General features: G+C 60.1%; 57 protein-coding genes and 1 pseudogene. 25 read left to right on the forward strand and 33 right to left on the reverse strand.

Annotated features, from left to right (window positions below):
• The 7 genes from BM397_RS27595 to BM397_RS29850 all read right to left on the reverse strand — a co-directional run.
• A partial coding sequence (locus BM397_RS27595) for an IS110 family RNA-guided transposase (RefSeq protein ID WP_143015457.1) occupies positions 1-424 on the reverse strand: 424 nt, incomplete at its 3' end.
• A gap of 188 nt (positions 425-612) precedes the next feature.
• A complete protein-coding gene (locus BM397_RS27600) occupies positions 613-780 on the reverse strand; it encodes an AAA family ATPase (RefSeq protein WP_092431101.1) in 168 nt (55 codons plus the stop codon).
• Positions 781-810: 30 nt separating this feature from the next.
• A complete protein-coding gene (locus BM397_RS27605; protein ID WP_092431103.1) occupies positions 811-1,767 on the reverse strand; it encodes a mechanosensitive ion channel family protein in 957 nt (318 codons plus the stop codon).
• Between the two features lie 370 nt (positions 1,768-2,137).
• Entirely contained in the window at positions 2,138-2,581 is a 444-nt protein-coding gene (rnk, locus tag BM397_RS27610; protein ID WP_092431105.1) for a nucleoside diphosphate kinase regulator, read from the reverse strand.
• A gap of 83 nt (positions 2,582-2,664) precedes the next feature.
• Positions 2,665-3,132, reverse strand: coding sequence for a hypothetical protein (locus BM397_RS27615; RefSeq protein ID WP_092431106.1), 468 nt, complete (start codon positions 3,130-3,132; stop codon positions 2,665-2,667).
• Between the two features lie 293 nt (positions 3,133-3,425).
• Positions 3,426-3,641 carry a hypothetical protein gene (locus BM397_RS27620; protein ID WP_092567466.1) on the reverse strand — a complete coding sequence of 72 codons (216 nt, stop codon included), beginning with the start codon at positions 3,639-3,641 and terminating at the stop codon, positions 3,426-3,428.
• Between the two features lie 98 nt (positions 3,642-3,739).
• Positions 3,740-4,054 carry a YjiS-like domain-containing protein gene (locus BM397_RS29850; protein WP_092567477.1) on the reverse strand — a complete coding sequence of 105 codons (315 nt, stop codon included), beginning with the start codon at positions 4,052-4,054 and terminating at the stop codon, positions 3,740-3,742.
• A gap of 620 nt (positions 4,055-4,674) precedes the next feature.
• On the opposite strand from BM397_RS29850, the gene BM397_RS29155 reads away from it, so the two are divergent.
• The gene (locus tag BM397_RS29155) at positions 4,675-5,133 is read left to right on the forward strand and encodes a hypothetical protein (protein WP_143015459.1); all 459 of its coding nucleotides are present in this window, start codon (positions 4,675-4,677) and stop codon (positions 5,131-5,133) included.
• 91 nt (positions 5,134-5,224) lie between these two features.
• Here BM397_RS29155 and BM397_RS27630 read toward each other — a convergent pair whose 3' ends face one another.
• Complete coding sequence (locus tag BM397_RS27630; RefSeq protein WP_092431109.1) at positions 5,225-5,641, reverse strand: Rrf2 family transcriptional regulator; 417 nt, start codon at positions 5,639-5,641, stop codon at positions 5,225-5,227.
• Between the two features lie 125 nt (positions 5,642-5,766).
• On the opposite strand from BM397_RS27630, the gene BM397_RS27635 reads away from it, so the two are divergent.
• The 3 genes from BM397_RS27635 (at position 5,767) to BM397_RS27645 (ending at position 7,992) form a co-directional block, all read left to right on the forward strand.
• On the forward strand, positions 5,767-6,465 hold the full coding sequence (locus BM397_RS27635; RefSeq protein WP_092431110.1) for a 5-formyltetrahydrofolate cyclo-ligase: 699 nt from the start codon (positions 5,767-5,769) through the stop codon (positions 6,463-6,465).
• Between the two features lie 2 nt (positions 6,466-6,467).
• Positions 6,468-6,881, forward strand: a complete 414-nt coding sequence (locus BM397_RS27640; RefSeq protein WP_092431111.1) for a PAS domain-containing protein — start codon at positions 6,468-6,470, stop codon at positions 6,879-6,881.
• Between the two features lie 421 nt (positions 6,882-7,302).
• Positions 7,303-7,992, forward strand: coding sequence for a pseudouridine synthase (locus BM397_RS27645; RefSeq protein WP_092431112.1), 690 nt, complete (start codon positions 7,303-7,305; stop codon positions 7,990-7,992).
• 14 nt (positions 7,993-8,006) lie between these two features.
• Here the strand turns inward: BM397_RS27645 and gdhA are convergent, their stop codons facing one another.
• The 11 genes from gdhA to BM397_RS27695 form a co-directional block, all read right to left on the reverse strand.
• A complete protein-coding gene (gene gdhA, locus BM397_RS27650) occupies positions 8,007-9,362 on the reverse strand; it encodes an NADP-specific glutamate dehydrogenase (protein WP_092431114.1) in 1,356 nt (451 codons plus the stop codon).
• A gap of 285 nt (positions 9,363-9,647) precedes the next feature.
• Positions 9,648-10,529, reverse strand: a complete 882-nt coding sequence (locus BM397_RS27655) for a DUF2189 domain-containing protein (RefSeq protein ID WP_092431116.1) — start codon at positions 10,527-10,529, stop codon at positions 9,648-9,650.
• The gene (locus BM397_RS29460; RefSeq protein ID WP_159441485.1) at positions 10,523-10,696 is read right to left on the reverse strand and encodes a hypothetical protein; all 174 of its coding nucleotides are present in this window, start codon (positions 10,694-10,696) and stop codon (positions 10,523-10,525) included. The genes BM397_RS27655 and BM397_RS29460 overlap by 7 nt, the downstream gene beginning before the upstream one ends.
• Entirely contained in the window at positions 10,693-11,571 is an 879-nt protein-coding gene (ccoP, locus tag BM397_RS27660; protein WP_092431119.1) for a cytochrome-c oxidase, cbb3-type subunit III, read from the reverse strand. The genes BM397_RS29460 and ccoP overlap by 4 nt, the downstream gene beginning before the upstream one ends.
• A complete protein-coding gene (locus tag BM397_RS27665) occupies positions 11,562-11,732 on the reverse strand; it encodes a cbb3-type cytochrome c oxidase subunit 3 (protein ID WP_076534663.1) in 171 nt (56 codons plus the stop codon). The genes ccoP and BM397_RS27665 overlap by 10 nt, the downstream gene beginning before the upstream one ends.
• A gap of 4 nt (positions 11,733-11,736) precedes the next feature.
• Complete coding sequence (gene ccoO / locus BM397_RS27670; protein WP_092431121.1) at positions 11,737-12,513, reverse strand: cytochrome-c oxidase, cbb3-type subunit II; 777 nt, start codon at positions 12,511-12,513, stop codon at positions 11,737-11,739.
• Between the two features lie 4 nt (positions 12,514-12,517).
• On the reverse strand, positions 12,518-14,170 hold the full coding sequence (gene ccoN, locus BM397_RS27675; RefSeq protein ID WP_092431123.1) for a cytochrome-c oxidase, cbb3-type subunit I: 1,653 nt from the start codon (positions 14,168-14,170) through the stop codon (positions 12,518-12,520).
• Positions 14,167-14,352, reverse strand: a complete 186-nt coding sequence (gene ccoS / locus BM397_RS27680) for a cbb3-type cytochrome oxidase assembly protein CcoS (protein ID WP_092431124.1) — start codon at positions 14,350-14,352, stop codon at positions 14,167-14,169. The genes ccoN and ccoS overlap by 4 nt, the downstream gene beginning before the upstream one ends.
• Complete coding sequence (locus BM397_RS27685) at positions 14,349-15,389, reverse strand: NAD(P)H-dependent flavin oxidoreductase (protein WP_092431126.1); 1,041 nt, start codon at positions 15,387-15,389, stop codon at positions 14,349-14,351. Before BM397_RS27685 ends, ccoS begins: the two co-directional genes overlap by 4 nt.
• Positions 15,386-15,763 (reverse strand): DUF488 domain-containing protein, encoded by a 378-nt coding sequence (locus BM397_RS27690; protein ID WP_092431127.1) that lies wholly within the window; start codon positions 15,761-15,763, stop codon positions 15,386-15,388. The genes BM397_RS27685 and BM397_RS27690 overlap by 4 nt, the downstream gene beginning before the upstream one ends.
• Before the next feature lie 7 nt (positions 15,764-15,770).
• A complete protein-coding gene (locus BM397_RS27695; protein WP_092431129.1) occupies positions 15,771-16,223 on the reverse strand; it encodes a group III truncated hemoglobin in 453 nt (150 codons plus the stop codon).
• A 151-nt stretch (positions 16,224-16,374) separates the two neighbouring features.
• On the opposite strand from BM397_RS27695, the gene BM397_RS27700 reads away from it, so the two are divergent.
• Entirely contained in the window at positions 16,375-16,653 is a 279-nt protein-coding gene (locus tag BM397_RS27700; RefSeq protein WP_092431130.1) for a DUF6522 family protein, read from the forward strand.
• A gap of 269 nt (positions 16,654-16,922) precedes the next feature.
• On the opposite strand, the gene BM397_RS27705 is transcribed toward BM397_RS27700, so the two are convergent.
• Complete coding sequence (locus BM397_RS27705) at positions 16,923-17,798, reverse strand: LysR substrate-binding domain-containing protein (RefSeq protein WP_092431132.1); 876 nt, start codon at positions 17,796-17,798, stop codon at positions 16,923-16,925.
• Positions 17,799-17,947: 149 nt separating this feature from the next.
• Between BM397_RS27705 and BM397_RS27710 the strand changes: the two genes are divergently transcribed.
• From BM397_RS27710 to BM397_RS27720, 3 genes are all read left to right on the forward strand, one after another.
• Positions 17,948-19,108: an MFS transporter gene (locus tag BM397_RS27710; protein ID WP_245696266.1), complete on the forward strand. Its 1,161-nt coding sequence runs from the start codon at positions 17,948-17,950 to the stop codon at positions 19,106-19,108.
• Between the two features lie 210 nt (positions 19,109-19,318).
• Positions 19,319-19,537, forward strand: a complete 219-nt coding sequence (locus tag BM397_RS29160) for a hypothetical protein (protein WP_143015460.1) — start codon at positions 19,319-19,321, stop codon at positions 19,535-19,537.
• Between the two features lie 74 nt (positions 19,538-19,611).
• Positions 19,612-21,756 carry an FG-GAP-like repeat-containing protein gene (locus BM397_RS27720; RefSeq protein ID WP_092431136.1) on the forward strand — a complete coding sequence of 715 codons (2,145 nt, stop codon included), beginning with the start codon at positions 19,612-19,614 and terminating at the stop codon, positions 21,754-21,756.
• 465 nt (positions 21,757-22,221) lie between these two features.
• Here BM397_RS27720 and BM397_RS27725 read toward each other — a convergent pair whose 3' ends face one another.
• Genes BM397_RS27725 through BM397_RS27740 form a run of 4 tightly spaced genes read right to left on the reverse strand, consistent with a single transcriptional unit; the run spans position 22,222 to position 26,087 of the window.
• Entirely contained in the window at positions 22,222-23,040 is an 819-nt protein-coding gene (locus BM397_RS27725) for an SDR family oxidoreductase (RefSeq protein WP_092431137.1), read from the reverse strand.
• Between the two features lie 14 nt (positions 23,041-23,054).
• The gene (locus tag BM397_RS27730) at positions 23,055-24,596 is read right to left on the reverse strand and encodes a tripartite tricarboxylate transporter permease (RefSeq protein ID WP_092431139.1); all 1,542 of its coding nucleotides are present in this window, start codon (positions 24,594-24,596) and stop codon (positions 23,055-23,057) included.
• The gene (locus BM397_RS27735) at positions 24,593-25,060 is read right to left on the reverse strand and encodes a tripartite tricarboxylate transporter TctB family protein (protein ID WP_092431140.1); all 468 of its coding nucleotides are present in this window, start codon (positions 25,058-25,060) and stop codon (positions 24,593-24,595) included. Before BM397_RS27735 ends, BM397_RS27730 begins: the two co-directional genes overlap by 4 nt.
• 25 nt (positions 25,061-25,085) lie before the next feature.
• A complete protein-coding gene (locus BM397_RS27740; protein ID WP_092431141.1) occupies positions 25,086-26,087 on the reverse strand; it encodes a tripartite tricarboxylate transporter substrate binding protein in 1,002 nt (333 codons plus the stop codon).
• A gap of 74 nt (positions 26,088-26,161) precedes the next feature.
• On the opposite strand from BM397_RS27740, the gene BM397_RS27745 reads away from it, so the two are divergent.
• From BM397_RS27745 to BM397_RS27765, 4 genes and pseudogenes are all read left to right on the forward strand, one after another.
• Positions 26,162-26,989: a FadR/GntR family transcriptional regulator gene (locus tag BM397_RS27745; RefSeq protein ID WP_092431143.1), complete on the forward strand. Its 828-nt coding sequence runs from the start codon at positions 26,162-26,164 to the stop codon at positions 26,987-26,989.
• A complete protein-coding gene (locus BM397_RS27750; protein ID WP_092431144.1) occupies positions 26,982-27,641 on the forward strand; it encodes an RraA family protein in 660 nt (219 codons plus the stop codon). Before BM397_RS27745 ends, BM397_RS27750 begins: the two co-directional genes overlap by 8 nt.
• Positions 27,642-28,285: 644 nt before the next feature.
• Positions 28,286-28,563: pseudogene (locus BM397_RS27760) on the forward strand (ATP-binding protein); the annotation flags it as partial.
• A 421-nt stretch (positions 28,564-28,984) separates the two neighbouring features.
• Positions 28,985-29,194 (forward strand): hypothetical protein, encoded by a 210-nt coding sequence (locus tag BM397_RS27765; protein ID WP_092431147.1) that lies wholly within the window; start codon positions 28,985-28,987, stop codon positions 29,192-29,194.
• A 213-nt stretch (positions 29,195-29,407) separates the two neighbouring features.
• Here the strand turns inward: BM397_RS27765 and BM397_RS27770 are convergent, their stop codons facing one another.
• The gene (locus BM397_RS27770; protein ID WP_092431148.1) at positions 29,408-30,058 is read right to left on the reverse strand and encodes a PRC-barrel domain-containing protein; all 651 of its coding nucleotides are present in this window, start codon (positions 30,056-30,058) and stop codon (positions 29,408-29,410) included.
• Between the two features lie 263 nt (positions 30,059-30,321).
• Positions 30,322-30,927 (reverse strand): hypothetical protein, encoded by a 606-nt coding sequence (locus BM397_RS27775; RefSeq protein ID WP_092567479.1) that lies wholly within the window; start codon positions 30,925-30,927, stop codon positions 30,322-30,324.
• Positions 30,928-31,357: 430 nt separating this feature from the next.
• On the opposite strand from BM397_RS27775, the gene BM397_RS29165 reads away from it, so the two are divergent.
• From BM397_RS29165 to BM397_RS27800, 6 genes are all read left to right on the forward strand, one after another.
• Positions 31,358-31,573 carry a glycosyltransferase family 2 protein gene (locus BM397_RS29165; protein ID WP_092431150.1) on the forward strand — a complete coding sequence of 72 codons (216 nt, stop codon included), beginning with the start codon at positions 31,358-31,360 and terminating at the stop codon, positions 31,571-31,573.
• A 1,351-nt stretch (positions 31,574-32,924) separates the two neighbouring features.
• A complete protein-coding gene (locus BM397_RS27780) occupies positions 32,925-33,554 on the forward strand; it encodes an SOS response-associated peptidase (RefSeq protein WP_092431152.1) in 630 nt (209 codons plus the stop codon).
• Positions 33,551-34,078, forward strand: a complete 528-nt coding sequence (locus BM397_RS27785) for a thermonuclease family protein (protein WP_092431153.1) — start codon at positions 33,551-33,553, stop codon at positions 34,076-34,078. Before BM397_RS27780 ends, BM397_RS27785 begins: the two co-directional genes overlap by 4 nt.
• Before the next feature lie 845 nt (positions 34,079-34,923).
• Positions 34,924-36,123 carry an MFS transporter gene (locus BM397_RS27790; protein WP_483860484.1) on the forward strand — a complete coding sequence of 400 codons (1,200 nt, stop codon included), beginning with the start codon at positions 34,924-34,926 and terminating at the stop codon, positions 36,121-36,123.
• A gap of 196 nt (positions 36,124-36,319) precedes the next feature.
• A complete protein-coding gene (locus tag BM397_RS27795) occupies positions 36,320-36,925 on the forward strand; it encodes a PIN domain-containing protein (RefSeq protein WP_092431154.1) in 606 nt (201 codons plus the stop codon).
• A gap of 397 nt (positions 36,926-37,322) precedes the next feature.
• Positions 37,323-37,646 carry a hypothetical protein gene (locus tag BM397_RS27800; protein WP_143015461.1) on the forward strand — a complete coding sequence of 108 codons (324 nt, stop codon included), beginning with the start codon at positions 37,323-37,325 and terminating at the stop codon, positions 37,644-37,646.
• A 226-nt stretch (positions 37,647-37,872) separates the two neighbouring features.
• Here the strand turns inward: BM397_RS27800 and BM397_RS27805 are convergent, their stop codons facing one another.
• The 3 genes from BM397_RS27805 to BM397_RS29465 form a co-directional block, all read right to left on the reverse strand.
• Positions 37,873-38,163, reverse strand: a complete 291-nt coding sequence (locus tag BM397_RS27805) for a type II toxin-antitoxin system RelE/ParE family toxin (protein WP_092431157.1) — start codon at positions 38,161-38,163, stop codon at positions 37,873-37,875.
• Between the two features lie 3 nt (positions 38,164-38,166).
• Entirely contained in the window at positions 38,167-38,412 is a 246-nt protein-coding gene (locus BM397_RS27810) for a type II toxin-antitoxin system ParD family antitoxin (protein ID WP_203595530.1), read from the reverse strand.
• Between the two features lie 368 nt (positions 38,413-38,780).
• Entirely contained in the window at positions 38,781-38,951 is a 171-nt protein-coding gene (locus BM397_RS29465; RefSeq protein ID WP_176806968.1) for a hypothetical protein, read from the reverse strand.
• 629 nt (positions 38,952-39,580) lie between these two features.
• Here BM397_RS29465 and BM397_RS27815 point away from each other — a divergent pair.
• From BM397_RS27815 to BM397_RS27840, 7 genes are all read left to right on the forward strand, one after another.
• A complete protein-coding gene (locus BM397_RS27815) occupies positions 39,581-39,832 on the forward strand; it encodes a type II toxin-antitoxin system RelE family toxin (protein ID WP_092431161.1) in 252 nt (83 codons plus the stop codon).
• 11 nt (positions 39,833-39,843) lie between these two features.
• Entirely contained in the window at positions 39,844-40,173 is a 330-nt protein-coding gene (locus tag BM397_RS27820) for a helix-turn-helix transcriptional regulator (protein ID WP_092431163.1), read from the forward strand.
• 355 nt (positions 40,174-40,528) lie between these two features.
• The gene (locus BM397_RS30040) at positions 40,529-40,801 is read left to right on the forward strand and encodes an ATPase, T2SS/T4P/T4SS family (protein WP_342707654.1); all 273 of its coding nucleotides are present in this window, start codon (positions 40,529-40,531) and stop codon (positions 40,799-40,801) included.
• Positions 40,773-41,063: an ATPase, T2SS/T4P/T4SS family gene (locus tag BM397_RS30045; protein WP_342707655.1), complete on the forward strand. Its 291-nt coding sequence runs from the start codon at positions 40,773-40,775 to the stop codon at positions 41,061-41,063. The genes BM397_RS30040 and BM397_RS30045 overlap by 29 nt, the downstream gene beginning before the upstream one ends.
• A 224-nt stretch (positions 41,064-41,287) precedes the next feature.
• A complete protein-coding gene (locus tag BM397_RS27830; protein ID WP_092431164.1) occupies positions 41,288-41,500 on the forward strand; it encodes a hypothetical protein in 213 nt (70 codons plus the stop codon).
• A 475-nt stretch (positions 41,501-41,975) separates the two neighbouring features.
• The gene (locus tag BM397_RS27835) at positions 41,976-42,245 is read left to right on the forward strand and encodes a hypothetical protein (RefSeq protein ID WP_092431165.1); all 270 of its coding nucleotides are present in this window, start codon (positions 41,976-41,978) and stop codon (positions 42,243-42,245) included.
• Complete coding sequence (locus BM397_RS27840; RefSeq protein ID WP_092431166.1) at positions 42,238-42,804, forward strand: hypothetical protein; 567 nt, start codon at positions 42,238-42,240, stop codon at positions 42,802-42,804. The genes BM397_RS27835 and BM397_RS27840 overlap by 8 nt, the downstream gene beginning before the upstream one ends.
• Positions 42,805-43,049: 245 nt before the next feature.
• Here the strand turns inward: BM397_RS27840 and BM397_RS30050 are convergent, their stop codons facing one another.
• The 4 genes from BM397_RS30050 to BM397_RS27870 form a co-directional block, all read right to left on the reverse strand.
• Positions 43,050-43,415 carry a hypothetical protein gene (locus BM397_RS30050; protein WP_176806969.1) on the reverse strand — a complete coding sequence of 122 codons (366 nt, stop codon included), beginning with the start codon at positions 43,413-43,415 and terminating at the stop codon, positions 43,050-43,052.
• Positions 43,416-43,929: 514 nt separating this feature from the next.
• Positions 43,930-44,949 (reverse strand): nucleotidyltransferase family protein, encoded by a 1,020-nt coding sequence (locus tag BM397_RS27850; protein WP_092431167.1) that lies wholly within the window; start codon positions 44,947-44,949, stop codon positions 43,930-43,932.
• A gap of 664 nt (positions 44,950-45,613) precedes the next feature.
• Positions 45,614-46,309, reverse strand: coding sequence for a hypothetical protein (locus BM397_RS27860; RefSeq protein WP_245696268.1), 696 nt, complete (start codon positions 46,307-46,309; stop codon positions 45,614-45,616).
• A 571-nt stretch (positions 46,310-46,880) separates the two neighbouring features.
• The gene (locus BM397_RS27870) at positions 46,881-47,474 is read right to left on the reverse strand and encodes an NAD(P)H-dependent oxidoreductase (RefSeq protein WP_092431172.1); all 594 of its coding nucleotides are present in this window, start codon (positions 47,472-47,474) and stop codon (positions 46,881-46,883) included.
• Between the last annotated feature and the right edge of the window lie 341 nt (positions 47,475-47,815).

Raw genomic sequence — 47,815 nt, forward strand, 5'->3', positions numbered from 1 at the left:
CCCGTAGCGCATTGATGGTCTGTGTCCTCTGGCGGACAAACAGATCGCGGGTTCGAAAGACCATGGCGCGTGCTTGCTGTCGGGATGACTTCGGCTCGACGAACCTCATGGTCGGCCGGCTGGCTGCTTCAGCTATGGCCTCCGCGTCAGCCGCATCGTTCTTTTGACGCTTGACGAATGGCTTGACGTAGGCAGGCGGCACCAATCTGACGGTATGTCCCAGAGCACCGATCTCACGTGCCCAGTAGTGGGCCGTGGCGCAGGCCTCCATAGCAACCACGCAGGGCGGCAAATCTGCGAAAAATGCCAACACCTGACCCCGTGACAGCTTCTTGCGAATAGCAACGCCGCCATCGGCCGTCGCACCATGAACCTGGAAAACCCGCTTTGCCAAATCCAGCCCAACAATGGTAATTTCTGTCATGGATACTTCCTCCCTCTTGTGATGTGACCCACATCACCTTGGCACATTGCGATGCCGTCGGGAGGGGGTATCCACCCCATCAGTTCTGGGTGGAAATCAACAAAGACCCAACCCTGCGAAGACGCGACGCGGTTGGGGTCTCCGGTCGCCATGTCGATGGCGTCCCTTGCGAAGGCTTCGAGATCGACCTAGGGAAGTACCACGCCTGCACCATTCAACTCCCGCGACACGATCTTCCTGCCGGGCTCCTCGACAGTTTCGAAGCCTCTGGGCGCGAGTTCGGCCAGCAACGTCGACTTCCCGCCCCCCGAGCAGCTGGAAAGGACCACGTGCTGGCCGCCATGGCCGTTTCTCATCGGACTTCTCTCCAAGTTGTCAGCCGCTCCTCACGCCTCGATGCGCTCTGTCTTGGAAGGCGCTGCGAATATCCGTGCGACCTCCGTTTCATGATCGACGGGAAGCATAGCTTTCCCGTGAGGACGATTCAGCTCGATCTGCATTCGTGGGGTCGGGACTTTCGCTTGTCGCAGCGCGCGATCGATCAGAGACAGCAACTCGTCCCGGCAATCGACGTCTCGTTCGAAGCGCGACAGCCAGAACCGGACCGCATAGGAATTGCCGTCGCTGCCCAGTTCCTGGACGCGGACATCCGGTGCCGGTTCGATCTGAATCAGACACGCTTGGCCTACCGCCTTAAGGATCAATTCCTTGGCGGCGTCCACGGGAACCTCATGCGCAAGCTTCAGAGATAGCTGCGCGCGATACTGCGGTTTCGGGGCGGAGTAGTTGATGATGCGTCGGCGCGCGATCTGGCTGTTCGGCAGGATCATGTAGGTCGAGTCCAGCGTCAGGAGCCGTGTCGTGCGCCAGCCGATCTCGATGACCTTGCCTCGTGCGACCTGCTCGATATCGACCCAGTCCCCAATCCGGTAGGGTGCTTCAACGCCCAGTGCGATGCCAGACAGCGTGTCGGCCACGACGTTCCGGATCGCGAAACCCAACACCGCGAGTATCAAGCTCGATCCCGCAAGCGCGCCAAGGAGACCTTGTTCCAGCAAGAGCGCGGCAGAGGCCACGATGGCGGCGAAGAACAGCAGAACCGCCACGAGATCCCGAAACAGGCGCGGGTATGGACGCTTGTCGCGTCTCTGGCGATCTGCGAACAGGCCGAAAAGCCGGCTACCGAGCCAGGCCGCAGCAAGACAACCGACAACCCCCCCAAGCAGGCGGAGAGACATTCCGACCCGCCGCTCAATATCCTGATCGTAGATTAGCAGGCCGGTGGCGACAAGAAGCAGGATAGAAGGCCAAATCAGTCGACGGAGATGTGAGAGAAGTCTCATGTCAGCAGCCCTGTTGCTGGTGCCGCGATGGTCGACGAGACCGGCACTGGAGGCAGGTCACCGCGGCGCCGGCATGTCGCTCGACGGCAGAGCCACAACGGCGACAGGAAATTCGGATGATGGGGGTAGCGCCCCCGAAATTGTGCCGACAGTTGGGGCAACGATGAGCGGCTGCGCGGGGAAGCGATGCCTTGCAGGACGGGCAGGCATGCGGACGGTGACGATGCATGAGATCCTCTTTCAACGGGAAAAAAAGGCGCCGAAGCGGCGATTGCCGATATCCCGGAAGGAGCATCGTGGCTTCGTCAGCGCATCGAGCGGCTCCTTCCGGGCAGAGCATGGGCTTCGGCAGGGCTCCGGGAATGTGGGCTCATTGTGCCTCCAGGCCTTCAGGGACATCCTGGCATGCGACGTTGAGCACGGTCAGAACCCGCCGTTCTCCGTCCCTAGTGTCCCAGTGGATTGATGCGCCCTCTGCCAGTCCTATCAGGGCAACCCCGATCGGTGTCAGGATCGAGATCCGCCCGCGCGCAATGTCGGCGTCTTCCGGAAAGACTGGCGTTACCGTCTTTTCCTGGCCGGTCGTTTCGTCGCGATAGGTGACCGCGCGCCCGATAGCCACAACGTTCTGCGGGAGCTTCGCCGCCGGAACGATACGGGCCCGACCGATTTCCCCGAGCAGTCGGTCAGCAAGGTCCGGGTTGCGCTGGATCGCGCCCTCGGCAAGTGCCTCGAACCTACCCAGGCAGTCAGCGCTTATGACGACCTTGGGCCGCCGACCGATGCCGGGAGAGGTGGAGCGTTGTTTGTTCATCGTAGTTTCCTTTCAATCTACTTGTCGTGTGAGTGAATTATGGGTGCCCATAGTCCCCGACCCGCGAGGGACGGATCAAAGCATCAGGCTGCGGCGTGGTCCGGCGACGGACGCACATCCAGTACGACGACGACTTCGATCTGACCGTCGTCCCGCAGGAGCGGAACCTTCTGCAGCTTTCGCATTCCGATCAGGGTGGCTCCAAGCAATGAAGCAACGAGGATATGTCCCGGGACCGGCGCGGGGTTCATGGAAAGCACGCCGCTGCGAGCGCCCTCACCGCTGATCATGTAGGTGACATGGGATCCGGCCACGACGAGATCAGGCGAAGCCGGCTCGAGAGTTCCGCGCGAGATTCGCAGCTTGTGGCGCAGCAGCCCATTCAGAAGAGGGGGGTTTGGCGAATTCCTCGTTCTGCGATGGCGGAGCAGGCGCTCGATACCGAGCCGGTCGTCGACAGTGAGGAGAAAGCCTGTCTCGACAGCGGAGCGTTCAAAGAGTGATCGAAAGGCACTGCCGGCAGGCAGGCGGGTGATCCTGGTATTGGTCATGATGTGTCTCCCGGAGCGGTGAAGCCCGCGTTCTCAGATGCAAGGATGCGAGAAAGCCCCGGGTGGTCGCAGACGCGTTTATGCGCAGACCGCCCGGGGACCCGGGCGGTTCAGAAGCAGAAACCGGAAAAGGTTTTCGTCCGTGACCATGAGGAGACCTTAGTCTTTGGGAGCACCCTGTCAATCCTCGAGACCGGGCCGGTTCCGGAATTGACTAGGATGCACAAAGCCCGAGAAAGTGAAGAAGGCGAATTGATGACGAGATCCACAAGGCGGACTTCGATGACAGGGGGTCACCGACGGCGCGCCTCGAAGTTTGAGTTACGTCGAACTTCCTGGATCGGCCTGCGGTGTGGCAGCGGGATGATGTTTGCCGATGTCGTGCGACCACCATCGTCTTCCCAACGCGCCAGGCATTTGGCGCTCGGCTCAGCGACCGAACTCACCATGATCCCTGGCCGGAAAAGTTCCGGAAACAGCTCTTCGAAATCTGCCTTGCAAATCATCATTTTGTCACTCCTTTCCATTGCTCCATAGGGAGCCACTACACGGCGAAGGCTGCGCACCACTGCAGTCCAGTGGTGCGCATTCTCGAGACTAGGGCCGGCTATGCGGTTCGGCCGCCGCGCCACCGCGGATCGACCTGCACATCCGAAGAAACTGGACGCATGCTCAGTTCGCGATCCGTCAGACCATCGACGACGCGTGGGATTTCGCTGCGATCAATCCCGATATCGCGCAGCAGGCGATCATCCATGCCTCGAAGAGTTTCGATCATTTTCCGGCGTTGCCAGTGGTGGAATGCGGTCCGGAACCAACGTCGAAACGCTCCGGGCTTTCGGTTGCGCTGAGCGACCGTTCGAGCGGGAGGGAAGTGAGGGGTATTGGATTTAAAAACGTGGGGGTACATGTCATGCTCCATGACGAAGAAACTGAACCGAGACGCACGCACCACGTCCTCTGGGCGACCCCGCACAGGCGTGGTCTTCCGGCCATGTTGGCGCGTTTGTCACTTCGATCGATCTGTTAAGAGATCGAGAAGACCCCGAGGCGCGGACCGGCAAGCGGCCTGATCCCGCCCGGGGCTACCGGCGGTTCAGTGTGTTTCCTGCGTTGAGCAGGAACCTCCTATGAAGTCTGAACACGATCATGATTGAGATATCGGCAATCCGCGTCAGTTTATCAAGAGGAAGGCGTCGTCTGCGACTTTCTGGCGCTGACGTCAGCAGAGGCGGACGAGGCTCATGGATGACGCCCCGCCAAAGGAGATCGCTGACCACGGCCTCATTGTCGCGCAGCAGTGAGGACCAAATCCTATAGTTTTGTCACTTCGCCGCACCACGCCCGTGACGGTTGACAGAATCCATTTGTTGCATAGCTTACATGCATGGTTACGAACGAAAGCTTCTTCCGGTTTCTGCTACTGAACCGCCTCCCTGCCCGGGCGGCGAGCGCGTAACCGCGTTCACGGCCACCCGGGGTTTTCTCGAACATTCTGATAGAGACAACGGGTCTGCTGAGATCAGCCCCTGGGAGATAACCATGACCAACGCACAACATGTGCGGGTGCCAAATAGCTTTGCTTACGACACCACGCCAGAAAAGCACGTCAACGACGCCGAGTTTTTCCTTCGGCCTTCTGACCGCGCCGACATCGAGTGGCTACTTTCCCGAGATGACCCCGCGGCACAGAAAATGCCGCGTCTTGTAGAAGGGATTCTGCGCTACAAGATGCGAAAGGCCGGGAAAGCGGTTGGCAAAGGCATCGACCAAATCGCATTGCCTATGAAACGCATTACATATGCTGAAAGTACTGGTTCAGTACAAAGAGGCATTTTGACCATGAGCATAATAGAACGGCCGGGCCGTATTCCGGTGGGATCTCTGCTCGGCGCAACTCTCTTAGGTATGTCAAGACACCAAAAAGAGCCCCTAAAGAAAGAAGACGGCAGTACTGTCATTGTCCACGTTATGAAGGTCGAAACCGTGGAACCGATCTGACGCGTCGAGTAGCGGACCGATCTGCGGTAAGGAAGCGCGTGTAACGCGCCGTCTCAGTTAACGTGCGCCAACATGGCGTCATGGTGCCGCGTCAGACGGGTTCCGGTGCGGGGAGGGCAACATCGGCAAGGGTCGAACGGTTGAGGTTCTCGATAAAGGCCATCTCGGCCACCCGAAGCCGGGTCTTTAGGCGACAGCATCCGTCGATCGTGCAATCCCCGCTGTTCGGTTGAAAGCACTCGACAAGGGCTTGGCCCTCTTCCAACACTCGCACCACGTCCCCCAACCGGATTTCCTCGGGGGCGTGGGCCAGGGTTGCACCGCCACCGCCTCCACGGCGTGTCTGCACCAGTCCGGCCCGGCCGAGTCTCTGCATGATCTTGATGAGATGGTTACGGGAAAGCTGAAATTCCTCGGCGAGATCAGCCGTGGAAAAAGCCCGGTCCGGCGCGCTGGCGAGGCGCATCAGCATGCGGAGTCCGTAGTCGGTGAAGGAGGTAAGGCGCATCTGCCATCCATGAAGTGGTATTTACAGTGCCTATTATGGCGCTTATCCAGAGAAGTGAATAGTCCCGGCGCGGAGAGACGGCTCCTGCCGCGAAAAAGACTACACCTGAAGTTTGGAGTTCGGACATGGGCAATGAGTCCAACAGCTTCAAGAGTGAGGGAAACTTTGCCTCTCCGCCCTGCATGGCGGCAGAGGTCGATCCTGGGTATTTCGACCCCTTGGCCGTAGATCCCGAACAAGCGCGCGACGTGGCCCGGTGGCGCACGGCTGAACGCAAGCGGCTTCGCGAGGCGCGTCGGACGCTTTCCTCGTCCCAGAGGACAATAGCAAGTGCAGCGCTGATGACAGGCCTGGAGAGATTGTTTGAGGAGCACCTTGCCGGGCCGAGCGACGTAGTCGTCGCATTCTATTGGCCGATCAAGGATGAGCCGGACCTGCGACCTTTGATGGTCGAGATGCAGGCGTCTGGCCGCAGCATCGCTCTGCCTCTGGTGGAGACGCGGGCGGCGCCCTTGGTGTTCCGCCTGTGGACTCCGGAGACCCGGATGGAGCGCGGACACTGGAACATTCCCGTGCCGCCACGGGACGCTCCGGAGGTGATGCCGGACGTCGTTCTCGCACCTCTCATGGGATGGGACAGCGAAGGCTATCGCCTTGGCTATGGTGGAGGGTATTTCGATCGAACCCTGGCGGCGCTGTCGCCGCGACCCTTCAGCATCGGCGTGGGTCTCGCCGCGGCGAAGCTACCCACAATCTATCCGCAACCCCACGATATCCCGATGGATGTCATACTCACCGAGCGTGGGTCCGCAGTCGGAGGCTAACGATGGACAGGGAGCAGATTGCGCGAAAGTTGTTCGAGGGAATACCCGATGCGTTGGTGGTCGCGGACCGTAAAGGCATCATCCGCGTCTGGAACGGGGGCGCGGAGCGAATATTCGGCTTTTCAGAGGGTGAGGCGCTTGGTCAGTCATTGGACATCATCACGCCGGAGCGACTGCGTGAGCGACACTGGAACGGCTACGAGGCCACCATGCGGACCGGCCAAACCAAGTATGGCGCAGGCGATCTGCTATCTGTTCCAGCAGTCCGGAAGGACGGAGCGCAAATCTCGATCCAGTTCTCCATCGTCCCGTTGCGCGGCGAGGACGGTGACTTGCAGGCGGTCGCGGCGATCATGCGCGACGTCACCGAGGACTTCGAAGAGCGCAAAAGGTTGCGGCGCGCGCTTCGTGGTTGAGGGAATCGTCTAAGCTGTCAGGCACTGGATTCGGCCTGCGTGGCCGAGCCAGCCTACACCGAAACGGGTTTACCTCGGGAGAACGGATGCTGCGAGAACTTCAATGCCCGGTCCGGGGAAAAGTGTTCAGCTGAGGAATCTTCTGTAGCCCCAGCCAAGCGCTGGCTCCGATCGAGTGAAGAAGGAAACACCACAACACCAAGCGATCCTATGGCGCTCTGGGCTATCACCCTCCGACTCCCAAAACTATCGTTCCGATGGAGCGAAAGCCGGTCATTCTCCAGCATACAAACTGGACTTTCCGGATGGGACCGATCATGGCGATAGAGCCGCAAGAACCCGTCGTGGTGCATTTCGCTTACGAGGATCACCGGATTTGTCCAGCAGTTCATTCACACGTGTAGACAAGCTCTTGTCCTCGATGGGATATGGTGCCCGCAAAGACATCGCGCGGCTGGCGCGGGCTGGTGGCATTGTCTTCGATCAGGCTGAGATTCTGGACGCCTCCGTTCGAATCCCTGTCAGCGCGGACCTGCCCCGCCGCATGACGGTCGCGGGCAAGCCGCTTGATCCGCCTGCCGGCCTGGTCGTCATGATGAACAAACCCCTGGGCGTGACCTGCTCGCACAAGGAGGCAGGCGAACTTGTCTATGACAGGCTGCCTGCTCGCTGGCGACGCCGCAAGCCCGCCATTTCAACCATTGGGCGTTTGGACAAACAGACCACCGGCCTTTTGCTTCTGACCGACGACGGTGACCTTCTGCATCGTATCAGCAGCCCCAGAAGCCGGCTCAGCAAAACCTACCGCGCCACGCTTGCCCGTCCACTCGATGGCACGGAAACCGCACTGTTTGCGTCAGGCAGACTCACGCTCAGAGGCGATGACAAACCTCTGGAACCGGCGGTGTTGGAGATCATCTCGGAAACCGAAGCCCTGATCACCGTGACGGAAGGCCGATACCACCAAGTTCGCCGCATGTTCGCCGCCACCGGCAACTTCGTCGAAGCTCTGCGACGTGAACACCTGGGCGATCTTTGCCTGCTCGACACCCTGGCTCCCGGTCGATGGAAGCTGCTGAGCAAGGAAGAGATCGCCCTCGTCTTTCGATGACCGAGGGGATTGTCTCAGATCACGCCTAGCATCCGCATGGCTTTCGCAACCCGCACGAAACCGGCGATGTTCGCGCCCAGGACATAGTCTCCGGGCGCACCATATTCATCGGCAGTTTCGGCGCATCTGTCGTGGATGCTTTTCATGATCTGTGCCAACCGTTGTTCGGTCTGCTCAAAGCTCCAGCGATCACGGCTGGCGTTCTGCTGCATTTCCAGTGCCGACGTTGCAACGCCCCCAGCGTTCGCAGCCTTGCCGGGCCCGAACAGAATGCCGGCCTCGCGCAGGATGCGGATCGCCTCGGGGGTGCAGGGCATGTTCGCGCCTTCGCCGACAGCCAGAACGCCGTTCTTGACCAGTGATTTTGCGTCCTTGCCCGTCAGTTCATTCTGGGTGGCCGAGGGCATTGCCACGTCACAGGGTAGATCCCAGACAGAGCCTTTCCCGACAGGCACAAAATGAACCCCGTCCCCACGCAACCGGGCATACTCCGAAATTCGCTCTCGGCGCACGGATTTGACCTCCTGAAGCAGGGCAAGATCTATCCCGCCTTCGTCTATGATGTAGCCGCTTGAATCCGAACAGGCGATTACCCTGCCACCAAAGGACTGCACCTTTTCGATGGTATGGATGGCAACATTGCCAGCGCCCGACACCACGACGCGCTTGCCATCGAAGTCGGTCTGGCGCGTTTCAAGCATTGCCTTGGTAAAATACGTGTTGCCGAAGCCAGTAGCCTCTGTCCTGGCTCGGGATCCGCCGTAGGCGATGTCCTTGCCGGTAAACACGCCCGATTCATAACGGTTGGTCAGGCGCTTGTATTGCCCGAACATGTAGCCGATTTCACGTCCTCCAACGCCGATATCGCCGGCCGGCACATCCGTCTGCTCGCCCAGATGGCGGTGCAGTTCGGTCATGAGAGATTGGCAGAAGCGCATGATCTCGCCATCGGATTTGTTCTTGGGGTCGAAATCCGTTCCGCCTTTTCCGCCACCGATCGGCAGGCCGGTCAGGGCATTCTTGAAAGTCTGCTCGAAGCCGAGAAACTTGATGATCCCCAGATTGACGGACGGGTGGAAGCGCATCCCTCCCTTGTAAGGACCGAGGGACGAGTTGAACTGGACGCGAAATCCTCGATTGATCTGGACATTCCCTTGGTCATCAACCCAAGGGATGCGAAAGATGATCTGGCGCTCGGGTTCGCAGATCCGTTCGATGAGCGCTTGTTCGAGGTAATCAGGGTGCTTTGCTACGACGCGCCCGAGGCTTTCCATCACCTCGTGCACCGCCTGGTGAAATTCCGGCTCGCCCGCGTTTCGCCGCGCCACTTCGGCAAGGATCGGTTGTAGCTTTTCGTCGATATTCTTCATGTGTCTCGTCGCATTAAGGGGAGTGTTGGTTGGATGCTAAAAATGTGTGCATCAGCATCACGAGCGCCCATTTTCCAATCAGCTATTTGATCCTCGACTGGTGTGCAAACCGTTATCCCGAAGGAGAAGTCGAAGGGGATGCTGTGAGGGTAAGCTGCGCTGCGTTTGTTCTAACGCCGACGCCAATCGGTTTCGGGTGCAGCACTGGCGATGCCCCAGACATTTGCCTTGCCGCGACCGGTCTCGCATCCGGTCGCAGGCTTCAGCAGCCCCGCCGTTTCCGGGTCAGGCCGGACGAATGAACATGCGGTCATCCTCATGCGCGGCGGCATCGTCTGAGCGGATGGCGCGGTAGCAATGCCAAGTGGCATGGCCCAGCAGCGGAAAGACCAGGATCAGCCCCAATCCGGCTGTGAGCAGACATAAGGCGAACAGCGCCACCACGATGGCGCCCCAGGCGATCATCACCCCAAAGTTGTTCCAGACCATCGCCATGCTGATCCCGAGCGCGGAGAGCGCGTCGGTCCGCTCGGTCAGAAGCATCGGAAAGGCGAAGACGCTGATGGCGAAGGAGAAGGCGGCGAAGAGTGCGCCGACGGCAGAGCCGACCAGCAGCAGGGCCCAGCCAGTAGGAGTTAGGAGAAGCATCGGAACGATCTCCTCGGTGCCGGGAAAGGCCACCATGCCAAAGAAGAGCGCATAGATGAGGACCGCCGCGCGCATCCACAACAGGAAGAGCCCCAGAAGCATGACCCCCATGAAGACACCGGCACCGCCGGACCGAAGCCGGACGAACAGCATTGGCCCGAGGCCGACCGGCTCGCCTGCCTCCAGTCGCCGGCTCTTCTCGTAGAGCCCGCCGGCGATCAGCGGCCCGACCACCATGAAACCTGCGAGTGCCGGGAACAGCGCATAGTCAAAATCCAAGTGGAACAGAAACCAGACCACGGCGACCGAGACGAGGAAAACGCCGAGGCCGTAGATCAGGCTTGGAAGCGGATGGGTCCAGAGATCGCGCCACCCGGCCCGCAGCCATGTGAAGGCGGTGCGCCACGGGAGATCGCGGGCGTGCGGGCTCGGGCGCGCAAGGGGCGGGACCACCTTCGGAATGACGCCCCCGGCGTGCGGATTATCGGGCGGCGGCGGGACGTTGTTCTGGCTCAGCATGACGGTTTCGCCGGGCGGTAGGTGCCGGCGCCTTCCTTGGCGGTTTCAACGCAGCTCGGTTGCGACGACAGCGAGACCGAGACGAGATGGATGTTGGCGCCCACGAAGATGGCCACGACCAGAAACGCGGCGGAGATCGCCAGAACTCGGGGCCGCTCAATGGTCATTCCGGGCCTCCATCGGCCAGCGAGGTGATGTAAATGGCAAGCATCTTGCGCTGCGCCTCTGTCAGGCGGTTTTCCCATGCGGGCATCCAGCCCTGTCGGCCGCCATAGATGGTCTCGAACAGCGCCTGATCTGTGCCGCCGTAGATCCAGTGGCTGTCCGTGAGGTTCGGGGCCCCGAGGTCGTACATGCCCGCCCCATCCTCGCCATGGCAGCTGGAGCAATTGTCGGCGAAAAGCATGGCGCCTTCTTCCAGCCGCTCGGGCGAGGCACCGCTGTCGAGACCCGCCAGCGACTGCACGTAGTCCGCCACGACGCGGATCTGATCCCGGTCGAGCATGCCATCTCGGCCAAAGGCGAGCATCTCGGCATAGCGCGTGTCGGGATGCGGGGCATTGATGCCGACACGCAGGGTTTCGAGGATCGTCTCGTCGTCGCCGCCCCAGAGCCACGCGTCATCGACCAGAGAGGGATAACCGGGGCCGCCTTCGGCGCGGCTTCCGTGGCAGGCTGCGCAATTGTCACCGAAGAGTGCGGGTGCGGTCTGGTCGATGTGGGTCATCAGCAGGGTGTCGTCACGGATTCTGTCCAGCGGAAGCGCGGCGATCCGGTCCGCCCAGACGCCACGGGCGGCATCCGCGGCAGCCACGCGCTCTTCCACCTGTTCCTGCTGATCAATGCCCAGCAGCCCGCGGGTATAGGTATTCACCAGAGGCCAGGCCGGCATGAGCACCCAGTAGACCAGCGCCCAAATATGCGTGACGATGATGAAGAACCACACCGCCCGCGGCACGCGTGTGTTCAGCTCGGTGATGCCGTTCCATTCGTGGCCCGTCGTCTGGTGGCCGGTCAGTGGGTCGCGTTCCTTTACCGACATGGTCCGTCCTCGTCATCCAGAATACTGTTCGCGGCCTTGTCGAAGCGTTTGCCCAGCGACGGCCAATAGGCGTAGATGGTGATCCCCACCGACAGGGCTATGAGGTAGAACAGCCCGAAGGACTTGGCGATCACCGAGGTCAGATCATGGGTAAGGTCCATCAATTCAGTCCTCCCCGAGTGGCTGATTTGCGAAGGCGGCATCCGTGAGCCCGCCGAGGATCTGGAGGTAGGCCACCAGAGCATCCATCTCCGTGACGCGGTCCCGCTGCCCGTCGAAGTGGCGGACGCTGGTCGCGTCTCCGTATCGCTCGCTTACCCCGTCGGCTGCGTCGGTGTCGGGCCGGGCCTGTCCGCGCGCGTCGGCATCGGCATTGGCGATCTGTTCGTCGCTGTAGGGCACGCCCACAGCCCGCAGCGCCGCGAGGCGGTCCGGCAGGCTCTCTGTCTCGAGCGTGGTATCCAGCAGGAAGGCGTATTGCGGCATCACCGATTCCGGCACCACGGCGCGCGGATCGACCAGGTGGCGCACATGCCAGTCGTCGGAATACTTGTTGCCCAGCCGCGCGAGGTCCGGACCCGTTCGCTTGGAGCCCCAGAGCATCGGGTGATCATACTGCGATTCCACCGCTAGCGAGTAGGGCCCGTAGCGGTCCACCTCGTCCTGAAGCGTGCGGATCATCTGGCTGTGACAGGCATAGCAGCCCTCGCGGATGTAGATGTCGCGCCCGGCCTGTTCGAGCGGAGTGTAGAGCCGCATGTCGGGCGCGGCCTCGACCGTTTCGTCGATGGTGAAGAGCGGCGCGATCTCGACGAACCCACCCACCCCGGCGGCGACGATGATCCCGAGGGTCAGGGCCATCGAGTGCCGCTCGGTGCGGTAGTGGGTCCGGGCGTGGAACTCGAACAGTCGGGCGAAGGGGGAGAGGATCTTGCGCAACATCAGGTCACTCCGCTGCCGGAACGGCAGGCTCGGCCGCTTCGGACGAGGTGGGGTAGTCGCGTTCCGGGTGTTTTTCGGGGGCGTGCCGGATCGTCATGTAGACGTTGTAGGCCGCCAGGATCGCGCCGGTCAGGAACAGGGCACCACCGCAGGCCCGCGCGACGTAATAGGGATGCATCGCGACCAGCGTGTCGGTGAAGGAATAGGCCAGCGTGCCGCTCTCGGTGTAGGTGCGCCACATTAGCCCTTGGATGATGCCGCTGTTCCACATCGCGAAGACGTAGATCACCGTGCCCGACAGCGCGAGCCAGAAGTGCCACTCCACCAGCTTCCAGGAATACATTGTCTCGCGCTTCCACAGCAGTGGGACAACGGAGTAGATCGAGCCGAAGGTGATCAGTGCCACCCAGCCCATCGCGCCGGCATGGACGTGGCCCACGGTCCAGTCGGTGTAATGCGACAGCGAATTGACCGCGCGCACCGCCATGAACGAGCCCTCGAAGGTGGACAGCCCGTAGAACACCGCCGCCACCATCATGAAGCGCAGCGTGGCATCGTCGCGCACCTTGTGCCAAGCACCGTTCAGCGTCATCAGCGCGTTGCCCGCACTGGCCCAGGAGGGTACCAGCAGCATGACCGAAAAGGTCATGCCCAGCGTCTGCACCCATTGCGGCAGGGCAGTGTAGTGCAGGTGATGCGAGCCGGCCCAGATGTAAAAGAACACGATGCCCCAGAACGACAGGATCGACAGGCGGTAGGAGTAAATCGGCCGCTCCGCCCGCTTGGGCAGGAAGTAGTAGAGCATACCGAGGAAGCCTGCGGTCAGGAAAAAGGCGACCGCGTTGTGGCCATACCACCATTGCGTCATCGCGTCCTGGACGCCCGCGAAGGCCGAGTAGCTCTTTGCTCCTGTTAGACTGGCGGGCACGGCGAGGTTGTTGACGATGTGCAGGATGGCCACGACCAGGATGAAGGCGAGGTAATACCAGTTGGCGACGTAGATATGCGGCTCGTTGCGGCGCGCAAGTGTGCGGATGTAGAGCACAAAGTAGACCACCCAGACGATCACTAGCCATATGTCGGCATACCATTCCGGTTCGGCGTATTCCTTGGACTGGGTAACGCCTATCAGGTAGCCTGAGGCGGCGATAATACAGAAGAGGTTGAAGCCCAGTAGCACGAACCACGGTGAGACATGTCCGGCGAGACGGGCCCGGCTGGTGCGTTGCATGACGTGATAGGAGGTGGCGATGAGAGCATTGCCACCGAATCCGAATATCACCCCGGATGTGTGAACGGGGCGGATGCGGCCGAAACTCGACCACGCCGCGTCGAAGCGCAGATCGGGCCAGGCAAGTTGCGCCGCGACCCAGACCCCCATGCCCATACCGACGACGGCCCAGAACAGAGCGATCACCAGCCCGGCCTTGGTCGGATCGTCGTAGTAGCTGTTCGTGCGGTCCTCGGCCGGTTCGGGCTCGCCAATCGCACGCAGGACGAAGCAGGTCATGATAGCGGCTGCAACCAGTACAATCGCGCCGTGGATCCCCAACGGATCGCTGTGACCCGCTGCGGCCATCACCAGCCCGACAATCGCCATGACGACACAAATCATCAATGCGATCTGGCGTTCGGCACCTGTCAACCGCTCCATCATCTGGCAACCTCCCGGTCGGTTCTATGTCTTGGCGGCAACGGACGGTCCTCCGTCTGAAGGATCCGGCGGGCATCGCCTTCCGGATCGTCAAATTGGTCGTGTCTCATCGTCCAGAAGAACGCGCCGAGTCCGACAGCGCCCATCGCCAGCGTCACGGGGATGAGAAGCAGTAGGATGGTCATGCTGCGCCCCCGCCCGGGGCCTGCGCCCGTCCGGCGATGCCGCGAAGCGCCGCCGCCTCGGTACAAAGGTCGAGCAGCCGGCGCGCGGCTGGCACGATCTCGACGATTTCCCCCAAACCGGTACCGGCGTAATGCGGCATCTGCTCCAGCGCGCCCGTCGTCGTGCGCAGCGGTGAATCCGTACTCTGGCGTAGGCGTGGAATGTCGTCGTCATGGGCGATGACCTCGCGGGGGATCGCGTCGGGATCGTGGCCCATCAGATCCGTGCCGAAGCCGTCGGTAACGCTGTTGCGCAGGACGCGCACGGCCGACCCCTTGGGCCAGTTCAACACGAAACCATCGGTCAAGACCGTGTCCTGCGGCCCTGCATCGATGATGCGCCGCTTGTGACAGTCATGGGCGAAGGATTCCTGCGTGGCGAGGAAGGCAGTGCCGCATTGCACGCCCTGCGCCCCCATCGCCAACGCCTCGGCCAGCGCCAGCCCGGTGCAGATGCCGCCCGAGGCAACAACCGGCAGGGCCGTGGTTTCCAGCACGGCCGGGAGCAGGTCGAATGTCGGGGTGCGCCCGTGCACGTGACCTCCCGCATCCTGCCCTTGTGCGATCAACACATCCGCACCGGCGGCTTCGGCCTCCCTTGCCGCGCGCAGCGTGCCCACTTGGTGCAGCAGAAGACCGCCTGCGGTCTTCACCCGGGAAACAGCCTCGGGCACGACGTCCCAAAAGAACGAAAAGACCGCCACCTCCATCGCAAGGCAAGTTTCGATCTGCTGATGCAGCAAGTCGGGCTCCGTGGCTGCCGGGATGAGGTTGACCGCGAAGGGGCGGTCTGACAACCGGCGGTAGGCCTCGATTTCCGAAATGATGAGCGATGGCGCCTCGCGCACCATCCCCAGCGTCGGGAAGCCGCCCGCATTGGCGACCGCAGCGGCCAGTTCGGCGCGCGCGACACCTCCCATCCCGGCCAGGATAAGAGGATACTCACATCCCAGCAGATCGCACAGGGGGGTGCGAAGGGACCCCAGATCGGCATTCATGTGGTATCCCCCGTGAGACGCTGTTTCAGATAATCCCGCAGCACCACCGCCTGGTTGTGTTCCCGGTCCTTCGCAGCAAAGAGAAGGGTGACGGGGCCAGCTCGGCACCATGCGAGGCAGCGGTCAACGGCGTCCGTGTTGCCAGCCAGTTCGTGCAGGTAACGGTTACGGAATTCGCCCCATTTGTCCGGGTCGTGGTTGAACCATTTCCTGAGCTCGGTGGTCGGCGCGATGTCCTTGAGCCAGTCATCGAGTCCGAGATCTGCCTTCGATATTCCTCGCGGCCAGATCCGATCCACCAGCAGCCTCGCGCGGTCCGTGCCGAACGTCTCGTCGTGAACGCGCGCGATGTCGATGTCGGAATGCTTCGCCATGCCGGCCTCAAACCAGTTTCGGGATGCCGGTGCCTTTGGCATCCTCGACCGCGAAGTTGAGCGACCGGGCGATGCGTTCGGCCCGCTCGATGACATGGGCGGCGCCAGCGGGTGTGCAGATCTCCGTTGCGGTCTCACGAAAGAGTGTGAGCCACCGCTCGAAATGGCTCCAGTCAATCGGCAAACCGACGTGCTTGGGCACCGGGGCGCCATGATAGCGGCCTGTCATCAGGGCAACGGAGGACCAGAAGGATGTCATCCGATCCAGATGCGGTGACCAGTCATCGATGCGCGCCGCGAAGATAGGGCCGAGGACCGAGTCGTTGCGGATTTTACCATAGAAGGCATGGACCAACTCGCGCAGCACCTCGTCATCGAGCCCGGTCCGCGCCTCGAGAGCGGCTGTGATCGCCGGTCGCGCAGAGAGGCTCGGCGATGAGGAAGTCTGGATAGAAGACATCGGTGCGGCACCTTGTTCGCAGTTGCATTGACGGGGCATACCCTTCAAGGGGTATTGTAAATACCTATTGAAGTCGAGCGCAATCGGGCGAGGCCGCGCAGAGCCAGACTGGCGGCGATCGGTGCGGGATCAGGGAACGGGAGATGGTGCGATGGGCGAAGTATCCAAAACCGACAGTGGGTTCGTTGTGGAAGCAGCCACCATCGCACGAGCTTTCAAGGTCACGGAAGAGCAGGTCCGGGAGGAGATGCGGAGCGGACTCATCAGCAGCCGCTCCGAGCGCGGGGCGGGCAAAGACGAAGGACGTTGGCGCATGACCTTCTATCGCGCCGACCGCGCGTTCCGTCTCGTTGTCGACGAAGAGGGAGAGGTGCTGTCGCGGGGAAGCTTTCCTGTCACGCCGCGAGCGCGGTCAGTGCGCCGGGATTGACACCCGTCGGGCGGCAAGCAACGATCAATCTATGGTCAGGTATCAGATCAAGTTTCGGTTTCTTCTGCTTCCCGCCCTTAGCTCCGGGCGGTTCGTGGGCGCTATATGCACAGCGATCTCCCAGGGACATCTCGAGAAGAGTTCTGAGATTGCCGGAGGTAACTCCAGGAGGAAACATGGTTATACCTGACGTTACGGTGTCCGCCGTCAGATTTTTTGGGCCAGTTGGGCGCCCAATTGCTGCAAGGAGGGTCTACCCGACCCATAATTCAACGCCGTGAAAAGGTATCAAGGCACCAACACCAAACCGCGTCGATAGTGCGCGAGGGCTGCCGTTGTTTCTTCCTCACTAAATAGTATCCGGTACCAGTTTCATATCCGGCCTGTCCCGCCTCAATGAGGCGGCCGGCAAGGAGATCGCTGTGCACAAATGACCGACTGGCGATTGCTAACCCTTGCCCCGCCAATGCTGCGTCAAGCGCTAAAGATATCTGGTTGAAACGTGGCCCTGGCAATCTGGCTTCTGTATTGAGGTGCGCATTCCAGTGTTGATATGAGTCGTGAAGCAGAGGCAATTCCTGAATGAATTCAGGTGTCAAAGGACGCGGTAACCCGTTTAGCAAATGTGGATTGCCGACGAGAATCCAGTCCTGATTGAAGAGCAGCTTGGCTTCTTGGTTTGCGGGAAACGGGGGACTTGTTTCCCTTACGGCAATGTCAACTTGATCCCGGTCAAAATCTGTAATCGAGACTGTCGCAATAGTCCGGATTTCTATACCGGGCAGTGCTGCGTTGAGAGATGGTAAGTTTGGGATCAAAAGTTTCGTTGCAAAGGTCGGCGTCACGCTGATGGTCAGCGACTTGCCGCTTTCTAGTAGCTGATCAGTCGCTTCACGCATGATACCAAAAGCGCGCTGTATTTCTTTGTGATAGGTAGCCCCATCGAGGGTGAGGGCCACGCCTCGCGGTAAACGTGTGAAGAGTGGCATGCCCATATGTCCCTCCAGAATTTTTATCTGCTGAGCAACTGCGCCTTGGGAGACTCCAAGCTCCTCGGCAGTCTCCCGGAAGTTCAGGAGCCGGCCCGCAACCGAAAACGTGCGCAAAGCATTCAAGGGAGGTAGGTGTCGCAGTTTTTTTTGCATTCTCAGAGTTTAGCTTTTCTAAAGCCTCCTGTCATCCGATCTAGCGCGAAGCCTCGCCTGTAGCATGTAAACTGATCCCAGTTTGCATTCATCGGTTCTATCCGATCTTCTGTCTTGTCGAGGCTTCTATGATAGCGCAGCGCCCTGCCATGATCTCAACTTCTTATGCGGTTATCCTCGCAGTGAGCGGTACGCATTTGATCAATGATCTGATCCAGTTCCTCCTGCCCGCATTGTACCCGGTGCTGAAGGTAGAATACGCGCTGAGCTACTTCCAACTTGGGCTCCTGACGCTTGCTCAGCAGATCACCGCCTGCATCTTGCAGCCCATTCTGGGACTTTACGGAGATTTGCGTCCGCGTCCTTATTCTCTTGCGGTGTCCATGGCCGCGGTCGCGCTCGGCGTGGTGTTGCTCGCGACGGCCGGGTCGTTTGCAGGGCTATTGCTGGCTTCTGCCACTCTTGGTTTCGGGTCGGCACTGTTTCATCCCGAAGCTTCGCGAGTTTGCCGAATGGCGTCCGGAGGACGCTTTGGATTCGCCCAGTCCAGCTTTCAGGTCGGCGGAAATGCGGGGACTGCTTTAGGGCCGCTCGCTGCTGCTCTCATTGTGTTGCCGTTCGGACAGGCCACGACTGCTTGGTTTGGGCTCCTTGCTGTTGTAGCGGTCATGATACTAATGTGGATCGCACGTTGGTTTACGAACCACCAGCGCATGACGCAAAGCTCGGGGGTGCGGCCAACAATCGGGCCCCGCCTCTCCCGCGCAAGGCTTCTGGTTGCCTTCGCAGTTCTTGGTGCGCTGCTACTTAGCAAGTTCGTCTATATTGAGACCTTCAAGAGCTACTATGCGTTTTTCCTGATCGAAAAATACGGAATGGAAGTTGCCCATGCTCAAGGGCTTCTGTTCGTCTTCCTCGCTGCGGTTGCGCTCGGCACGTTTTTCGGTGGTCCCGTTGGAGACCGTATCGGGCGCAAGAAAGTTATCTGGGGGTCGATTGTGGGGGCGCTACCGTTCGCTGTGGTTCTCCCGCATACATCGCTATGGGCTGCGATCGGCCTCAGTATCGTAGTTGGGCTCGTTTTGTCTTCTGCCTTCTCGGCGATCGTGGTTTTTGCGCAGGAGCTTTTGCCACAAAAGGTCGGCATGGTGTCAGGTTTCGTGTTCGGCTTTGCCTTCGGCGTCGGGGCACTAGGTGCAGCGGGGCTTGGAGCTCTAGCCGACCAACTCGGAATGGAGCATGTCTTTGGATATTTCTCCCTAATACTGTGCCTTGGCTTTCTGACGGCCTTGTTGCCGAATCTTGACTGATTGCCGGCCAGTGGACTAATTTTGCACCGCCGTTCTCACGATGCGCTTGCAGTGATGCCGGCGCCATCACGGCAGCCCAAAAGCCGACCACTTCTGGCGCGCCTTGCCTACCGGCCCAAGCAACTCATTCCCAGACCGGCGTGAGGAGGCGCGCTGCTTGCCGCGAGCCTTCTGGCTCTGGCCATCCTGCCAAGCATTGATCCCGCGCACATGATCACCACCCTCGCCAGCGCCAATGCAGAGCAACCTTCTGTCGTCGAAGTCGCCTGGGACGAGGATGTCGAGTTTTCCCTGTGGCTCCTGGGCTGGGATGAAGAGGCATTCATCCGCGAGGAAGACAGTGTCAGTGAAGTGCCTTTTTTGCGCATTCGGTCGCGATGCCCCGCAAACCTGATTATGCAGTATTGGGAATATGTCTTGGAGGCTTGACCCGTCAAGGTAGAGCATGCACATTTCGCACATTCTTTGAGAGAATTTGAGTCGCGCATTTTAGGGAGGTGACTATGCCTGGTAATCCCTTGTCCGATTCTGTTTTTTCTTTTCCCGCGAGCCTTTTTACCACACCCGTGTCCGTTGGTCGCACCGAAGCCGAGGACCTGATGATCGGCGCTGGATTTGCAGTGCGCTCGAATCCACATGCGTCCGGAAAATCCTATCTTCAGGCAACTGGAGACGCCTCGCAGGCTGGCGGAATATTCTCTGGGCCTGGCGCGATATATCATCCCTCCGGGATGTACGATATCACCATTGGCTACTTTGATGAGACGGACGGATTTTCCGAAATGGAACTCGTCGTCAATGACATCGTCGTTGCATCATTCACCTGGGACTCCCTACTCGGGAGCGAAATCGTAACGCCGCAGGCACGAGCCGAGTTCACCGCGTTCAATGTCGCCCTGGAGGCCGGCGATACAATCGAGCTTCGAGGGTCCGGCGACGGCAGTGAGCCCCTGCGCACAGACTACATAGATATTGTTGCCACAACGCCTCCCTACGGCGAGACGATCCGGATCGAGGCAGAGGATTTCACTGTTGTGGAAGGGTTTTCGGTTGTTCAAAATGGCGCAGCCTCAGACATGAAAACCCTTCAACACACTTCCGGGGGAGGTGCCCGGGCTGAATATGTTGTCCAGCACAGCGGGCTCTTCGATCTGACCATCGCCTATTTCGATGAAACCGACGGCATCTCAAATTTGAGCTATGGCATCAACTACGGCACTCGTGGGTCATGGCAGTTCAATGATACAACCGGCGATGCCATCGCAAGCAAGGGCAGCCTTCGAACGATTACCTTCACCGATCTTAGGCTCGAGGCTGGCGATGTCCTGAATCTCTCCGGTGCCGGTGATGGCGGAGAGCCTCTGCGGATCGACTATGTGGAACTGTTCTCCGCAGAGCCTCCATCGTCATCTGTTCCAACGCCTGACTTCTGGTTTGCGGAAGCGAGCACCACCACCACTGCCGAATTCGTCACTGCTGTCTACAATGATGGCACTGCAACCTTCATTGAGAACGCGGCCGGCATCCGGACTGACTACCGCACGCTCATGTCGATCGATTACGATGGCGACGGGGACGACGATTTCATTGAAGTCCAGGGGCCCTTTGACATCTACCCATATACCGAGCCGGGCCGTGTCGAAACGATCAACTTTGCGTTCCGACCGAAGGAAAATGTCGGAGGTGGAGAGTTCATACCCACCCCCAACCATATTGTTCAAATCGATATCGACGTCGATACCGAAGATCGCGACGATGCCTCCCTTCCTGAAGACATGATCATGCTTCACGATGTTGGCGACGCCGACGGAGATGGCGATCTGGATCTGCTTGCGACGAGCTACCTCGGAGAACGGGTCATCGTCTTCGGCAATGATGGGAACGGAAATTTCAGCGTTCTGTCCCAAAGCCCTGCAACGGTGGGTGATGGGAACAACGACGCGCGGTTTGCCGACTTCAACGGTGACGGCCTTCAAGATGTCGTGGTCTTCTCTGCCTACGACTACAATGCCATGACCATCATGCTCAATGATGGCTCTGGCTCTTATGTAGCCACGGAGTCATACGCTCCAAGCGACGCTCCGATGGGTGACCCGCATGTTGTCGATATCGACCATGACGGCGACATGGATGTCCTCTTCGTTGTTGGCGGTGAAGGACGGGGCATTTACGGCTGGCTCAACGACGGCTCCGGGTACAGCCAAGCGGGCGACAAGCTCTACATCGATCCGATGGATGGTGCACTCGGGTCATTCGAAGTCGCTGACTTCGACGGGGACGGTCTGGTGGAGTTGGTGACGGCCGGCATTACCCAAGACCCCGCGAACACCTTCGCCGGGCTTCGAACCTATAAGGTGGTGAACACCACTTCCGGAAAACAATTCGCTCTCGGCAGCGCGCAGGTCTCCTTGCCGCAGCAACAAGGCGGAAATGTTCAGGCAGCGGCAGACTATGATCTCGATGGCGATGTCGACCTGCTTCTGGCCACAGGGATCTACACGGAGACCGAACTCAAATTCCTGGAAAACAACGGGTATGGCTTCTTCAACAACACGGGCGCGATCATCGAGCCCTTCGAGGCTTCCGACTACTTCTGGGGCCCCAGAGTGCATACGGCCTTCTTCGATGATGGCACCCTGCTTTCGTAGAGGACATCCCTCATCGGCAAGACCGGCCGGCGGAGGCGTGAGTCCGCCGGCCCGGAATGCCGCTACTACGCTCGCCCGTCGCTGTATTGGAAACAGAGCTCCGGAAACATCCGTCGGGCACCCCAGACCGTGAACACGGGGCAATCTTCAGCTCACGGTCATTACTGCGAGGAACGGGGCCGCGAACCCGTGAGGTGGTCCCCGAAGACTAGACACCCTGCTAGGCTCAGATGGGGTATTCGGCTTGCGCCCCACTTCCAGCTTCGGTCTCTGAGAGGCGCTGCGTCTCGAGCTGATGGTAAAACGTGGTCTGGGAGAACCCGAACTCTGCTGCGCAAAATCCGGGGCGGGCTGATGCGTGGTGATCACCTGCGCGGCGGTCTCCAAAAGCCCGGCCGACACATCAAGAACACCAGCGCGCGCACTCCCTGTTCCACGTCAATTCCCAAGAAACAGGCCCTGGTGTCACCAGCTGGTGAAGCCCCCGTCGAGCACTAGGTTCGCGCCCGTCATGTAGCTTGACGCGTCTGACCCGAGGAACTGCACGATGGGGCCAAATTCCTCGATCTCCGCCTGGCGCCCCATGGGAACACGTTCGAGGAAGGCGTCGATAAACTCCTTGTCGAAGGAGCCCGTCTTGACGCCGCCAAAGGTGACGAGGTTCACACGCACGCCCTTTTTCGCCCAATAGGTCGCAAGGTAGCGGGTCATGTTCAACAAGCCGGATTTCGACGCGGCGTAGGAGATCGCCTTGACGAAAGGCTGGCCGTCACGCTCCTCGCGGTAGGCGTAGAGCGCTTGGTTGGGCGACACCATTCCGTACATGGAACCCACCATGATGATAGATCCCTTGCCCGCTTCGGCCATCTTTGTGCCGATCACCTGAGAACACAACATACAGCCGGTCAGATTGGTCTCGATCACGTCGTCCCAATATTTTTTGGGATAGATCTCGAAGGGCGCGTTCTGGTCGGCGGCGCCGTCCGGCTTGCTGTCGATCCCGGCGTTGTTGACCAGGATGTTCGGCACACCCCAGTCGGCGATCACGCACTCGGTCGCTGCGATCAGGCTGTCCTTGTCCTTCACGTCGGATTTGTAGACGCGGATACGGTCGCTCAGACCGGGAAACTGCGCTTCGACCTCGTCCTGTGTCCGGTCGCGCCGGGCATAGATAGCGACCTTGGCCCCGTTTTCGGCAAGTTGCTTGCTGAATTGGCTCCCCAACTGGCCAAGCCCGCCGGTGACAATGGCAACCTTGTCCTGAACAGAAAAATAATCGGGCATGTGACAAACGTCCTTTATTGCGTGAGAGAAGTTTCAGAAGTGTCTGCGCGAGATCGGCGCAGAACCTTGCGGACTTGGGAAACGATGGTCACCGCAATCACTGCGATGACAAAGACGCCGAGCACCGCGGAAACGGGGCGGTGGAAGAACCCCATGAGGTCTCCGCGCGCGATCTGCATCGACATGATAAAGTTGCGTTCCAGCACCGGTCCTAGCACGAGACCCAGGATCACGGGGGCAATCGGGAAATCGTTACGTTCCATGATGTAACCAGTCAGGCCTGCCACCAGCATGATCCCGACGCCGAACAGCGTGTTATTGATGGCGTAGGCTCCAAGGAAACAACAGACCAGGATCATCGGAACGATGACGTTTCGCGGCACCGCCAGGACGGCCCGTGCACCCTTGATCGCGAAGTAGCCCAGCGGAAACAGCAGCAGGTTGGCAACGAAGAAGCACAGGATGATCGCGGTCGGCATCGTTGGGTTCTCGGCAAACAGTCGCGGCCCGGGCGAGACACCTTTCATGTAGAGCACGCCCACAGCGATCGCTGTCACCGCATCTCCCGGAATTCCAAAGACCAGCGCCGGGATCCAGGCCGAGGACAGACCAGAGTTATTAGCCGACGTCGCTTCGATCAGGCCCTCCTCGTGACCCTTGCCGAATTTCTCGGGTGTCTTGGAAAACCGGGCCGAAATGCCATAAGCGATCCATGCGGCCAGATCTCCCCCGACGCCCGGCAGCGCGCCTAGCGATGCGCCCAGCGACGTGCCCCGCAGCACGCTCAGAGGGTAGCGGCGGAACAGACCCCAGACACCCTGAAACGGTTTCAACTGGCGGCTGTCGATGCTCGGTTCCATCTCAGACCGATCCTTGTCACCATTCGCCGACAAGCCGCGCAGGATTTCTGAGAAGGCGAACATGCCAATCATCACGGGAATGAAGCTGACCCCGCCCAAAAGTTCGACCGACCCGAAGGCAAAACGCGGTTGCCCGGTGGTGATGTCCAGACCCACGGTCGAAATCAGGATACCCAGCACAAGGGAAACGCAGCCCTTGACAGGGTTTGATCCCGAGACCAGTGCGCAGGTCAGCAGGCCCAGCACCGCCAGCCAGAAAAATTCGAAGCTTGAGAAGTTCAACGAAACTCGAGCCAGAAGTGGGCCGGTGATCAACAGAACTGCCGCCCCGATCAGCCCGCCGAGCGCCGAAAAGAAAAAACCAATGGACAGCGCCCTACCCGCGTCTCCACGGCGCGTCATGGCATAGCTTTCCTCGGTGTAGGCGGCAGAGGCAGGCGTACCGGGAATGCGCAGCAGCGCCCCCGGAATGTCTCCTGCCGTGATCGCCATTGCCGTCGACGACACAATCAGCGCAATCGCGGGCAGAGGCGCCATATAGAAGGTCAGCGGCACCAGAAGCGCGGTAGCCATTGTAGCGGTCAGGCCCGGCAGCGCCCCGATGAACAGCCCGTAAACCGCTCCGCCCAAGATAGCGATCAGGACCTGAGCCTGGAAAACCATGCCGAAGCTTTCGGCGAGGGTTGCGATACTCATGGCATTATCCCGTCAAGCATCCCGGCGGGCAGAGACACCTTCAGCAGCCCTGAAAAAACGTAATACAACAGCAGCACAAAAAACGGCGCCACGATAATGGTCACCCGAAGCCGAGCCCCCATCAGGGTCATCATGACCGCCATGAAAAGGGTTCCCATGAGCGGGAACCCCAAGGTTTCGAAAAGGACCATCCCAAGTAGCAGCCCCCCCAGCGACCAGAGCGCGGCCAGCCCGCTGCGGCCCCGCCGTTTCCAGTCATCGACATTCAGCAGCTGGCCCGGCTGGCGCAGCCCGGACAGCAGGATCAGCCCGCCAAACACAACCAGAAGAATCCCAGCTCCCGTGGGCAGAAGGTCAGCCCCGAACCGGACACCGGGAATCTTGGGGAGCTTCTGTGCCTCCCAGATGACAAACATGCCGAGCAGGGCCAGGAATGGCCCGAAGAGACGATCTCCGATCCTCATGGAATGGTCCTTTCGAGTCCGTGCTTTACTGGCTAAGGCCGGCGGAACTCATGGCCGAGGCAAGCCCTTCGGAGGACGACATTACCGTTCTCTCGAACATAGCCGCATCCTGATAGGCCACTGAGAACCCGCGTGAGGCCATGAAGGACTGGAAGTCCGGATCTTCAGTGATCTCCTGTAGCGCGGCCTCTACCTTGGCCACTACCTCGTCGGGGATCCCCTTGGGGGCTGCCACGCCACGGAACGGCAAAGGCGACCAGTCAGTATCGAAAAGCTCTGTGGTGGTTGGCAGATCGGGATAGAGCGAACTGCGTTCCGACGAAATCAGTGCGACGGTCTTGGCTTCGCCAGCGTCGACCAACGACTGCGCCTCGGCGGGCGAGGTCGACACAACGTCGATCGCACCCGAGGCTAGCTGTTGCATTGCCGGCGCAGACCCGTCGGTTGCTACCCATGTCGCGGCGGCCGGATCGATGTCGAGCTTGTCCAACAGTCCGATCCACGCCAAATGCGATAGGCCACCCCTGTTCGCACCCGATGCGGCAACAGCACCTGGGTCGGCGCGCACCACGTCTATCAGCCCCTGGGCATCGCTGTAATCGGCGTCCGCCGCGATGTTTATCGCGATGGGATCTGCGTTGAAACGCCCGATGTAGGTATAGTCTTCAGGCGTGACACCCGGCAGGCCCTGCGCGGCGAACATCGTACTCTCGATGGTAATGACACCTAGGGTGTATCCGTCCGCGGGGGCATTTGCGATCGCGCTATGCCCGACCAGCCCCCCTCCACCGGTGCGGTTCACCACGTTGAAGGGCTGACCGAGTCTCTCTTCAAGCTCCGAAGCCACCGCGCGGGCGGTTGCATCCGTGCCGCCGCCTGCCGACCATGGCACGATGACCGTCACGGCTTTTTCTGGCCACTCCGCCAGGGCGCCACCCGCGGTCGCGACCAACGCAATCCCGGCAAGGCACAACGCCTGGCGGCTCCGTAAAAGAGCTTCATGGAACATGACTTCCTCCCTTTTCATGTTGGTGAGAGCCTTCTCCTCAAGACTGACTCACTCTTGACATATGACTTATGACATAAGTAGGCTAAGCAACAATGAGTAACCTCGTCAACAGCCTTGTTGAAATGCGATCCACCGGCAACATGACCAAAATCGACACCAAGGAGCGACAGATGAGCCCCACCGCACCGCAGCCTCCGACAAGGGAACGCCTGCACATCACCGTTCAGTCGTCGCTTGAGGACCGTATTCTGAACGGCGATCTGCGCGTGGGTGACAAACTGGCTTCTGAAAGCCAGATCGCACGAGACTTCGGCGTCTCCACCCGTTCCGTACGCGAAGCCATTCAGGCACTGGAAACCAAGGGGCTGGTGCAACGGCGCCATGGCGGCAACACAACGGTCGTGCGCCGTGACGTCAATGAATTCATCGGCTCTTTGGCAGTGACGGTGCGCCAGCAGCTCGCGTCGGAACCCGATTACCTGCGTCAGCTGATGGAAGCGCGGCGGATGATCGAGACCGAGGTCATCGACCTACTCGTGGCGAGCGACACGCCCATCGACGACGCGGTTCAGGCTGCGCTGGAAGGCATGCGAGCCGCACGAGACAACGGCGATTTCGACGGCTTTGTCAATGCCGACGCGGCATTTCACCTTGCCTTGGTGCGCTGTTCAAAGAACCGCATCCTTGCCATCATGTATGAAAATTTCGCCAACCTGATCAATGACATGATCCAAGTGTCCAGCCGCGTGCCCACCAAGTCCCTGGACGAGGCCTACACCGAGCACGAAGAGATCTTCAACCGCATCCGCGACCGCAACGGCCGGGGTGCCAAGGATCTCATGCGCGAACAGATTGCGCGCTCCGCAGCGTACCTGCGCATCGCGATCAAAAAGGAAATGGAGGAGAGTAACAATGTTTGATTATGCCTACACCGCCGAAGAAACTAGCGCGATCGTGCGTCTTAAAAAATGGTACTCCGGCGATGTGCACGACAGTATGGAGGCCCTTGGCCTATGGGGATTTCTGGACGGGATTTCTCTGTACGGCTCATTGGAACCGGGCGCCGTTGTTGTAGGTCCGGCGGTGACCGTGCTGTTTGCCCCCTCGGAACGCAAAGGCGAACCGCAGGACGTCTATCACAACGCCATCGATAACGCCCCAGCGGGTGCGATCATGGTGGTTGATGCGGGCTGTGCCGAAGGCAGCTGTTCCGGTGAACTGATGAGTACGGGGGCTAAGACTGCGGGTCTGGCCGCTACCGTCGTCAATTCCACCGTCCGCGATCTGGCGCAGGTGCGCAGCCTCGGCTATCCCCTGTTCGGAATCGCACCCAGCCCGGTTGGCATCACCGGCAAGAAGGAACCCAAGGAAAGTCAGATCCCGGTGACTTTCGGTCGGACCACCGTGCAACCTGGCGATGTCATCTTTGGCGACATCGATGGCGTCGTCTGCATCCCCCGCGCCAACCTGGTCGCCGTTGCCGATCAGGCCGACGAACTGGGCGCACATGAAGCCGCCGCCCGGAGCCGCATTCTGGCAGGCGAAAAACTGCAGGCCATCTGGCCAGTTTGATCCCCCTTATTCTGAAGTGATGCGACGGCAGCGACCACTCGCCGTGTCGCTGGCGTCTGCCCTGCGATGGGCTTCGTGTAGTTTGTGACCAGCCCGGGTGGCAAAAAGCTGAGGAAATTCTGGCGCACCATGAGCCAGGTGCGCTCTGTGGTGGGCGACAACCATCTTGACCGGCACCGTCAGGCAAGTTGGCCGCCGCCGCCAGCCGTAGGGAGGGCCTAGCCCGACCGAAGGCTGGCGGCGGCGCGGTTCTCTTCACGGGGGATTGCGGGGGGTGCTGGCCGCTGCGGGCCGGTAGGGTCGAAGTCTCTGCTACCAAACGGAGATCCGACCTTGCCGGGCAAACCCGTCACCGACCAGCAAGTGGGAGTCTACATGACCGACCGCCTTCAATACAGCCAGCGTATCGCTGCCGCCCGCGCAGGGTTCAGCGAACGCACTGCCCACCGCCTCGAGGCGGATCCCCGCCTTCCTTCGCATCGCCAACCCGCCCGCGGGCGTACCGTGCCTGATCCGCTCGAGGCGGTTTGGGAACCTTTTCTGCTGCCGATCCTCGAACGCGATCCGGCCGTTCAAGCCGTGACACTCCTGCGCCATCTACAGATGGCCGATCCAGACGCTTTCCCTGATGATCGGGTCAGGCCGAGAGCTCCGTGCTCTTCGAACTCATCGCCCGGCGCTACGAGACCAAGAGCCTCGCGATCGCCGCCCCTTCAGTGCCTGGGGCAGCGTCTTTCCAGACCAGGCTGTCACCGTTGCCGCGATCGACAGGCTGGTCCACCACGCGACCATCCTGGAGATGAATGGGGACAGCTACCGCCGGCGAGCTGCAGCCTCCCGACAATCACCCGAGGCTGTCGCTCCGCCGACAGCCTCAAGCGACAACATCAGCGACAAGCACGAGGAGGAAACCGCACAGTAACATCAACGAAGAACGCAGCGGTCAAAACCGGCCAATTTGCTTGTCGGTAGCGGCCAAGGAGGTTGACGCCCTACACTCTGGCCTCTGCAATTCACCCAACCCGCCATAGCCCATGAACCGGACACTCGGGTTGCTCCAATCCGAGCCCACTTGGCATCGTCAGGGGGCACCGCTCGGATCGATCCGCATGGCCGCGCTAAAACCGGCCTACGACAAGCGGCCGCTCCTCCACCGCTCGCTAGCCTATTGACATCTTCTTCGCGGTGGAGGAGCGGCGCGGAGTGGCTCAACCGGAATACCTGCCCTTCTGGGCCTTACAGCTCTGACCATCGGCACGAACATGCCGTCCCCCGCCGCGTCAGAAACTGCTTCAGCGAGCTGCGCGTTGTTGTGGAAAGCTCACGACATCAGGAGGATCGCTGTGACCGACCGGGAATGGGAACTGTTCGAAGCTCAAGGGGCACGCGAGGTCTGGAAAAAGGAGGTGCCCGGTTCTGATGGATGCACCGAGCTTCGCTATCGCGGAGAGGAATACACCGAGCTCTATGGGGAGCGTGCGAAGGTTGAGGAAACCCGTGAATTCAAAACACAATCTGATGCGCTTGCTTGGTTGACCGGTGAAGCCGGATAGGAATGATGATCAGCCTAAATGAACGCTCCGCGCGGGCTAGGCGGCAAGTCTGTTGAATCCATCAGTAGGGCAGGAAGAGAAGACCATGCGCATGAACATGCAGCCATCTTCCCGGCTCGGGGCGATCCAACCGTGGAAGGTTGGCGAAGCGCCCGGCTGAGATTTCAGCCGGGCGCTGACAAAGTTCGGCAACTCAGACGTGCGCGAAACGCATCATTCCGTAGGTGCGGCGCCCATCGTTCCGGCTTCGCCACCCGTCATACCGGTCTCGCTGTTCATGTCGGTTCCGGTAGCACCCATCGCGTCACCCGTTGCCGGGGGCGGGGTCTCCTTGTCACGGTATTGGTATTCAGGCGCAGCATCTGCTTCCTCTCGCGTCATAGCGAGTTGAATGGCGTTGCCGTCGTACTGGATGTCCAACAGGCTATAGTCGACCGCGATGTCCTTTTCGCCGATGCCAAGGAAGCCGCCGACACCTAGGATTACGGCTGTGATCTGTCCGTCCTCGGTGATGATGAAATCCTTGATGCTGCCGATGGTCTCCCCGTCCGGTGAGGTCACCGACGTGCTGAGCAGCCAATCGCCGAGCATCTCGGCGCTATCCTGTTGCGGTACGACAACGTCCGAGGGTGGCACCGTTGTTTCGCTGTCTGCGCTTTCGGCGGCCATGCCTTCGGCCGGAGCGGACTCGGTCGCCATGTCACCGGCTGCCGGCGCGCCCCCCGCCATCCCATCGTCCGGAGTTTCGCCCTCCGTCTGTTCGGCAGGGGCTTGGTCCGTTGGCTGGACGGTCGTTTCCTGAGCCCAGGCCGAACCTGTCACGATGGGAAAAGCGATAGCAGTGATATAAAAATACTTTTTCATGGTCTTGGTCCTCCTGGCAGACCAACAAGTCTTTGCAGGAGATGGTTCGGCTGGCTTCTTGCTGTTTGTTCACCTTAGCACCGAAGACGCTATTTCTTGCCGAATTATCGCCCGTATAGTGGCAATCCGGCGCGCAACGCGGTTCACGCACCAACGCGGTGGAACTGAGGGTCTCAGCTGAGAGTTGAATTCCTTCGTGCCGCACTACTCAGGCCCCAAGTGGAGTAGGTAGGCGCACGTTCATTGCGATTTTACGACATAGCCTATAGCCGTGGAAAATCGCGAGCGTTTGGCCAAGCGTGGTAAGGATCGTTCGACACGATCGGCGCCACCAAATCGCCCGCCAGCTCGATCACCCACGCCGCGACCGACTTCTCCGACGGGCAGATGTCGATATTCACGTCACGGTCCAGAAGCCGGCGGAATGCGCGGAGATCAACCTCTTCCCCCAACGACGTCCGGCAGGCGTCAGGGGCCAGAACGATATGCGGCGTGACCCGACGCGCGTGCAGCATATCGATCACGGTGCGCAGTGCCTCCAGATTTGGGGCCCCACCCTCCCAGCACATCACATCCATGCCATCGACGATGGCGAGATCCCGGCGCCAAGCCCGCGGTGGCGACGCAAGCTCCTTGGAGGCGACCACGGACGCGTCGAAACTTGGTGACTCCGCTTTGGGCTGGGCCTGAACAGAGCCACTGGCGACCACGCCAACACGGGGTGCGCCTTCTTCTCCGTGTGACGCAATCAGCCGCGCAGGGAGCTGCACGGAGGCCGCGTCTGAGTGCGTGTGAGAGGCGCCCAATGGAGCGGTGTGCGCATCCGCAATGCGGCCGGTCGCGATAAGCTCCGAAGTTTCCGCACCCATGGAAGCTGGATATCTTCGCGACCAGGAAAGCGTCTTTCGGAGGATGTCGAATAAGTACCTGAGAAACATTTTTCGTGTAATTGATGCGGTGCAGTGCAAAGATTATAGAAATGCCGACCGCAACAGCGGCGGCGATATGAATCCAGCCAAATGCCGCGGCGCCATCACTGTCACACCATCGCGTTGGAGAAGTACAGCGCCATTATGCAAGATGGCCGCGACCGTAAAGCAAGCCCTTTGCAGCCTGCAGTTTCTCGCGGAACGACTTGAGGACACGGCCCCATGCGTGGTTTTGTCATTGTCTGCGGGCCGAAAACCATGTCGTGACAAGTCTGGGCACCTTCAGACGCGACCGCTACGGCACATTGCGCCTCGAGACCGACCCCGGCTTCCACATTGAGAAGGACCCGGAAGCAGAGCAGACTTGACCATGGCGCCAATCAACCACTTGGGAGCGGTTGAAGCAAAAGAGCCTGTGTGGCGCACGATGTTCGACCGGCATGATGTTGTTGCGGTGGTAATTGGCCGAAACGAAAGCGCGCGCCTGCGGGCCTGCGTTACCTCCTTGCAGTGTGAAATCGCCCGCGGAATCTATGTCGAAAGCGGCTCCGACGACGGCAGCCAGGCGCTCGTCGTAGCCATGTAAGGGGAACTGGCCTAGTTGCCGAAGCATTTGCCTTTTAATGCTGCCATTGTCCGCGATGCCGGCGTCGCCCAGGCAGCGGCGGGCGCCTTCCCCTCATACGTTCAATGCCTTGATGGCAGGTGCGTCCTGCAGCCCGACTGGCTTGAGACTGCCAGCCGGCTCGTGACATGGCCCCCCCACTGCGCGGTGGTACGTGGCCGACCGCGCGAACGATCCCCAGAAATATCGATCTACAAATCGCCTCATCGATGCCGAATGGCCCACGCCGCCGGGGCACGCCAAGGCATGCGGCGGGTAGGCCATGGTTGGAGCCAGTGCATGCGCTGAGGTGGATGGGTCCAATACAGCTCTCCCCGCCGGGGAGCAGCCGGAACTTCCGCACAATCAACGAGGAACGGGCAAAGGGCGGACAACGTCCGAATACTGTCGCGGGCATACTGCGCGAAACGCGTGCTCTTGAGGATCCGGCCGTGGTCGATCTGCTGCGCAAGCGGCAGTTGAAGGGGCAGGATTTCCAGATTTCGCCGGACTGGATCGGTGTGTTTCTGATCCGGGGGGCGCGGAACCACAGGGATGAGCCAGATCGCGAGGCCCCACTCCGGCGTGGCCGATTCTGCATCCAAGGATTGTCGGAGCTGAATGCGTGCAATGTTTGGGCGAGTCCATGTCGGACGAGGCACTCTCTTGCGGGAAACAAATTCAAATCTAGCGGCTCACTGTCATTAATTTTCGTGAATTCTGCCTCTGCGAGGCAAGTTTTTGGACCGGGGTGACGGTTTCCTGACATCCTGACCCGACATCTTCTGCGATGTACGTGAGTGGTGGCTACGGCCATTGTTCCCCGGGACCAACTCGGTTGTTCGTTCGCCGACCTCAGGGAGCCTTAGGATATTTGCACAGTATTTTTATGACCTGATCACCCCGGGACCTGCCTCGTGCTGGCCCGGGGAATTTATGTCGGGTCTGGGCCTCGCGTCCTGGGGCGCGGGGAGCCGGCTTACGGTTTCGACCTGATTTTCGATGCCGCTCTGGCGATGGCCGTGCTTTCCTCCACCGCCCAGGCTGTAGGGGCGCGGCAGGACCGCCGGCGAAATTGACCAACGGGCCGGCCGACCTGGTGCTGGTCTTCTTGATCGTCGCCTTCTAGCTCGTGATAGAGACAGCCAGACGCATGCGCGACCCGCGCCACGCACTCAACATAAACTCAGCATGGTAGTGGGCTTTTTCATCTTCAGTGCGACTGTGCTGTGCATCGCGGGTGCCTCCTTCGGCTTTTGAGTTTGGCGCCGAGCTTGTCCTGGTGGCCGTCCCCTCTCATCATGCACGTCGACGTAGCTCTGCGGGACCCGCCATGTGCAACCTTTACGCCAACCGAACCTCTCAGGACCTGATCAAGGGGCTCTTTCCCGACAGGACCGTCATCGACCGGATCGGGAACTTCGAGCCGCGGGACGGGATTTACCCGGACCAGACGGGCATGATCCTGCGCAACGAGGGCAAGGACGCGGTGCTACAGATGGCCCGATGGGGCATGCCGAGCCCGCCGCAGTTCCACAGCAAGTCCGGGATTGATCGTGGCGTGACGAACATCCGAAACATCGGCTCGCCGCACTGGCGGCGCTGGCTGAAGCCCGAGCGCCGTTGCCTGGTGCCACTGAGCGCCTTCGCCGAGCCAGCAGGCACTGGAAAGGGCAACGCCTGGTTCCGGCTCGCCGAGGATCGGCCCGCGATGTTCGCCGGGCTTTGGGTCCATGCCTGGAGCAGCATCCGGAAGCTCAAGGATGGAGAGACCACCGATGATCTCTACGGCTTCCTGACCACCGAGCCGAATGCCGAGGTCGCTGAGATCCATCCCAAGGCAATGCCGGTGATCCTTACTGACCCGGACGAGTGGGAAACCTGGCTGACGGCGGATTGGTCTGACGCCAAGGCGCTGCAGCGCCCCCTGACCGACGGCGCGCTTGTGCGGGAGTCGGCATGACCCGCCGAGGTCGCCGGTCGGCGGGCCGCTCGAATGTTGTCGGCATCGGCAAGGGGCCGCTGCGGCGCCCCGCGAGGACACCCAAGTCCCGCCGCCCGAGGCGCAGTCGCTCGATCGCGCCGTTCCTCATCGTGGCGGTTGCCGTGATCATCGCTTATTTCGGTGAGCAGGTCATGGAAGGCGGCGGCGTTCAGTTGCCGCGCGTGATCCGCCATGGCGGTGAAAGCAGCAACGCGAGCGCGGGGCCGCTCTCGGGCACAGTGACCCATGTCCGGGATGGCGACACAATCGAGGTGACGCGCGTTCCCGTTCGGATCGCAAACCTCAACTGCGCGGAGCTCGGCACGGCGGCTGGCAGTCGCGCGACCGAGCGGATGCGCGAATTGGTTCGCGGCCAAGCCGTGAGCTGCCGCCTGAGCGGCCGGCAGTCCTATGACCGTGAAGTCGGGACCTGTGCTCTGGCTGACGGACGTGATTTGGGCCGCGTGCTCATCGACGAAGGGCTTTGCGGGAGATGGCGGTGAGGCCGCGGCTCGCCTCCCAAAATTGAAGAGCCTAACCCCGGCGATGAGCGGTTCCGTGAGTGGGAAGATTTGCTCAAGGCTCTTCCTATCAAGGACCGCCAGATGACGGAACGCGGGCCTATGTCGCAGGTGCATCGAAGTGGAGCCACATGCTTGACGCTTTGTGGGCTAAAAAGGCATCGTTGTTAGCCGGGAGCGTTTCCTGCCGGGGCAGGCGGATGAAGAGACTGTCCGGATGTCCTGCTCGGCATGGATCATGCCTGTGGCCGCTGTCGATGTCACCGATCTGCGCTTTTCTCCCTCAAAAGTGCAGCGCGGTGATCGACCGTTACCTGTGCCGAGCACAATCGTGGGCGGACCCGGCCGCCAGTTGCGTAGTACTCCTTGCGGTCGCCCGACGTTTCTCGCATTCGCATAAGCGCTATTTCGTTGGACCTCTCTCTTGGTGCCAAGACTGCCGGAGCTCTTGCGGGGTCGGCGTCTTGTAGAAATGCTCAGACGGCCGGCACCGCCAGTTGTGCCCTCGCGCACGCCACGGTCTTCGGCGGGGCGATGCCCTGCTGGTCGCTGCGCCCAGGAGCCCAGGAGCCCAGGCCCAGTCCTCCGGGCCGCCGGAACGGTAGGTCTCGTCTACCTGCAGCACCTCGGCGGTGTGCTCGATAGCCGAAGTCTCGATCAACGGCTCAGCGCCCGCTACTGCTTTCTGAAACTCAGCAATCTTCTGACGAATGCGGACGCCGGAACATCCTGATCGCGACACTGCGTAGGGCCGCCGTTTCATCGCCACCCTTGTCGCGCTCGCAATTAGGGGCATACTCCGCCGCAACCAGTACCAAGTGATTGCCGTGACCACCACCACACCCGCCCGCACCTACCTCGTCGTCCTCACCGCGCTCGGCGCCACACATCTTCTGAACGACCTGATGCAGTCGCTGATCTCGGCGGCCTATCCGATCCTGAAGGAGGCATACGGCCTCGACTTCGTGCAGATCGGGCTGATCACGATGACCTTCCAGATCGCCGGATCATTGCTGCAGCCGGTCATGGGGATGGTGACCGACCGTTATCCGGCGCCCTATTCGCCGGTCGTCGGCATGGCCTTCACCCTGTCGGGGCTGATCTGCCTCGCCTTCGCGGGAAGCTATGGCGGCATCCTTGTAGCGGTCGCGATGATCGGCATCGGCTCCTCGATCTTCCACCCGGAGGCAACACGGACAGCGCGCTATGCCGCGGGCGACCGGCAGGGGTTGGCGCAGGGGATTTTCCAGGTGGGAGGTCAGGCGGGCGGCGCGCTGGGACCGGTCCTTGCGGCACTGATCATCGTACCCTGGGGGCAGCCAAGCCTCGCTTGGTTTGCGGTGCTCGCGCTGCTCGCGATGCTGCTCTTGACCTGGATCGGCAGCCAGCAGCACCGGATCCGGGCAGAGTTCACCCACCGCTCGGCCCGCAGGCAGGCCGAAGCCCCCGCATCGAAGCGAAGCGCCGCGACAGTCGCCTTGGGATTGTTCGTCCTCACCTTCCTGATGTTCACCAAGAACACTTATGGCGAGAGCTTCCGGTCCTTCTACACCTTCTATCTCATCGAGAAGTTCGGCCTGTCGATTCCCGCCTCGCAGATGATGTTGTTCCTCTTCCTCATGGCCGCGGCCGTGGGCGTGCTTATCGGCGGCGTCGTTGGCGACGCAATCGGACGGCGGCAGATCATCTGGATCTCGGTGCTGGGACCGCTGCCTCTGACCCTGATCCTGCCTTACGCCGACCTGTTCTGGACCGGCTTGCTGACGATAGCGATCAATCTGATCATGGCCAGCGCCTTTGCCTCGATCCTGATCTACGCAATGGACCTGCTGCCGAACCGCATCGGGCTGATCGGCGGACTTTTCTACGGCCTGAACTTCGGCCTCGGAGGGATCGCGGCGGCGCTGCTCGGCATCCTGGCGGACAGCTACGGGGTTGAGGCGGTCTATCGGCTTTGTGCCTTCCTGCCGCTGGCGGGACTTGCCGTTTGGTTCTTGCCGCCGATTGAGGAACGCCGCGTTCGGTAGGATAGAGCAAATGGCTGTTCCGGGCCGGGCGCGCCATGTGCCCTGTCGTGGAGGTTTTCCCTGACTGCTGCACTGCCGCATGACGGCACCGAGCCCATAGCGGCACAGCGGCTTCATATAAATTAGCAGAGGATCTAGCCGACTTGACTTAATCCCTTGTTCTGTTTTGCATCGGGTTCGAATTGGAGCATACCTCTTGAAAAACAACTACATCCTAGTCGACTTTGAGAATGTTCAGCCCAAGAACCTCGGGTTACTTCGAGGGCATCCCCTCAAGTTGATGGTATTCGTAGGGGCCAACCAAAAGAGCGTGCCTTTTGACTTTGCCAAGGCACTCCAAGATTTGGGAGAAAACGCTGGTTATCAGAAGGTAACAGGGATTGGCGCGAACGCCCTAGATTTTCATATCGCGTTCTATATGGGAGAAATCGCAGCCAAGGATGCCAATGCATACTTTCACGTGATTTCCCGTGACAAAGGCTTCGACCCACTGATTGAGCATTTGCGAGAAAGAAAGATCCACGCTCTCCGTCATGTTGACCTATCCGAGATCCCATTCGTCAAAATCTCTAACGCCAGCTCGCTGGACCAAAAAATCGAAGCGATTGTTGACAGCTTGAGGTCCAGAGGAACTGCGCGTCCAAGAAAGATCAAAACCCTCAAAGGAACAGTGAACGCGCTTTTCATGAAGACCTTGGACCAAGATAATCTGGAAGCGTTAGTTGATGAATTAAAAAGACGTGGTCACGTTGTCCTTAATGAACATTCCGTCAGCTATGGCCCTAGCATTGCCCGACATTGACCGTTTGTTGGGCTCAGAGTTGGCGCGTGACGGACGACCGTTTTGTCCCGCACATGAGCCGCTCGGGCGGGTGGCGGCGAAGGTCGGTAGCAGCCCAAAACGGCCGTCGATATCCGCGGCACCTTGCCGGCTACCTGTATCCCCACGCGATGTGCACCGCATCCGGGTAGACCACCCTGTCGCCCCGCTTGTAGGGCGTCAGCTCGGTCCCAACATCTTCGATCAGGTTTGAGCCAGTTCATTCTTGCCAGTTGACACCGCGGGATCAGCAGCCAGTTCGAGCGATCCGGCTTCTGATCCCAGTATGTTGCGGGTTTCCGCCGAAGGTTCCCAGCAGCACTTCGACGACAGGGAGATGTTCGTCTATAGGTTGTGCCGCAGAACAATGGAGAGGCGCATGGCAGAAGAAATCCTGACCCTAACAGAAGTCGATGAGGAGGGGGTTTTCGACAAGATCGGGGCGCGGTTCGATAAGGTCGAACCCGGGACGACGCTACGTTTGCGCATGCCCCTCGAACTCGGCGTGACGTTCCTGGAGGAGATGGGCTCGACCGATCCAACTGCCGAGGGTCAGGTGGTGCAGGTCTCCGCGGGTTTCTCCGCCTTCATGCAGCGATATAGCCATGCGTGCGCCAAGTATAACCTGAGCATGTTCAAGGAACGGGAGGCGTTTCTGGCGGTGTTAACCATGAAGAAGCGTCCGACTGCATCACTGGCCTGACTAGGCCGGCACCAGGCGCGGGCGTCCGACACCATCTCAATTCTCAGCGGCGGCACCGCCCGGCGCGTGAGCTGCGCGCCCGCTGGCAGGGCGTCGGTCGCCTGCGCGCACCAGTTCCCTGCAAGCTTGAAACCGGAGCCTGCCAGCCGACGGCTGCCGTCGGGCCACGGACAAAAAAATGGCCGAGACAAGCTCGGCCCTACTCCAACAGGGAGGTAGGGAAAACTCAGAGGAAGAGCCGCGGCAGATCACGCGCGCCATGCAACACCCTGACAACCTGCACCTCCTCCGCTCCAGTCAGAAAGAAGATCAGATATCGCCCGTGGCGCGCCGCGCGCATCCCTTGATACACATCATCTCGCACGGGAAAGCTTTCGGGGCGCGCCGCAACCTGTCCCATCTTCGCTTCAATCTCGGCAAGGAACGACATTGCCCTTTCAGGATTGTCCAAGGCAATGAAGTCCGCGACATCGGCCAGATCGGTGCGCGCCGCCGGCAGAATGACAAGGTGCCGCACGAGTCAGGACTTCGCCTCGTATCGAGCGCGAAGCTCCGCGAACACCTGGTCAGCCGAAATGCCCGGACCACTCTCCAGCCCGGCCTTGATCGCATCGCGAAGGGTCTCAAGTTCACGCCGTTCAGTATCCCGGTTTCGGGCCCAGTCACGCAAAGCTTCGCGCACGACTTCGCTCGTCGAGGCATATTCGCCCCCTGCCACCGTCTGGCGAAGCACGTCAGCTAGCTCCGCGGGCATCGTGATCGTCATTCTCTCGATCCCAGGCAACGTCTTACTCCTATAGCCTTGCGCCTACATTATCATACTTATGATGCGCGCAACAGCGTGCAAGGCCTGCACCTCCGTGAAAACGATGTCTGGAGCCTAAGGTGAGGCGAGCATCAAGCGCTCCACGGCCTGAAGAACGGCCTGTGCGGCGCGTTAGCTCTAAAATATCAGCAACTCGGGATCGTGCAGCGCCGCGCGAGACAGCAGGTAACGCGCGAAGGTACCGCCAGCGAAAGACTAGTTTCCGAGCCCTTTTCAGCCGGATAAACGCCGCATTCACGCATCTCTGCAGACACAAAGAAGCCCGCCAGACGAGACCTGGCGGGCTTTCGGATGTCTTGCGAGAAGACTCAGAGAGAGGCGCTTGCCCGTCGACGTTCACGGACAGTGCCGACCGCATCAATGAGGATTTCTGGGTCTTCGCCTCTAGCAGAGACCTTCCGAGCGATATCGAAATCGGACAGGCCGCACTCGAGAAGCTTTTCGACCGCCTGAGATTGTTCGCGGGTAAAAATGCCCATGTTGGTATTCTCCTATTTGTTCGCCCACGCAAAGCTCCGCACAGGGGCGAAATCATCGTCCTGCAAAGCATTCTGCATGTGTGGGGTGCCGGCGAAGCGGCCGGCGGAAGAAAACTTCTAGCACAAATGGCCATCCCGGCCAAGCGAGTTGAGAGTGTCAATCATGCGCCACATATGTCGCATTCTCGCATCACCCGGGACCCCACTCACCATACGTCATGGAGGCTGCGACATTTGGCCTCTAGGTCGCTCTTGAGCACGGCGTGCAACGAATTGTTGGATCAGCAGCCGTCCCGCACGCCGGTCCAATATCGGCTTTCCCCAGAGCCCTTCAGCGCGCCGTGCTCACCCTGGCCCCAACTCGTGCTCATGAGGGACGTCGATCTGCGCGGTCAGTCGCGCCGGGCCGCCCTGCCCCTGGAAGAAGACCGGTCGCCCGCGAGCTGCCCACGGAGCACATTCGCGCTAACACGGCCTCCAAGAGGGCTACGATCTCGCGGTCTTAGGCGTCTGCCAGCTTTCGCCCTGACTAGCGCGCTGAATCCATTTTCTGGGTTGGCCTGCCCCTTTGTAGCCTTGCGCTACAATGCTCCTTGCAATAGGGCAAAATGTAGCGTACAGCTACATCCATGAAGACGATCACCTACAGGACCGCCGCCCTTCGCACGCTCCGCAAAATGCCACGCAACGAGGCGAAGCGGATCACCGAAAAGGTGGAACTCTACGCGACCGATCCCGAAGCGTTGTCGAACAACGTCAAGTCCCTGAAAGGCCGCGAAGGCATCCGGCTGCGGGTGGGCGACTGGAGAGTGATCATGGACGATCAGGGCGAGGTGCTAGACGTACTGAAAATTGGGCCGCGCGGCGGCGTGTATGACTGACGGAGGTTAACATGAATGAGATGATCACCATCCCCCGCGCGGAATACGAAGCGCTCATCGAAGCCAGAGACGACCTTGAAGATATCGCGGCGTTTGATCGCGCGAAGGTCGATGGCGGAGAGAGCATCCCTTCGGATGCTGTTGCTCGCATCATCGAAGGCGAAAGCCCCTTGCGCGTGTTCCGCGAGCTCCGTGGCCTGACTCAAGCTGAGCTCGCGTCTCGCGCGGAAGTGCATCGCGTGACCGTGGCCGAGATCGAAACTGGCCGAAAGAACGGCTCTCTAGATGCTCTCAAAAGGCTCGCCGCTGCGCTGTCCGTCACCGTGGACGATCTGATCTGAAGGATTAGAAGAGCGCCGGCGTCGTGCCCGGCGTCATTTTCAGAAGACCGATTTGCTCCAGCGAAATTTCCCGGCATCCAAACCTTGGCAGATTCGGCACCGATCCGATCAAGAAACCGATTGGGCAAGGCCGTGGGAGATCCAGTTTCCATCATGTCCGAAGATTACCGCATATTTCGGACATCGGCCCACGCGCTCGGTCCGGCGTTACCCCCCTACTCGCCCCGACGGCATCGCCATGCCATGGTGGGATCGTCGCCTGCTGATCGGATCGATGCCGCGAAGGCGCCCTGCCCTATCGGTCACCGCCGCGGTCAGCGCGGGACACGGCTTGGACGCGGTGCCAGCAGCGCGGATGACCGAAGGCATGCAGATCTGTATCGAGGACCGGCTTAACGTGGTGATCTCGGGTGGCACTTCGACAGGCAAGGCCACCTTTGCCCGCGCGCTTCTTGAGATGGTCGGCACGCGCGAACGGCTGGTCACCATCGAGGATGCCTTCGTGCTTTTCCCGGCCTACGCCAACACCGTCTCCATGAAATCGGACCGGGTGCCGGGGTCCGAAATACCCTGCTACGTTGCTGGAAGCGAGCCTGCGGATGCAGCCCGACCGGATCATCCTCGGTGAGCTCCAGGGCTTTAAGGCCCTCACCTTCCTCGAGGCCATCAACACCTGCCATGGTGGGTCCTTCACCACCATCAACGTCGATACCGCGCTCAAGGCCATTGATCGGCTGGCCATGATGGTGCTCGGCACTGGCCTCAACATGAGTTTCGAAGAGGTGCGCCGCTACTGCGCGCACAGCATCGATGTGGTGATCCAGCTTGGGCGGGAGGATGGGAAGAGGGGGATTGCGGAGATTTTTCTGCCGGGGGAGCGCGCATCGTGACAGCATGAGTTCAAGGAAGAAATTGACTACCGCTCGGCCACCCCTTCGGGTAGATTGGCGAGTAATGTGCAGACATGCACGTTTTACGAGCATTTGCGCGGATGGTGACCTACTTGACGTGAGGTTTAGACCGGACTTTAGCAGATGCTGTTGGTTGCCATTTTTTACCTCGTATCTGCTGAAAAGAATATTTGGTCAAATAAAGCATGAGTTGAAGTGTAGGTATGGAGAAAATCGTCTTCTTCGGTGGGTTCGTTCTAGTAGGCGTCGGTATCGCGATTCTCGCGACCGACCATCTGGCCTTCGGCGCCGAAATCATCGGAACCTTCGTTTCCTCCAGAACCATCCTCTTCCCCCTCGGTATCGCGGCGGTGCTCATTGGTGGCATTGCAGTGCTGGCTGGCTCGATCTTGGGGATGGTCCGGAACGAGAAGTAAATTCCGCCTTTGCCGTGGAAGCCATCCGTTTACCGCGGTCGAGGTCGCAAGGGACGCGGTTGTGTACCTCCTGAGGAGCAACCTCGCTCCCCTTTCGCGCTTTCAGCGTCACGTTCGCGGCGCGCAAAGCTAAATGCCTTGAGGGCAGTGGAGGAGCCTTGGCCCTTCCGGTGAACAAGATCGCCCCTAGTGATGCATTAAAAGACATCAGAAACTGATTTGATGTCGAATGGAACATCACCCTTGAGGATGGACAGAATATCGTGGAGGCCGCGAGCTATAGCAGCGGACAGCATCTGCGGCGGCCTTGATCTGGGGCTTCGCTTCTGTAACCCGGTCTTCTGGATCGCGAATCTCGCTGGGGCGCGTCCGAAAGCGCCGCTGGCCGATAGAAGACTGGCAATGAGGTGCAGATGTGGCGTTCGCTCGCCGCCTATTTTGTCGCTTGACAACTTAACGGGAGAAAGTATCGTCAGTGCGGAGGAAGAAGCACGCGTCGAAAGAAATCGAGGCCGTCATCCAAGAGCTCGAAGCGCTCGGGTGGGACCTCATCGAAGGCAAGGGTCACGCGTGGGGGATCCTCCGGTGCCCTGCCAATGACAAGGAATGCCGCTGCGGCGAGTTTTGCCAGATGTCGGTCTGGTCTACACCCAAGAACCCGCAGCAGTTCGCGAAGAAGATCCGGCAGAAGGCTCTGGCCTGCGTGAGGCTTGAGAAGAACGACGAAGGAAATTCCGATGGCTGAAGAATTCGAATTCGAACTGGTCTTCGCGCTCCCGGAAGGTGAGCACGATGCATTTGCGCTGTCCGACGCCGTCTTCGAAGCGGGCTTTGAGGATGCTCTCGTGGGCACCGGTCATGCCGGCCTTCTGGGTGTAGAACTTGAAGCGGAAGGGGATGATGCAGAGAGCGTGATCCTTCAATCGGCGCGGGCGCTGATCAAAGCGCTACCGCCTGGCACCGTCCTGCGTGAAGTCCGCCCTGACCTGGTGAGTCTCGCAGATGTTGCTGAGAAGCTCGAAGTGAAGCGTCAGGCCCTTCAGCAGCGCAAGATGCCCCTTCCCGTCGCGGGCGGTCTCTACCGCATTGATGAAATGATCGAGGTGGTTATGGAAGCCTCCAAGCCGAAGAAGGGCCAACGCCGTCCTCGCTTCAATATGTCTTCGGCTTCGAAGTGGTTTCGCGCGGGCCCCGCTGCTCGACGCGTGAACGCTCAACTGACCATGCGAGAGATCGACCCCGCCACGATAGAGCGAACGCCCCGTCCAGATCGCGAAGTGACGAACTCTGCACCAACTGGGTGAGATACCGCGCACTCGTTCTTTTGCCAGAACAGGTTCGTCATTGAGGAATATTCCTGGCGGCTCTCACCACCAGGGAAGAAGCTGCTCAAATTGAAGACGGCTACACCACTCACGGAAGAAGCCAACGGAACCGTAGCAAATCTCAATCAAGGCGACAAGAAGTTCTCAATTTGATAAGTTTGACGCAGTATTCCTCTGATAATTTGCTCTACATGCCACAATTGGAACCCCAGCCCCGTTCCACCTCAGACCGAAAGCTTCGCGCGATACTCGAGTTGCGAGATATGCTGCGTGTTCTTGAGATTGACGTGGGCATTGACGGGCTGCGAAGAATCGAGCGGGATGTCTTGCTCGCCGCCCACGCCCTGTGCCAGCGCACCGGCAACACGGTGAAATCCGACGGCTTTCGACGACATCCTTTGGTTGGCGCGATCCCTCAAGCGACGTTCTACCGGTCCATCCAGACCCTTCTGAGTCTTGGGCTCCTCGAAAGAGCACCGAACACGAAGGCAAAATCGTACGTCCTTCGCAGCGACCTTCTGTCGAAGCGCCCGCCGCGGGGGTGAACTTTCTTCGTTCGCCTCGCGCCGCAATGCATGCAAGCGCAGCATGGGTGGTTTTTGGAATGCCGCGGGCCACCCGAGGGTGTGTCTGCCGCGCACTGCAAGCTCTGGCCCGGAGCCTCGTTCCGCAGCCGGTCTGTGCCAGAAATCATTCGAGCGCCTTCCAAAGCAGGGGCGAGGCGCCACTAGCGCAGTACACATCTTCGCAGAGAGGCGGGTTTTCGCCTCGCATTTCCAGAACATTCCCGGAATGGTTGTCCTAACAGCTCCGCGCTCCTATCTTGTATCTTGAATGCAGCAATCCACTCACGGAGCATTCAGCGCGGGGCGTACTTCCCTATTTCCGGAGCCTCGCCCCGCGTCGAATGGTCAGGCCCGCAATGTCGGTGCGACGCGCTTTCACCCCCTCAGAAAAATCTACATGGCCGATGGCGCCGCTTGCCATAAACCAAAGAGCTTTGCGGTCCGAGGCCACCTCGGACAATCCGTCGGGATGGCCGGGCGAAATCCTTGGTCACACAGACCAAACCTCTTAATCCGCGGATCGAGCATCCTCACCAGTTCATACGAGCCCCTGCAAAAGGTCTTTGGTGCCCGACATGCGTCCAAGGCTTGAGGCGATCCGCTCCCGCCATCGGGGGCCTTGCGACAGCGCGTGGTCGTAGGCTTCGGCGAGATCTTCAGGCCGATCCTCGGCGAGGATGCGAATGAGGAACTCAGCTTGGGCTCGGTCTTTTCGCGCCTTCGCTTCGTCCGGTCCGCCGTGCCGTCTGCTGGCCACGATCAGCTTGTGGATTGCAAAGCGCTCGGGGCGCGGGACCTGCACAAGGACTCCGGAGCGGTAGAGCGCCAGGGCGTGAATCGGCTCCGCGATCAGAAAATTGAGGTAGTTCAACGCTTGTGCGCTGACCCCCAGTGCCGGAAGCGGCTTGATGCCCTCGTCGCCGAAGGCCGGTGTCAGGAACTCGACCATGGCCTCGCCGCCGCTTTGACGCCACTTCCAGATCTGCCGATCATAAACGCCTGGGACGGCTTCGAATTTCATCGACCGAAGAATCTCCCCTGGCTCTTCTTCCACTCGGTCGCCCAGTGCCACTGAGAGCCGCTCGAAGCTCGCGAAATCGATGTCCCCTGTCTGGGCAAGCTCGTCAGAGTCAAAGCGAACGCCAAGCTCCCCCTGATAGAGCCCATAGGCTCCGGTCCCGATCAACGTACCGCCCAGCCGGAAGACGCCAGCGCGCGCGAACGCCAGGAGCAATGAGCCTGTCTCCCGATCGGTTCCGATCATGCCTTCGGCCCTTAGAACACGCGCCAGACGCGACATGCGTTTTCTTCGCTCTTGAGCCTCTGCTTTCAAGTCGGCAGCGCGTGCCAGGCGATCGCGCAAGTCTGGGCTATCCTCGCCGAGATAGCGACTCTTCATCTCGGTTCCAATCCGGAACCGGTCATAGAGATAGGTCCGCCCATTGCGGTGACGCTCCTCTATACTGCCGATGATCTCCGACGCCGCCTCGTCGAGATGCATGCGCAGCAAGTCCTGATACGCGACTTGGGCGGCGCGGGAGTGCGATATCGGATCCATCTTGTTCCTGCGTTTCGCTCGTGTGTATCAAATATGGGATTGATACCCACAAATGGCGACCTGCAGCAAAGTATTTTTTGATACACACACCGCAGACTCTTGGATTGTGGGCACGCACCTCAGAGTGGACCTGCGCCCGACAGGTGAGGCCTAACGGCCTGATATTGACCTGATGCCTCACATCGTCGCCAAGGCCATCGACAAACATCTGACGACTTTGCCGACTATTGGCGGCGCCTCACCTGAATGAACACCTGCCTTGCCGCCCCTACCTTTAGCAGCTACGCAAAGGCGAAATCTCGGGCGAATACTAGCGCAATCTGCCTAAGGTTGAAATCTCTGCTTGTCAAAGCTGAGCCGTTTGTTGGACGCTTAGAGAAAGCACAACATTGCAGCAGGCAAGACATCGAGCAACAGCAACACTACGCTGGAGGAAGACATGTCAGCCAAATGGATCAACATTCAGATTATGGAATGCGAAGATTCGGCCGGTCGCGCTGTTACAGTGTTCAGACAATCTGATGGAACCCACCAACGCTACGTGCTCGGCAACGGGCGGAAGGTCGAGGCAAATGCGGACGGCACCTTCGTCATCCCGGAGTCTGCCACAGAATTGCGGGTCATGGGGATTTCGCGGGGTCTGCAGCGCGGACCTGAGCCCAGACTAGGCGGCTAACTTTTTACGTGCCCTCACTGCTAGGTCGCGCATGACCCGCTCGAAATCGCCCTCAGCAAAGCGCGCAATTCCATTGTGGGCGGCACAGGCTGACTTCGTGCCGTGCCATCTCGCCCCGATATCCTCAAGCCACCGACAAAACACCTCAGCCGCACCTTCTTCGGCATTCAATGCAGCGCCCAACGTGGGATGCAGCACGACCTGCGATACGTACCCGCGCAAGACCCCAGGCACGGGAAGAACATTCAGCGTGTCATCAACGTGGAGCGAGCCGCTGGCCGGATGAAATGCCAGAAGCGAGCCCGCGTGCACCTTCTCATTCTCCGAGAAATATCTGATGCCCGCTGGCAGCGAAAACTCGAGGTCTCGAGAATATCGATCAGCCACCGCTGCGCTTTCCACATGCTCGGTTTCCCAGGGCACCGTGCTGCAGACACGATGGTGCCGCTCCGAGCCATAGAATTTCGCCTTGGGGAAATCCCGCCCCATGGCGGCGCAGTGCAGAGTGTGGAACGGATGGAGGTTGAGGACCGCGTCCACCAGACTACCATCACGCGTGAGCTCCATCACGAGCTCGCGGATTTCGCCATTCAAGGAATAGCTGTCGAGGAACACGAAACGGCCACTCCGCAGCCGAACGATCGAAATCTGTGTGCCTACGTTGACGATCCCGGCCACCTTCATGGTGCAACGAATATTCCAGAAACCGCTCCCGAGGTTGACTAACCTGCGTGTCAACGCTCACTCCCCCTTTGATCTGGCGCGACTTTCCATCGCGACTGCTCCGTGTATGTAGGCCCATAAGATCGGTTGACCAGTCCGGGAGCGATAGCTTCAAGCGCTTCCCAGCCAGCTTCAAGGCTGCCAAGGGGCGAGCGCTTCAGTGCATGATTTGCGCTCCGCCAATATCCCGATATCGGCCAGCCTTCGCGCCATGAGCCTGCATATCCCTCCCTGCAGGCGACAATGGTGTTCAGTGCCAAAGCCGCCTGATACTCAGAAGTCGCGGTTTGATCCGGAACAGTTGGTTGCAAGCTCCTTGACCTTGTGGCAACCGTGGATCGAGAGCTCATGATCGAATCCTGCCTTTATTGCTATGTCGCGGACCGCAAAAAGCTGCAGTATCCGAAAGGTGCCGTCTGAGAAGCTTACAAAGACGGCGTTCTCGCCAGCTTGGTTCCTGCTGGGGCCAATGACTGAAAAGTCCGACATCCCACCCGCCAGTTCTTCCCTAGCCGGCGTGTGGGATATCACTTTACCCAACCAGCTTTGAGGTTATTTCGACCAAACGCCGAGCCTGATGGGCGACTGATGCTTTGCCAGCGTCATCGAATTTTCCCGCTTCGGCAGAGTAGCCGTAAGGATTTCCTCCCGATGCATAGATGGCATCGTTGGTGTAGCCAGGTGGTACGATGATGGCGCCCCAGTGCATCGCGGAAGTGTAGAGACCCAAGGTGGTCGCCTCCTGACCGCCATGTGGGTTCTGGGCGCTAGTGGTCGCGGTGATCGTTTTGCCTGCAAGTTTGCCCTGAGACCAGACGCCACCGAGCGTGTCAATGAAAGCGCGGAGTTGAGAGGCAGACTGGCCATAGCGTGTTGGGGCGCTAAAGAAGTAGCCGTCAGCCCAGACCATGTCATCAGAGGTGACGACGGGGATGTCCGCCATCTTCTCAGCTTGCTCCTTCCACGCCTCCTGCCCGTTTACCACAGAGTCTGGCGCCGTCTCAGCGACACGGAGAAGCCTAACATCAGCTCCAGCTTGCTTGGCGGCATCAGCGGCCGCAAGAGCGACTTGATGGTTGGTGCCGTAGGTCGAGTAGAAGATCACTGCGATCTTGGGTTGTGCCATGGTTCTTCCTCCTGATGCTGGCCCTGGACTGTGCGATCAGAAGGTAGGGCGCTTTGGCGATTTGTCGTGGTTGCTCGCCACCTCAGATGCATGCTCGGTCACCACACTGCGGGGATGGCCGCCGGCGTCCAAAGCTGCCCAGTGTGCCTAGCGCAACATGATGGCCTGTCCGGCGCTCGAGGGCGGGAAGCCGAAGTTCGCTGCGGGCACCTACGAAGGTCTGCTCAGGCGGTTATCTATTGGGGAACTGAACCGCCCCGGGTTTTCCGGAGGCTGATTGTCGTTAGTTACGCGGCCATGTCTTCAGTTTCCAGAGCTGCGTAGAAGTTGGCTTCTGCCTC

It is taken from the genome of Alloyangia pacifica, from assembly GCF_900116195.1.
GTDB classification, from domain to species: domain Bacteria; phylum Pseudomonadota; class Alphaproteobacteria; order Rhodobacterales; family Rhodobacteraceae; genus Salipiger; species Salipiger pacificus.

What these genes read in the sequence shown, in the direction of transcription:
- BM397_RS27840 (WP_092431166.1), top strand. Translation starts at nt 42,238, where the DNA reads ATGGCTGAAGAATTCGAATTCGAACTGGTCTTCGCGCTCCCGGAAGGT.
- BM397_RS27655 (WP_092431116.1), bottom strand. Translation starts at nt 10,529, where the DNA reads ATGCTGAGCCAGAACAACGTCCCGCCGCCGCCCGATAATCCGCACGCC.
- BM397_RS27815 (WP_092431161.1), top strand. Translation starts at nt 39,581, where the DNA reads ATGAAGACGATCACCTACAGGACCGCCGCCCTTCGCACGCTCCGCAAA.
- ccoO (WP_092431121.1), bottom strand. Translation starts at nt 12,513, where the DNA reads ATGTTGCGCAAGATCCTCTCCCCCTTCGCCCGACTGTTCGAGTTCCAC.
- BM397_RS27700 (WP_092431130.1), top strand. Translation starts at nt 16,375, where the DNA reads ATGGGCGAAGTATCCAAAACCGACAGTGGGTTCGTTGTGGAAGCAGCC.
- BM397_RS27615 (WP_092431106.1), bottom strand. Translation starts at nt 3,132, where the DNA reads ATGACCAATACCAGGATCACCCGCCTGCCTGCCGGCAGTGCCTTTCGA.
- BM397_RS27850 (WP_092431167.1), bottom strand. Translation starts at nt 44,949, where the DNA reads ATGGATCCGATATCGCACTCCCGCGCCGCCCAAGTCGCGTATCAGGAC.
- BM397_RS27800 (WP_143015461.1), top strand. Translation starts at nt 37,323, where the DNA reads ATGGCAGAAGAAATCCTGACCCTAACAGAAGTCGATGAGGAGGGGGTT.
- BM397_RS29850 (WP_092567477.1), bottom strand. Translation starts at nt 4,054, where the DNA reads ATGGAGCATGACATGTACCCCCACGTTTTTAAATCCAATACCCCTCAC.
- ccoN (WP_092431123.1), bottom strand. Translation starts at nt 14,170, where the DNA reads ATGATGGAGCGGTTGACAGGTGCCGAACGCCAGATCGCATTGATGATT.
- BM397_RS27685 (WP_092431126.1), bottom strand. Translation starts at nt 15,389, where the DNA reads ATGAATGCCGATCTGGGGTCCCTTCGCACCCCCCTGTGCGATCTGCTG.
- ccoS (WP_092431124.1), bottom strand. Translation starts at nt 14,352, where the DNA reads ATGACCATCCTACTGCTTCTCATCCCCGTGACGCTGGCGATGGGCGCT.
- BM397_RS27750 (WP_092431144.1), top strand. Translation starts at nt 26,982, where the DNA reads ATGTTTGATTATGCCTACACCGCCGAAGAAACTAGCGCGATCGTGCGT.
- BM397_RS27645 (WP_092431112.1), top strand. Translation starts at nt 7,303, where the DNA reads ATGGGATATGGTGCCCGCAAAGACATCGCGCGGCTGGCGCGGGCTGGT.
- BM397_RS27620 (WP_092567466.1), bottom strand. Translation starts at nt 3,641, where the DNA reads ATGATGATTTGCAAGGCAGATTTCGAAGAGCTGTTTCCGGAACTTTTC.
- BM397_RS27830 (WP_092431164.1), top strand. Translation starts at nt 41,288, where the DNA reads ATGGAGAAAATCGTCTTCTTCGGTGGGTTCGTTCTAGTAGGCGTCGGT.
- BM397_RS27870 (WP_092431172.1), bottom strand. Translation starts at nt 47,474, where the DNA reads ATGGCACAACCCAAGATCGCAGTGATCTTCTACTCGACCTACGGCACC.
- BM397_RS30050 (WP_176806969.1), bottom strand. Translation starts at nt 43,415, where the DNA reads ATGCTGCGCTTGCATGCATTGCGGCGCGAGGCGAACGAAGAAAGTTCA.
- BM397_RS27635 (WP_092431110.1), top strand. Translation starts at nt 5,767, where the DNA reads ATGGGCAATGAGTCCAACAGCTTCAAGAGTGAGGGAAACTTTGCCTCT.
- ccoP (WP_092431119.1), bottom strand. Translation starts at nt 11,571, where the DNA reads ATGTCGGTAAAGGAACGCGACCCACTGACCGGCCACCAGACGACGGGC.
- BM397_RS27705 (WP_092431132.1), bottom strand. Translation starts at nt 17,798, where the DNA reads ATGCAAAAAAAACTGCGACACCTACCTCCCTTGAATGCTTTGCGCACG.
- BM397_RS27770 (WP_092431148.1), bottom strand. Translation starts at nt 30,058, where the DNA reads ATGAAAAAGTATTTTTATATCACTGCTATCGCTTTTCCCATCGTGACA.
- BM397_RS27775 (WP_092567479.1), bottom strand. Translation starts at nt 30,927, where the DNA reads ATGGGTGCGGAAACTTCGGAGCTTATCGCGACCGGCCGCATTGCGGAT.
- BM397_RS27810 (WP_203595530.1), bottom strand. Translation starts at nt 38,412, where the DNA reads ATGACGATCACGATGCCCGCGGAGCTAGCTGACGTGCTTCGCCAGACG.
- BM397_RS27605 (WP_092431103.1), bottom strand. Translation starts at nt 1,767, where the DNA reads ATGAGACTTCTCTCACATCTCCGTCGACTGATTTGGCCTTCTATCCTG.
- BM397_RS27695 (WP_092431129.1), bottom strand. Translation starts at nt 16,223, where the DNA reads ATGTCTTCTATCCAGACTTCCTCATCGCCGAGCCTCTCTGCGCGACCG.
- BM397_RS30045 (WP_342707655.1), top strand. Translation starts at nt 40,773, where the DNA reads ATGCAGCCCGACCGGATCATCCTCGGTGAGCTCCAGGGCTTTAAGGCC.
- BM397_RS29160 (WP_143015460.1), top strand. Translation starts at nt 19,319, where the DNA reads ATGATCACCACCCTCGCCAGCGCCAATGCAGAGCAACCTTCTGTCGTC.
- BM397_RS27735 (WP_092431140.1), bottom strand. Translation starts at nt 25,060, where the DNA reads ATGAGGATCGGAGATCGTCTCTTCGGGCCATTCCTGGCCCTGCTCGGC.
- BM397_RS27820 (WP_092431163.1), top strand. Translation starts at nt 39,844, where the DNA reads ATGAATGAGATGATCACCATCCCCCGCGCGGAATACGAAGCGCTCATC.
- BM397_RS27600 (WP_092431101.1), bottom strand. Translation starts at nt 780, where the DNA reads ATGAGAAACGGCCATGGCGGCCAGCACGTGGTCCTTTCCAGCTGCTCG.
- BM397_RS27785 (WP_092431153.1), top strand. Translation starts at nt 33,551, where the DNA reads ATGACCCGCCGAGGTCGCCGGTCGGCGGGCCGCTCGAATGTTGTCGGC.
- BM397_RS27665 (WP_076534663.1), bottom strand. Translation starts at nt 11,732, where the DNA reads ATGGACCTTACCCATGATCTGACCTCGGTGATCGCCAAGTCCTTCGGG.
- BM397_RS27745 (WP_092431143.1), top strand. Translation starts at nt 26,162, where the DNA reads ATGAGTAACCTCGTCAACAGCCTTGTTGAAATGCGATCCACCGGCAAC.
- BM397_RS27640 (WP_092431111.1), top strand. Translation starts at nt 6,468, where the DNA reads ATGGACAGGGAGCAGATTGCGCGAAAGTTGTTCGAGGGAATACCCGAT.
- BM397_RS27730 (WP_092431139.1), bottom strand. Translation starts at nt 24,596, where the DNA reads ATGAGTATCGCAACCCTCGCCGAAAGCTTCGGCATGGTTTTCCAGGCT.
- rnk (WP_092431105.1), bottom strand. Translation starts at nt 2,581, where the DNA reads ATGAACAAACAACGCTCCACCTCTCCCGGCATCGGTCGGCGGCCCAAG.
- BM397_RS29465 (WP_176806968.1), bottom strand. Translation starts at nt 38,951, where the DNA reads ATGGGCATTTTTACCCGCGAACAATCTCAGGCGGTCGAAAAGCTTCTC.
- BM397_RS27630 (WP_092431109.1), bottom strand. Translation starts at nt 5,641, where the DNA reads ATGCGCCTTACCTCCTTCACCGACTACGGACTCCGCATGCTGATGCGC.
- BM397_RS27860 (WP_245696268.1), bottom strand. Translation starts at nt 46,309, where the DNA reads ATGAAGGTGGCCGGGATCGTCAACGTAGGCACACAGATTTCGATCGTT.
- BM397_RS27710 (WP_245696266.1), top strand. Translation starts at nt 17,948, where the DNA reads ATGATCTCAACTTCTTATGCGGTTATCCTCGCAGTGAGCGGTACGCAT.
- BM397_RS27780 (WP_092431152.1), top strand. Translation starts at nt 32,925, where the DNA reads ATGTGCAACCTTTACGCCAACCGAACCTCTCAGGACCTGATCAAGGGG.
- BM397_RS27690 (WP_092431127.1), bottom strand. Translation starts at nt 15,763, where the DNA reads ATGGCGAAGCATTCCGACATCGACATCGCGCGCGTTCACGACGAGACG.
- BM397_RS27740 (WP_092431141.1), bottom strand. Translation starts at nt 26,087, where the DNA reads ATGAAAAGGGAGGAAGTCATGTTCCATGAAGCTCTTTTACGGAGCCGC.
- BM397_RS29460 (WP_159441485.1), bottom strand. Translation starts at nt 10,696, where the DNA reads ATGACCATTGAGCGGCCCCGAGTTCTGGCGATCTCCGCCGCGTTTCTG.
- BM397_RS30040 (WP_342707654.1), top strand. Translation starts at nt 40,529, where the DNA reads ATGACCGAAGGCATGCAGATCTGTATCGAGGACCGGCTTAACGTGGTG.
- BM397_RS27725 (WP_092431137.1), bottom strand. Translation starts at nt 23,040, where the DNA reads ATGCCCGATTATTTTTCTGTTCAGGACAAGGTTGCCATTGTCACCGGC.
- gdhA (WP_092431114.1), bottom strand. Translation starts at nt 9,362, where the DNA reads ATGAAGAATATCGACGAAAAGCTACAACCGATCCTTGCCGAAGTGGCG.
- BM397_RS29165 (WP_092431150.1), top strand. Translation starts at nt 31,358, where the DNA reads ATGGCGCCAATCAACCACTTGGGAGCGGTTGAAGCAAAAGAGCCTGTG.
- BM397_RS29155 (WP_143015459.1), top strand. Translation starts at nt 4,675, where the DNA reads ATGACCAACGCACAACATGTGCGGGTGCCAAATAGCTTTGCTTACGAC.
- BM397_RS27720 (WP_092431136.1), top strand. Translation starts at nt 19,612, where the DNA reads ATGCCTGGTAATCCCTTGTCCGATTCTGTTTTTTCTTTTCCCGCGAGC.